General features: G+C 63.9%; 45 protein-coding genes and 3 pseudogenes (1 of these 48 cut by a window edge). 17 read left to right on the top strand and 31 right to left on the bottom strand.

The features are described from left to right. The 3 genes from AYJ54_RS08510 to AYJ54_RS08500 all read left to right on the top strand — a co-directional run. Positions 1 to 480, top strand: partial view of a K(+)-transporting ATPase subunit C gene (locus AYJ54_RS08510; protein WP_063698249.1) — the 3' portion only. The gene continues 126 nt to the left of window position 1, outside the view; the window shows 480 of its 606 coding nt (coding positions 127–606); its start codon lies off the left edge, out of view; it ends in the stop codon at positions 478 to 480. Positions 481 to 716: 236 nt separating this feature from the next. Further along, the gene (locus AYJ54_RS08505; protein WP_063698248.1) at positions 717 to 3440 is read left to right on the top strand and encodes a sensor histidine kinase; all 2724 of its coding nucleotides are present in this window, start codon (positions 717 to 719) and stop codon (positions 3438 to 3440) included. Further along, complete coding sequence (locus AYJ54_RS08500) at positions 3437 to 4126, top strand: response regulator (RefSeq protein WP_063698246.1); 690 nt, start codon at positions 3437 to 3439, stop codon at positions 4124 to 4126. Before AYJ54_RS08505 ends, AYJ54_RS08500 begins: the two co-directional genes overlap by 4 nt. A 121-nt stretch (positions 4127 to 4247) precedes the next feature. Here AYJ54_RS08500 and ku read toward each other — a convergent pair whose 3' ends face one another. Beyond that, positions 4248 to 5132: a non-homologous end joining protein Ku gene (ku, locus tag AYJ54_RS08495; protein WP_063698244.1), complete on the bottom strand. Its 885-nt coding sequence runs from the start codon at positions 5130 to 5132 to the stop codon at positions 4248 to 4250. 119 nt (positions 5133 to 5251) lie between these two features. Here ku and ligD point away from each other — a divergent pair, with 119 nt between their 5' ends. Beyond that, positions 5252 to 7927 (top strand): DNA ligase D, encoded by a 2676-nt coding sequence (ligD, locus tag AYJ54_RS08490; RefSeq protein WP_063698242.1) that lies wholly within the window; start codon positions 5252 to 5254, stop codon positions 7925 to 7927. Positions 7928 to 7968: 41 nt separating this feature from the next. Here ligD and AYJ54_RS46915 read toward each other — a convergent pair whose 3' ends face one another. Next, a complete protein-coding gene (locus tag AYJ54_RS46915) occupies positions 7969 to 8133 on the bottom strand; it encodes a DUF3309 family protein (RefSeq protein ID WP_082905547.1) in 165 nt (54 codons plus the stop codon). A gap of 180 nt (positions 8134 to 8313) precedes the next feature. Between AYJ54_RS46915 and AYJ54_RS08485 the strand changes: the two genes are divergently transcribed. Continuing rightward, positions 8314 to 8631: a polyhydroxyalkanoic acid system family protein gene (locus AYJ54_RS08485; protein ID WP_063698240.1), complete on the top strand. Its 318-nt coding sequence runs from the start codon at positions 8314 to 8316 to the stop codon at positions 8629 to 8631. Between the two features lie 3 nt (positions 8632 to 8634). Here the strand turns inward: AYJ54_RS08485 and treY are convergent, their stop codons facing one another. Genes treY through AYJ54_RS08455 form a run of 6 tightly spaced genes read right to left on the bottom strand, consistent with a single transcriptional unit; the run spans position 8635 to position 22644 of the window. Continuing rightward, positions 8635 to 11418, bottom strand: coding sequence for a malto-oligosyltrehalose synthase (gene treY / locus AYJ54_RS08480; RefSeq protein WP_063698238.1), 2784 nt, complete (start codon positions 11416 to 11418; stop codon positions 8635 to 8637). A gap of 1 nt (position 11419) precedes the next feature. Continuing rightward, positions 11420 to 13174, bottom strand: a complete 1755-nt coding sequence (gene treZ, locus AYJ54_RS08475; protein WP_063698236.1) for a malto-oligosyltrehalose trehalohydrolase — start codon at positions 13172 to 13174, stop codon at positions 11420 to 11422. Next, positions 13171 to 15249 carry a glycogen debranching protein GlgX gene (glgX, locus tag AYJ54_RS08470; protein ID WP_063698234.1) on the bottom strand — a complete coding sequence of 693 codons (2079 nt, stop codon included), beginning with the start codon at positions 15247 to 15249 and terminating at the stop codon, positions 13171 to 13173. The genes treZ and glgX overlap by 4 nt, the downstream gene beginning before the upstream one ends. Positions 15250 to 15252: 3 nt before the next feature. Then, positions 15253 to 17400, bottom strand: a complete 2148-nt coding sequence (glgB, locus tag AYJ54_RS08465) for a 1,4-alpha-glucan branching protein GlgB (RefSeq protein WP_063698232.1) — start codon at positions 17398 to 17400, stop codon at positions 15253 to 15255. After that, a complete protein-coding gene (treS, locus tag AYJ54_RS08460) occupies positions 17393 to 20686 on the bottom strand; it encodes a maltose alpha-D-glucosyltransferase (RefSeq protein ID WP_063698230.1) in 3294 nt (1097 codons plus the stop codon). Before treS ends, glgB begins: the two co-directional genes overlap by 8 nt. Before the next feature lie 11 nt (positions 20687 to 20697). After that, a complete protein-coding gene (locus AYJ54_RS08455; protein ID WP_063698228.1) occupies positions 20698 to 22644 on the bottom strand; it encodes a maltotransferase domain-containing protein in 1947 nt (648 codons plus the stop codon). Between the two features lie 205 nt (positions 22645 to 22849). Between AYJ54_RS08455 and malQ the strand changes: the two genes are divergently transcribed. Together malQ and AYJ54_RS08445 are read left to right on the top strand one after the other, a co-directional pair. Continuing rightward, a complete protein-coding gene (malQ, locus tag AYJ54_RS08450; RefSeq protein ID WP_063698227.1) occupies positions 22850 to 24811 on the top strand; it encodes a 4-alpha-glucanotransferase in 1962 nt (653 codons plus the stop codon). A 30-nt stretch (positions 24812 to 24841) separates the two neighbouring features. Beyond that, positions 24842 to 26644, top strand: coding sequence for a glycoside hydrolase family 15 protein (locus AYJ54_RS08445; protein WP_063698225.1), 1803 nt, complete (start codon positions 24842 to 24844; stop codon positions 26642 to 26644). A 5-nt stretch (positions 26645 to 26649) separates the two neighbouring features. Here AYJ54_RS08445 and AYJ54_RS08440 read toward each other — a convergent pair whose 3' ends face one another. The 6 genes and pseudogenes from AYJ54_RS08440 to AYJ54_RS08420 all read right to left on the bottom strand — a co-directional run bounded on the left by AYJ54_RS08440 (position 26650) and on the right by AYJ54_RS08420 (position 33538). After that, positions 26650 to 27462 carry a Cof-type HAD-IIB family hydrolase gene (locus tag AYJ54_RS08440; RefSeq protein WP_063698223.1) on the bottom strand — a complete coding sequence of 271 codons (813 nt, stop codon included), beginning with the start codon at positions 27460 to 27462 and terminating at the stop codon, positions 26650 to 26652. Then, positions 27459 to 28001, bottom strand: coding sequence for a gluconokinase (locus AYJ54_RS08435; protein WP_063698221.1), 543 nt, complete (start codon positions 27999 to 28001; stop codon positions 27459 to 27461). The genes AYJ54_RS08440 and AYJ54_RS08435 overlap by 4 nt, the downstream gene beginning before the upstream one ends. Then, a pseudogene (locus AYJ54_RS52115) lies at positions 27988 to 28128 on the bottom strand (6-phosphogluconolactonase); the annotation flags it as partial. The gene AYJ54_RS08435 and the pseudogene AYJ54_RS52115, both read right to left, overlap by 14 nt. Positions 28129 to 28136: 8 nt before the next feature. Beyond that, on the bottom strand, positions 28137 to 29648 hold the full coding sequence (zwf, locus tag AYJ54_RS08430; RefSeq protein WP_063698219.1) for a glucose-6-phosphate dehydrogenase: 1512 nt from the start codon (positions 29646 to 29648) through the stop codon (positions 28137 to 28139). 28 nt (positions 29649 to 29676) lie between these two features. Next, positions 29677 to 30675, bottom strand: a complete 999-nt coding sequence (gene gnd, locus AYJ54_RS08425) for a phosphogluconate dehydrogenase (NAD(+)-dependent, decarboxylating) (protein WP_063698217.1) — start codon at positions 30673 to 30675, stop codon at positions 29677 to 29679. 13 nt (positions 30676 to 30688) lie between these two features. Then, a complete protein-coding gene (locus AYJ54_RS08420) occupies positions 30689 to 33538 on the bottom strand; it encodes a bifunctional transaldolase/phosoglucose isomerase (protein WP_063698216.1) in 2850 nt (949 codons plus the stop codon). A 308-nt stretch (positions 33539 to 33846) separates the two neighbouring features. On the opposite strand from AYJ54_RS08420, the gene AYJ54_RS08415 reads away from it, so the two are divergent. The 4 genes from AYJ54_RS08415 (at position 33847) to AYJ54_RS08400 (ending at position 39562) form a co-directional block, all read left to right on the top strand. Then, positions 33847 to 34482 carry an STM3941 family protein gene (locus AYJ54_RS08415; protein WP_063698214.1) on the top strand — a complete coding sequence of 212 codons (636 nt, stop codon included), beginning with the start codon at positions 33847 to 33849 and terminating at the stop codon, positions 34480 to 34482. 301 nt (positions 34483 to 34783) lie between these two features. Next, the gene (locus AYJ54_RS08410) at positions 34784 to 36727 is read left to right on the top strand and encodes a PrkA family serine protein kinase (protein ID WP_063698213.1); all 1944 of its coding nucleotides are present in this window, start codon (positions 34784 to 34786) and stop codon (positions 36725 to 36727) included. Between the two features lie 13 nt (positions 36728 to 36740). Continuing rightward, positions 36741 to 38021, top strand: coding sequence for a YeaH/YhbH family protein (locus tag AYJ54_RS08405; RefSeq protein WP_063698212.1), 1281 nt, complete (start codon positions 36741 to 36743; stop codon positions 38019 to 38021). Further along, positions 38018 to 39562 (top strand): SpoVR family protein, encoded by a 1545-nt coding sequence (locus AYJ54_RS08400; RefSeq protein ID WP_063698211.1) that lies wholly within the window; start codon positions 38018 to 38020, stop codon positions 39560 to 39562. Before AYJ54_RS08405 ends, AYJ54_RS08400 begins: the two co-directional genes overlap by 4 nt. Before the next feature lie 16 nt (positions 39563 to 39578). Here AYJ54_RS08400 and AYJ54_RS08395 read toward each other — a convergent pair whose 3' ends face one another. The 6 genes from AYJ54_RS08395 to AYJ54_RS08370 form a co-directional block, all read right to left on the bottom strand. Continuing rightward, positions 39579 to 40025 (bottom strand): DUF1801 domain-containing protein, encoded by a 447-nt coding sequence (locus AYJ54_RS08395; RefSeq protein WP_136623542.1) that lies wholly within the window; start codon positions 40023 to 40025, stop codon positions 39579 to 39581. A gap of 32 nt (positions 40026 to 40057) precedes the next feature. Beyond that, on the bottom strand, positions 40058 to 40279 hold the full coding sequence (locus AYJ54_RS08390; RefSeq protein ID WP_063698210.1) for a hypothetical protein: 222 nt from the start codon (positions 40277 to 40279) through the stop codon (positions 40058 to 40060). A 52-nt stretch (positions 40280 to 40331) separates the two neighbouring features. Continuing rightward, positions 40332 to 40763 carry an SRPBCC family protein gene (locus tag AYJ54_RS08385; protein WP_063698209.1) on the bottom strand — a complete coding sequence of 144 codons (432 nt, stop codon included), beginning with the start codon at positions 40761 to 40763 and terminating at the stop codon, positions 40332 to 40334. Beyond that, positions 40760 to 41083 (bottom strand): ArsR/SmtB family transcription factor, encoded by a 324-nt coding sequence (locus tag AYJ54_RS08380; protein WP_063698208.1) that lies wholly within the window; start codon positions 41081 to 41083, stop codon positions 40760 to 40762. The genes AYJ54_RS08385 and AYJ54_RS08380 overlap by 4 nt, the downstream gene beginning before the upstream one ends. Before the next feature lie 182 nt (positions 41084 to 41265). Beyond that, positions 41266 to 41715 carry a DsrE family protein gene (locus AYJ54_RS08375; RefSeq protein ID WP_063698207.1) on the bottom strand — a complete coding sequence of 150 codons (450 nt, stop codon included), beginning with the start codon at positions 41713 to 41715 and terminating at the stop codon, positions 41266 to 41268. An 86-nt stretch (positions 41716 to 41801) separates the two neighbouring features. After that, positions 41802 to 42389, bottom strand: coding sequence for a hypothetical protein (locus tag AYJ54_RS08370; protein ID WP_245328938.1), 588 nt, complete (start codon positions 42387 to 42389; stop codon positions 41802 to 41804). A 329-nt stretch (positions 42390 to 42718) separates the two neighbouring features. On the opposite strand from AYJ54_RS08370, the gene AYJ54_RS08365 reads away from it, so the two are divergent. Together AYJ54_RS08365 and AYJ54_RS08360 are read left to right on the top strand one after the other, a co-directional pair. Then, a complete protein-coding gene (locus AYJ54_RS08365; RefSeq protein WP_063698206.1) occupies positions 42719 to 44284 on the top strand; it encodes an SUMF1/EgtB/PvdO family nonheme iron enzyme in 1566 nt (521 codons plus the stop codon). Between the two features lie 17 nt (positions 44285 to 44301). Continuing rightward, a complete protein-coding gene (locus AYJ54_RS08360; RefSeq protein WP_063698205.1) occupies positions 44302 to 44751 on the top strand; it encodes a DUF4399 domain-containing protein in 450 nt (149 codons plus the stop codon). Here AYJ54_RS08360 and AYJ54_RS08355 read toward each other — a convergent pair. Then, positions 44752 to 45050, bottom strand: a pseudogene (locus tag AYJ54_RS08355) (2-oxoacid:ferredoxin oxidoreductase subunit beta); the annotation flags it as partial. A gap of 150 nt (positions 45051 to 45200) precedes the next feature. On the opposite strand from AYJ54_RS08355, the gene AYJ54_RS08350 reads away from it, so the two are divergent. Continuing rightward, positions 45201 to 45773 (top strand): STM3941 family protein, encoded by a 573-nt coding sequence (locus AYJ54_RS08350; RefSeq protein ID WP_063698203.1) that lies wholly within the window; start codon positions 45201 to 45203, stop codon positions 45771 to 45773. Positions 45774 to 45838: 65 nt separating this feature from the next. Here AYJ54_RS08350 and AYJ54_RS08345 read toward each other — a convergent pair whose 3' ends face one another. From AYJ54_RS08345 to AYJ54_RS08335, 3 genes are read right to left on the bottom strand one after another with little or no spacing between them, the layout of a single operon-like run. Next, positions 45839 to 46894, bottom strand: a complete 1056-nt coding sequence (locus AYJ54_RS08345) for a 2-oxoacid:ferredoxin oxidoreductase subunit beta (RefSeq protein WP_063698202.1) — start codon at positions 46892 to 46894, stop codon at positions 45839 to 45841. Further along, positions 46891 to 48738: a 2-oxoacid:acceptor oxidoreductase subunit alpha gene (locus AYJ54_RS08340; protein ID WP_063698201.1), complete on the bottom strand. Its 1848-nt coding sequence runs from the start codon at positions 48736 to 48738 to the stop codon at positions 46891 to 46893. The genes AYJ54_RS08345 and AYJ54_RS08340 overlap by 4 nt, the downstream gene beginning before the upstream one ends. Further along, positions 48708 to 50507 carry an FAD-dependent oxidoreductase gene (locus AYJ54_RS08335; protein WP_063698200.1) on the bottom strand — a complete coding sequence of 600 codons (1800 nt, stop codon included), beginning with the start codon at positions 50505 to 50507 and terminating at the stop codon, positions 48708 to 48710. The genes AYJ54_RS08340 and AYJ54_RS08335 overlap by 31 nt, the downstream gene beginning before the upstream one ends. A 402-nt stretch (positions 50508 to 50909) precedes the next feature. On the opposite strand from AYJ54_RS08335, the gene AYJ54_RS08330 reads away from it, so the two are divergent. Continuing rightward, entirely contained in the window at positions 50910 to 51344 is a 435-nt protein-coding gene (locus AYJ54_RS08330; protein ID WP_063698199.1) for a hypothetical protein, read from the top strand. A gap of 57 nt (positions 51345 to 51401) precedes the next feature. On the opposite strand, the gene AYJ54_RS08325 is transcribed toward AYJ54_RS08330, so the two are convergent. The 7 genes from AYJ54_RS08325 to pqqA form a co-directional block, all read right to left on the bottom strand. After that, a complete protein-coding gene (locus AYJ54_RS08325) occupies positions 51402 to 52070 on the bottom strand; it encodes a DUF4286 family protein (RefSeq protein ID WP_063698198.1) in 669 nt (222 codons plus the stop codon). A 15-nt stretch (positions 52071 to 52085) separates the two neighbouring features. Next, on the bottom strand, positions 52086 to 53072 hold the full coding sequence (gene pip, locus AYJ54_RS08320; protein ID WP_063698197.1) for a prolyl aminopeptidase: 987 nt from the start codon (positions 53070 to 53072) through the stop codon (positions 52086 to 52088). Continuing rightward, positions 53062 to 54279, bottom strand: coding sequence for a pyrroloquinoline quinone biosynthesis protein PqqE (gene pqqE / locus AYJ54_RS08315; protein ID WP_063698196.1), 1218 nt, complete (start codon positions 54277 to 54279; stop codon positions 53062 to 53064). The genes pip and pqqE overlap by 11 nt, the downstream gene beginning before the upstream one ends. Further along, positions 54276 to 54587, bottom strand: coding sequence for a pyrroloquinoline quinone biosynthesis peptide chaperone PqqD (pqqD, locus tag AYJ54_RS08310; RefSeq protein ID WP_063698195.1), 312 nt, complete (start codon positions 54585 to 54587; stop codon positions 54276 to 54278). Before pqqD ends, pqqE begins: the two co-directional genes overlap by 4 nt. Before the next feature lie 12 nt (positions 54588 to 54599). Next, positions 54600 to 55367, bottom strand: a complete 768-nt coding sequence (gene pqqC, locus AYJ54_RS08305) for a pyrroloquinoline-quinone synthase PqqC (protein ID WP_430641418.1) — start codon at positions 55365 to 55367, stop codon at positions 54600 to 54602. 20 nt (positions 55368 to 55387) lie between these two features. Then, positions 55388 to 56317, bottom strand: coding sequence for a pyrroloquinoline quinone biosynthesis protein PqqB (pqqB, locus tag AYJ54_RS08300; protein ID WP_063698193.1), 930 nt, complete (start codon positions 56315 to 56317; stop codon positions 55388 to 55390). A 116-nt stretch (positions 56318 to 56433) separates the two neighbouring features. Next, positions 56434 to 56514 (bottom strand): pyrroloquinoline quinone precursor peptide PqqA, encoded by an 81-nt coding sequence (pqqA, locus tag AYJ54_RS08295; RefSeq protein WP_007595659.1) that lies wholly within the window; start codon positions 56512 to 56514, stop codon positions 56434 to 56436. A 247-nt stretch (positions 56515 to 56761) separates the two neighbouring features. Between pqqA and AYJ54_RS08290 the strand changes: the two genes are divergently transcribed. Then, entirely contained in the window at positions 56762 to 57019 is a 258-nt protein-coding gene (locus AYJ54_RS08290) for a DUF6894 family protein (protein ID WP_063698322.1), read from the top strand. 167 nt (positions 57020 to 57186) lie between these two features. Then, positions 57187 to 57671 (top strand): annotated as a pseudogene (locus AYJ54_RS52110) (amidase family protein); the annotation flags it as partial.

The raw sequence follows: 57671 nt of genomic DNA, 5'->3' as shown, positions 1-57671 counted from the left end.
CTGATCGAGAAGGACGGCAAGGTGGTCGGCTCCGCCCTGATCGGGCAGGAGTTCAAGGAGGACAAATATTTCCATGGCCGCCCCTCGGCGACGCTGGCGCCGGACCCGAACGATTCGACCAAGACGGTGTCGGCACCCTACAACGCCGCCAACTCAGGCGGCTCCAATCTCGGCCCGACCAGCAAAGCGCTGGCCGACCGGCTGAAGGAAGATGTGGACAAGCTGAAGGCTGAAAACCCGAACGCCGCCGTGCCGGTCGACCTGGTGACGACGTCGGGCAGCGGGCTCGATCCGGACATCTCGCCGGAGGCGGCGCAATTCCAGGTGCCGCGGGTGGCAAAGGCTCGGAATATGCCCGAGGACCAGGTCAAGCAGCTCGTGACGTCCCACACCGAGGGTCGCCTGCTCGGCCTGCTTGGTGAGCCCCGGGTTAACGTCCTCGCCTTGAACCTGGCGCTCGACCGCATCGCCGCCAAGTAGCGGTCTAGGCTCGGGCTGCGCGGATGATTATATTTGCGGGTGAGCCTGTTGCTCCCTCGTCCCGCTTGCGGGGAGAGGGTTGGGGTGATGGGGAGCTTCCGCGAGTGCGGTGATAGACGGACTCGCGGAAGCTCCCCATCACCCGGAATACGCGCTCCGCGCGCATTCCGGCCTCTCCCCGCAAGCGGGAAGAGGCGAAGGAGCAGGCGGACAACCTAACGAGTCGTAACCGCCTGATGGTCCGAGAGCGCCGCGATCCCGAACAACGTCCTTCGCCCGAGGCGCTGCTGGAAGCAGCGCGCCGGGAGGAGAGCGCGAGCGGCAAGCTGAAGATCTTCGTGGGCGCCGCCCCCGGCGTCGGCAAGACCTACGAGATGCTGCAAAGCGCCCACGCCAAGCGCAAGGCAGGCGTCGACGTCGTGGTCGGCTTCGTCGAGACTCATGGCCGCGCCGAGACCGAGGCGCTGTTGCGCGGCCTCGAGGTGATTCCGCGCAAGAAGCTCGATTACCGCGGCCAGATGATCGAGGAGATGGATCTCGATGCCGTGATTGCGCGGCGGCCGCAGCTCGCCCTGGTCGATGAGCTCGCCCATACCAACGCGGCCGGCAGCCGTCATCCCAAGCGCTATCTCGACGTCGAGGAGCTGCTCTCCCACGGCATCGACGTCTATACCGCCGTCAACATCCAGCACATCGAGAGCCTGAACGACGTCGTCGCGCAGATCACCCATGTGCGGGTGCGCGAGACCGTGCCGGATTCGGTGTTCGATCGTGCTGACGCGATCGAGCTGATCGATCTTACGCCCGACGACCTGATGCAGCGGCTGAAGGAGGGCAAGGTCTATGTGCCCAAACAAGCCGAGCGGGCGCTGGAGCATTATTTCTCGCCGGGCAACCTGACCGCGCTGCGCGAACTCGCGCTGCGGCGCACGGCCGAACGGGTCGATGAGCAGCTACTCACCCACATGCAGGCGAATGCCATCGCCGGTCCCTGGGCCGCGGGCGAACGCATTCTCGTCTGCGTCAGCGAGGATCCGCGCGCGGCCGGGCTCGTGCGCTACACCAAACGCCTGGCCGACCGGCTGCACGCGCCGTTCACTGCGATCTCGATCGAGACGCGGCGCTCGCTCCAGCTCTCCGACGAGGAGCGCGACCGGCTGGCCGACACGTTGCGGCTCGCCGAGTCGCTGGGCGGCGAGGCGCTCACCATTCCCGGCGTCGGCCGTCGCATCGCGGACGACGTCATCAACTTCGCGCAAGGCAACAACGTCACGCAGATCGTGATCGGCAAGTCGACGCGTTCGCGCTGGTTCGAGATGACGCGTGGCTCCGTCGTGCATGATCTCGTGCGCCGGGCCGGCAATATCAGCGTTCACGTCATTCCCGGCGACGAGCTCGCCGACCAGCCGGTGCCGAAGACGGCGGTGCAGACCGCGGCGCGCTCGGAGCCGTTCGATGCGCTGCCCTATTTCAAGGCACTCGGGATCACCGCGCTTGGCCTTGCTGCGGCCGCGGTCATCAAGCCGAGGTTCGGCGTCGAGAACGTCGATCTGGTGTTCCTGACCGCCGTGGTGACCGTCGCGGTGCGCTACGGGCTGTGGCCGTCGCTGCTTGCCAGCGTCGCGGCCTCGCTCGCCTACAATTTCTTCTTCCTGCCGCCGGTCTACACCTTCACCATCACCGACCCGACCAATGTCGCCGCGTTCTTCTTCTTCATGCTGATCGCGATCCTGGTGTCGAACGTTGCCGGACGGGTTCGTACGCAAGCTGATACCGCAATTGGCCGGATCAGGACGACCGAGCAGCTCTACGCGTTCAGCCGCAAGCTCGCCGGCACCGGCACGCTCGACGATGTGCTTTGGGCAACGGCTTACCAGACCGCGTTGATGCTGAAGGTCCGGGTCGTGCTGCTGCTGCCTGACGAAGGCCTGCTCACGGTGAAATCCGGCTATCCGCCCGAGGATCAGCTCGACCAGGCCGACCTTGCCGCCGCCAACTGGGCCTGGAGCAACGACCGGCCGGCCGGCCGCGGCTCGGATACGCTACCCGGCGCCAAGCGGCTGTTCCTGCCGATGCGCACCGGGCGCGGCCCGATTGGCGTCATCGGCATCGACAACGACCGCACCGGTCCGCTGCTGACGCCGGACCAGCGCCGGCTGCTCGATGCGCTGGTCGACCAGGGCGCGCTCGCGATCGAGCGCGTGCTGCTGGTCGAGGACATGGATCGCGTCAAGCGCACCGTCGAATCCGAGCGGCTCCGCTCCGCGCTCCTGACCTCGATCTCGCATGATCTGAAGACGCCGCTCGCCTCGGTGTTGGGCGCGGCCTCGACCATGCGCGATCTCGCCGGCGCTCTGTCCGACACCGAGAAGCGTGACCTGCTCGCCACCGTGATCGACGAATCCGAGCGCCTCAATCGCTTCATCGCCAATCTGCTCGACATGACCAAGCTCGAATCCGGCGCCATCGTACCGAATACGGCGCTGCAGGATCTCAGTGAGATCGTCGGCAGTGCACTCCGGCGCGCCAGCAAGATCCTCACCGGGCACAAGGTCGAGCTGGTGCTGGCCGCGGATCTGCCGATGCTCGAGCTCGACGCGGTGCTGTTCGAGCAGGTGCTGTTCAACCTGCTCGACAACGCCGCGAAATATTCGCCGCCCGACACCACGATCGCGATCAGGAGCCTGCGCGACAAGGATCACGTCGTGCTCCAGGTCGCCGATGAAGGGAACGGCATCCCGCCCGACGAGCTCGAGAGCGTGTTCGACAAGTTCTATCGCGTGCAGAAGGGCGACCATGTCCGTCCCGGCACCGGGCTCGGGCTGGCCATCTCCCGCGGCTTCGTCGAGGCGATGAGGGGCACGATCTCGGCCGCCAACCGCAGCGACCGCAGTGGCGCCGTCCTGACCATTCGTCTGCCCGTTCCGGCGCAGACCCACGCATTGGATACCGCCGCATGAGTGCTGCCCCGATCAAGGTTCTGATCATCGACGACGAGCCGCCCATCCGCAAATTGCTGCGGATGGGGCTTACGACGCAGGGCTACGAGACCCTGGAGGCGCCGAACGGGAAGACCGCGCTGGAAATGCTCGCAGAGGGGCCCGCGGTCATCATCCTCGATCTCGGCCTGCCCGACGTCCAGGGCCACGAGCTGTTGCGCACCATCCGCGCCCGCAATGAAAGCGTGCCGATCGTGGTGCTGTCGGCCCGCGGCGACGAGGCCGGCAAGGTGCAGGCGCTCGACCTTGGGGCCGATGATTACCTGACGAAGCCGTTCGGCATGGACGAGCTGCTGGCACGCCTGCGCGCCGCGCTGCGGCACCAGCTTCAGGTCAAGGGCGAGCGTCCAGTGTTTCGCACCGGCGACCTCTCCGTCGATCTCGTGCGCCGGATCGTCAAGGTCGGCGAGCGCGAGATCAAGCTGTCACCGAAGGAGTACGACCTCTTGCGCGTGCTGGTCCAGCATGCCGGCAAGGTGCTCACCCATCGCTTCCTGCTCAAGGAGCTCTGGGACGAGCTGACCGATGCGCAATATCTGCGCGTCTATGTCCGCCAGCTCCGGCAGAAGATCGAAGCCGACCCGGAACGGCCGCGCTTTGTGCTGACGGAGACGGGCATCGGGTATCGGCTGAAGGCGGGGGATTGATCCGACGCGTCATTCCGGGGCGCGCGTCAGCGCGAGCCCGGAATCCATGCCGCCTCAAGTCACGATCGTCGCGATGGATTCCGGGCTCGATGCTTCGCATCGCCCTGGAATGACGATGCCATCAACCCGCCTTGCGATGCCGCGCCGTCGAACGGTGCGTTTTTCGCGTGCTGCGATGGCGGCTCGTGGTTCGCCGCGGATGGGATCGCGCCGATTTCCTCCAGCCACCGCGCCCTTTCAGGCTCTGATTCAGTGCGTCCATCAGGCTGACGACATTGCTCGGGCGCTCCTCTGGTTCGGGGAGCTCGATCTTCTTGCCGCTGGCCTTTCGCTTCACCAGCGCCTTCAGCGCGTTCTCATACTCGTCCTTGAACTCGGACGGATCGAAATGCGCGGCCTTGGAGTGCAGGATGTGTCCCGCGAGCTCGACCATGTCCTTGGTGATCTTCGGGCTCTTGATGTCGTCGAAGAACTGGTCCTCGTCGCGCAGCTCGTAGGGGTAGCGCAGCGTGGTGCCGAGCAGGCCCTTGCCGAGCGGCTCGATCGCCATGACATGCTCGCGGTTGGTGAGTACGATCTTGGCAAGCGCCACGCGCTCCTGATCCTTCATGGCGTCGCGGATCACGGCGAAGGCATCGATCGCAGCCTTGCCGTCGGGCGCGATGTAATAGGGGTGGTTGAGGTAGCGCTGGTCGATCTCGTCGCTCGGCACGAAGCTCTCGATGTCGATGGTGTGATTGCTCTCGACCTGGACCGCCTCGAGCTCTTCCGGTTCGATCTCGACATACTTGCCCTTGCGCAGCTCGTAGCCGCGTCCCTTCTGATCGCCCTCGACGACGTCGCCGGTCTCGGCGTCGATCATCTGCTGCTTGAGCCGGTTTCCGGTCTCGCGGTTGATCATGTGAAACCGCGTCTTCTCGGCCGCCGTGGTCGCGGGATAGAGCACGACCGGGCAACTCACCAGCGACAGCTTCAACGTTCCCTTCCAGTAGGCGCGGGGAGCCATTCTATTCTCCAGTGTTTTCAAGGCGTTTTAGGAACCCCAACCGGCCTGTTGGGTTTTGGTTCCGGATGGGACTTTTGCCGTGATAGGCTTCAACGCGGAAAGAGAATGCGGGTCCGGTCGTGCTGAGAAAGCTCTCCACCTATCGACAGAAGCGCAATTTCGAGCAGACGCCGGAGCCCTCCGGCGAGGTCGCGGTCACACCCTCGAAGCAGCGGCGCTTCGTGATCCAGAAACATGATGCGAGCCGGCTGCATTACGATTTCCGGCTCGAATTCGACGGCGTCTTCAAGTCCTGGGCGGTGACGAAGGGGCCCTCGCTCGATCCGCACGACAAGCGGCTTGCGGTCGAGGTCGAGGATCACCCGCTCGACTATGGCGATTTCGAAGGCACGATTCCGGAAGGCCAGTATGGCGGGGGCACGGTGATGCTGTGGGACCGCGGCTACTGGGAATCCGATGATCCCGAGCGCGGCTTCGAGAAGGGCGACCTCAAGTTCACGCTCCAGGGTGACAAGCTGCACGGCAGCTGGGTGCTCGTGCGCATGCGCAGCGATCGCACCGGCGGAAAGCGCACCAACTGGCTCCTGATCAAGCACCGCGACGATTATGCGCGCGAGGGCGCGGACAACGACATTCTCGACGAGGACAAGTCGGTCGCCTCCGGACGCGCGATGGAGCAGATCGCCGAGGGCAAGGGCCGCGCGCCAAAGCCCTTCATGCTGGCGAAGGGCGCCAAGGGCAAGGCCGATGCGGTGTGGCAATCCAACCGCGCCGAAGAAACCAAGGGGCGTACCGTGAAGCCGGCGCCTCGCACCGCATTGAAGGTCGGCAAGACCGCAAGGAAGAAGACCTCGACGGCGACGAATGCCAGGAAAGTCTCGGAGATGCCGGACTTCGTCGCGCCGCAGCTCTGTACGCCGGTCGAGCGCCCGCCGGCCGGCGAAGGCTGGTGCCACGAGATCAAGTTCGACGGCTATCGCGTGCAGCTCAGGGTCGAGGACGGCGAGGCGGCGCTGAAGACCCGCAAGGGGCTGGACTGGAGCGACAAGTTCGCCTCGATCGTCAAGGAGGCCGGCGCGCTGCCGGACGTGATGATCGACGGCGAGATCGTCGCGCTCGACCACAATGGCGCGCCGAATTTCTCCTCGCTTCAGGCTGCGCTTTCGGACGGCAAGACCGAAGATCTGATCTTCTTCGCCTTCGATCTCCTGTTTGCCGAGAACCTCGATTGCCGCCGGTTGCCCCTCGGCGAGCGCAAGGCGCGGCTCAAGAAACTTCTGGACGCGCGCAAGAGGAAGTCGAGCCAGATCCGCTTTGTCGAGCACTTCGAGAGCGGGGGCGATGCAGTGCTGCAATCGGCCTGCAAGCTCAAGCTCGAAGGCGTGGTGTCGAAGAAGCTCGACGCAACCTATCGCTCCGGCCGCACCGAGAGCTGGACCAAGGCGAAATGCCGCGCCGGGCATGAAGTGGTGATCGGCGGCTGGAAGACGACCGCCGGAAAATTCCGCTCGCTGATGGCCGGCGTCTATCGCGGCGATCACCTCGCCTATGTCGGCATCGTCGGCACCGGCTTTGGCGCTGACAAGGTCAAGCGCATCATGCCGCTCCTGAAAAAAGCGGCATCGAACGAGAGTCCCTTCGGCGGCAAGAACGCGCCGAAGAAGGCCCGCGACGTGCACTGGCTGAAGCCGGAGCTCGTCGCCGAGATAGAGTTCGCCGGCTTCACCGCCGACGGCAATATCCGTCAGGCCGCATTCAAGGGCCTGCGGCAGGACAAGCCGGCCGAGGAGGTCGAGGCGGAAACACCCGTCGATACCGAACTCGCCGAGCCTGCTCCCAAGAGGAAGGCCGCAGCGAAGTCGGTCAAGAGGTTGAAAGACGCCGGCACCGCCGAGGTGATGGGCGTCGTGATCTCAAAGCCGGACAAGGAGCTGTGGCCGGATGGTGGGGACGGCGAGGGCGTCACAAAGCTCGATCTCGCGCGCTATTTCGAGGCGGTCGGGGAATGGATGATCGAACACTTGAAGGGGCGGCCCTGCTCGGTCGTCCGGGCGCCCGACGGCATCGAGGGGGAAAAGTTCTTCCAGCGTCATGCCATGCAGGGCACCTCGAACCTGCTCGAGTTGGCAAAGGTCTCCGGCGATCGCAAGCCGTACTTGCAGATCGATCGCGTCGAGGGACTCGCTGCTGTCGCGCAGATCGGCGGCGTCGAGCTGCATCCCTGGAATTGCGCACCGGACGCCTACGACACGCCCGGCCGGCTGGTGTTCGATCTCGACCCCGCCCCGGATGTCGATTTTGCCGATGTCGTCGAGGCGGCGAAGGACATGCGGCAGCGGCTGGCCGATGTCGGCATGGAAAGCTTCTGCAAGACCACCGGCGGCAAGGGCCTGCACGTGGTGGTGCCGCTGCTCTACGGCGCGCGCGACAAGGTGAGCTGGAAGGAAGCAAAGGCGTTTGCGCAAGGCGTCTGCCAGTGGATGGCCGATAACGATCCCGAGCGCTATCTGCTCAACATGTCGAAGAAGCTGCGCAACGGAAAGATCTTCCTCGACTACCTGCGCAATGACCGCATGTCGACGGCCGTGGCGCCGCTATCGCCGCGTGCGCGCGCAGGCGCAACGGTCTCGATGCCGCTGAACTGGGCGCAGGTGAAGAGCGATCTCGATCCGAAGCGATACACGCTGCGGACGGTGCCGGGTCTATTGGCTCGATCGAAGGCGTGGGAGGGCTACGACGACGCCGCCGCGTCGATCAAGGCGGCGATGAAGAAGCTGGCGGCGAAGGTGAAGTAGGTTTGGTCGCAAACCAACGACGACACTCGAAGGGTGTGCGGCTAGATCCGTCCCAGCAAAAGCAATATCAGCAGGATGATGATGACGAGCCCGAGGCCGCCGCCGCCGTAATAGCCGGTGCCGTAGAACGGGCCGCCGCCGACGCCGCTGAAGCCGCCGAGCAGGGCGATGACCAAAATGATCAGAATGATTGTACCGATAGACATACGAAATCTCCTCCCCCCTTGTGAAAGGGTTGCTTGCACTTGTCCGGTTGCGCTGGAGCAACTTGCCGCAACTTCGGAAGTTCCGGTTGTGAAACGCACCGGCCGGTCCAGTGTGCATGGAACCTTTGCCACGGCGGCCGGCATGACTAAGTGAGGAATCAATCAGCACGGGGCACGGCTATGTCAGCACCGCTCGTCGTTTCCATTCCGCATCGTCTCGGCCGCGAGGAAGCGGTACGCCGGCTCAAGTCCGGACTTGGCCGTGCCGCGGCCAGCGTTCCCGTGATGCAGGTCGAGGAGGAACGCTGGAGCGGCGACAGCATGATCTTCCGCATCCGCGCGCTCGGGCAGCTCGCGACCGGCCAGGTCGACGTTGCCGACGATCATGTCCGGGTCGAGGTGACGCTGCCTTGGCTGTTGCAGCGCTTCGCCGAAATGGCGCAGGCCGCCATCCGCAAGCGCGGCCAGTTGCTGCTGACCAAGGACGAGAAAAAATAGCGATCAGGCGCGCAGCCGCTTCCGCACCGGCTTCGCGACAGTCGTGGCGCGCGCCTCGATGACGGCCGCGGGAAAATCACGGAAGGCCTGCGCGAGCGGCAATTCGTTGCCCGCAAGGCGCGGTGCAGTGTAACCCGTCATGTCGACGGTCGCGTCGATATTCTCAAGCGCAGGCCATTCACGCCCTGCCTGCGTGAATGGCGCGAACAGCCGCCCGACCACCATGATCGCGGCAGCGCGTCCATGCCGGCGGGCGAACGCGATGACATGGTCGGCGTGCGTGCCGCGGACCTCCAGCGGCTGGTAGTCGCCACGGGTGAAGACGTCGGCAAGCTGGTTGCGCAGTCTGAGCAGATGCCGCGTCCAGGCAAACTTGAGCTGACCGTCCGGCCAGGTCTTGATCAGATGGCTCCAGTCCGAAGTCTCCAGCGACGCCAACGCCGCATGCCGGCCGGCAAAGTCCACCGGACGGCGGTTGTCGGGATCGACCAGCGACAGGTCCCAGAATTCGGTTCCTTGATAGAAGTCCGCAACGCCCGGCAGCGTTGCCTTGAGCGTGAGCTGGCTCAGCGAGTTCAGCGCGCCAAGCAGCGCCACGCGCCGCGCCAGGGTTTGCAAGGCCGCCAGGAATTCGCCGGATTGGGCGGGATCGAGGATCTTTTCGACAAAGCTCCGCAGACCTTCCTCATAGGCTTCGTGTGGATTGAGCCAGCTCGTCTCCTCTTTGCCCTCGCGCGCGGCCTTGAGTGCATAGGCCTGGATGCGCTCTGCGAAATCGGCATCCGGCCCTTCAAGCGGCCAGGCTCCTAGCAGGGTCTGGTAGAGCATGTATTCGAACGTTGCCGACGGCGCGCGCATGCTGCCGCGGAGCGCAAGGTGCGGCGCGTTCATGACCTTCCAGCGGGCAACCGCGCTGGTCCACTCGCCGGGAATCTCGCTGAGCGCGGCGATGCGCGCGCGGGCGTCCTCGCCGCGCTTGGTGTCGTGCGTGGCGGTCGCCGTCATGCCATGCGGCCATTCCCTGGCGCGGGCCTGCATGGTCTGGTGAAAGGCGGGTGGCGCAAGCCCGGTGCTTGCGGGATCGCCGCCGACCTCGTTCAGGGCGAGCAACCGGTGGAACTGATAGAAGGCGGTGTCTTCGAGCGACTTCGCCATCATGGGTCCGGTGAATTGCTGCACCTTCAGCGCGAAGCGTCGGACGCGCCGGGCACTGTGTGGCGGCCGGTCCGGCTTGAGCAGGTCCATGGTGAGGGCGTCGCGCAGGAAATCGAAAATGCCATCGTCCGCTGCGAACCACTCGGCCCGTGCATGTTCGATTGTCTCGTCGATCAGCTTGCGATCGTGCGCGGTCGGTGCGCCCGTCGTGAGATAGGTGCGATAGACCGGAAAATGCAGCACGTAGAGCTCGAGCGCCTGCCGCAGGCTGTCGGCGGAGAAATCGCGGGTCGAGTAGTGCCCGTTGGCGATGCGCGCAAGCAGCCGCGTCAGCACGATGAATTCGCTGGTGAGCAGCGTCTCCAGCACGCGCCGCTTGGCGTCCTTGATGTAAGGCGCGAGCCGCGGTGCCCTGTTGCTGATCTGCCGCCAGGTCTCGTCCAACGCCTCCAGCCCCTTGGCGTCGACCAGTACCTGGGTGATGGCGTTCATCCACTCGTAGCCGGTGGTCCCCTGTATCCCGACGAGGTGCGGCAGACGCTCGTGCTCGCACAGGATCTTCTCGATCACGGTGTAGAACGGCTTTGTATTGCCCTGCGCATCGCGCACGATCCGGCGCAGCCGCTGGCAGTATTGCGCGGGGTCGCGCAGGCCGTCGATGTGATCGAGGCGCAAGCCCTGCAATTTGCCGTCCGCAACCAGTTGCTTCACCAGCCGGTGCGTGGCGGCGAATGTGCCGGGATCCTCGACGCGCAGGCCGGCGAGCCCGTTGACGTCGAAGAAGCGGCGATAGTTGATGTCGCTGGAGGCGAGCCGCCAATGGCCGAGCTTGTAGTTCTGGCGCTCCAGCAGATGATGCAGCGCCAGCGTCTGCGCCGGGCGATCCTTGACGGCGCGATAGGCGGCAAGGCCGCGCGCGATGATGTCGGCACCATCAGCGATGTCCTTCAGCTCCGTCTTGAACGCGGGCGCTTCCTCGCGGTTGGGGCGCCGCAGCCCCGTGTAGCGGGCGGCGAGCGCGAGCAGGCGCTTGCCCGCCTCGCTTTCGGCGGCGTCCGCCTCCTTCACGATCATGCGCAGCACTTCGCGGTAGCGCTCCGGCGCGATCGGCAGGCGATGCTCGAAATACCAGGCCGAGAAGCTGCCTTCCTCGGGATCGTAGCGCAATTCGATCTCGCCGCGCTCGAGCGCCTCGCCGTAGGACACGCCGAGGATCGGCAGGAGAACGCCACCGCGGGCGCGGTAGGGCAGCAGGTCCCAGTCGATGTCGAAGGAAATCGCATGCGGCGAAGCCTGTCCCCATTCCAGCACGTCCAGCCACCAGGGATTGTCGGCAAAATGCACGCCGACATGGTTGGGCACGAAATCGATGATGAGGCCGAGATCGTGTTTCTTCAGCGCCTCGCTCAGCCGTGCGAAGCCGGCCTCGCCGCCGAGCTCGGGATTGAGCTGGCTGTGATCGACGATGTCATAGCCGTGGGTCGAGCCCTTGCGTGCCTTCATCACCGGCGAAGCGTAGAGATGGGTGATCCCGAGCGATTTGAGGTAGGGCACAACCTCGGCGGCGTCATCGAAATCGAAATCCGCGGTGAGTTGCAGGCGATAGGTGGCAAGGGGAATGGCGGGAGGCATGCTAACCTCCGAGGCGCCAGTGCACTGACCAAGGCGGAAGCTGGTCGCCGGCCGCGCCGCCCCAGATCGGCGTGCCTGCGTTGTCGCTGGAATGCGTGATCTCATGGTCCGACAGATTGGCGGTCAGGCGCAGCATCGCGCCGTCCCCCAAGCGCCAATGTGCGGTCAAGAGACCATTGTCGGTGGTCTCGGCATTGCCGAAGGCCGCGCCCTTCAATCGCGGCGCGATCTCCTTGCGGCGAAGCGCGAGCAGCTCTCGCACCAGCGCCAGACGCGCCTCCTGCTCGGGCGAGCGGGACGTCCAGTCGAGCACGGCCAATTGCGGCGTCGTCGGGTCGAGCGGGTCAGGGACCTCGTCGCCATATTTCTCATAGGCCCAGGCATATTCCTGCCGGCGTCCCTTGCGCACGGCATCTGCAAGCCCGCCGTGGAAATCACAGAAGAAAGGGAAGGGCGTTGTCGAGCCCCATTCCTCGCCCATGAACAGCATTGGTATCATCGGAGCGAGAAGCGTGACCGCGAGTGCGGCCTCGATCTTCTGCGGCGATGCCAGGCTATCGAGCCGGTCGCCGAGCGGGCGGTTGCCGATCTGGTCGTGGTTCTGGAGGAAGGTGACGAAGGTCGCCGGCGGCAGCGCGCCGCTCGGCTCGCCGCGCGGCTTGTTGCCCCAGAATTCCGAGATCTCGCCCTGGTAGACGAAGCCCGAGGCCAGCGCGCGCGCAAGATCGAGCCGCGGCGTCTGATAGTCGGCGTAGTAGCCGGCGAGCTCCCAGGTCAGCATCACGTGCCAGACGTGATGGTAGTCGTCGTTCCACTGCCCGCGATATTTGCCGTTGGGCGGCTCCTGCGCGGCATCGAGCAGGCTCGCGCGGTTGTCGCCGTTTTCCAGCACGAGATGGATGTGGCGTCCGGTCGCCTTGGCGAGCTCGCCGGCGGCGACGCTGAGATCCTGCAGCATCGACGTCTCGCCGGGAGGCGCGATGATGTGGTTGGCGGCGTCCAACCTCAGGCCGTCGAAACGGTAGTCGCTGAGCCAGGACAGCGCGTTCTCGACCGCGAAGGCGCGCACCTGGGGCACGCGATAGTCGATCGCGCTGCCCCAAGGCGTGTGCGCGTCCGTGAAGAAGGTCGGCGCGTAGCGGCCGAGGTAGTTTCCCTCGGGGCCGAAGTGATTGTAGACGACGTCCAGAAACACCATGACGCCGCGCAGATGCGCCTCGTCGATCAGCGTCTTCAGGTCATCGGGACGGCCATAGGCGTCGTCGGGCGCATACCACAACACGCCGTCATAGCCCCAGCCGCGGCGGCCCGCGAAGTCCGCAAGCGGCATCAGCTCCAGCGCAGTGATGCCGGTCTTCACCAGATGATCGAGCTTGTCGATCATCGCGCGGTAAGTGCCTTGCGGTGTGAAGGTGCCGACATGGGTCTCGATCAGCACCGTCTCTTCCCAGGGACGGCCGCGCCAGTCGTTTGCGCGCCAGGCGAAAGCCGCGTGATCGATCACTTCGCTCGGGCCGGACACGTCGTCGGGCTGGAAGGCCGAGGCCGGGTCGGGCACGTCGATCTCGTCGTCGATCCTGAATTTGTAGCGGCTGCCGGCGGTCAGGCCGACAATCTCGGCGACGTACCAGCCGTCGTCGCGGCGGCGCATGGCATGACGCCGGTCGAGCAGAAGATCGACGCGTTTGGCGGCGGGCGCCCAGAGTCGGAACGACACACCGTCTTTTGTTGGCCTTGCGCCGAAGGATGGTCTCATAGCGCGCCCGCGAAGGCGAGCACGGAGCGCGGCGGCGCCTTGCTGTCGCTTCCGGGCTGGAATTCGATCGTGTTCAGCTTGGCCTCGGTGGTGTTCAGGATCTGCTGCCAGCTCTTGTGTTCGGTCATCTGGGGCAACCTGAATGCGATCTCTTCGGGCGCGGCGTTCAGGACAATAAAGATCGCAGCCCCGCCCGGTTCCAGCGGCCCCATCACATAGGAGAGGAACCGTCCTTCCGGGAAATTCCAGTCGCTCTCCTTCATCTCCTCGCCGGCCGGAGTCAGCCACAATGCGCCATAGGAGGAGGCCTCCGCGGGGCGGCCGTCGAGCCAGCGGTGGCTGCGCAATTGCGAAAACTTGCGGCGGATGTCGGCGAGATGGGCGACGAAATCGACCATGTCCTCGCCTTCCTTGCCAAGGTTGTCCCAGCCGACCCAGCCGACCTCATTGTCCTGGCAATAGGCGTTGTTGTTGCCGGACTGCGAGTTGCCGACCTCATCGCCGGCGAGGACGAGGGGGACGCCCTGTGCCAGCATCAGGCAGGCCAGCACGTTCTTGCGGAGCTGCCGGCGCAGGCCGAGGATATTGGGATCGTCGGTCGGCCCCTCGACACCACAATTGTTGCTGTGGTTGTCGTTGGAGCCGTCGCGATTGTCCTCACCATTGGCCTCGTTGTGCTTCTGGTTGTAGCTGAAGAGGTCGGCGAGCGTGAAGCCGTCATGGACGGTGATGTGATTGATGCTGGCGCGCAGCCGCCGTCCGTCATGGTTGAACAGGTCGGAGGACGCCGTCATGCGGCTGGAGATGTCGCCGATCAGGCTGCCTTCGCCGCTCCAGTAGCGGCGCATGGCGCTGCGATAGCGGTCGTTCCACTCCGACCATTGCGAGGGAAAGGCACCGACCTGGTAGCCGCCGAGCCCGAGGTCCCAGGGTTCGGCGACGAGCTTGACGCTGGCGAGCACCGGATCCTGCCGGACCGCGGTCAGGAACGAGCTGCCGCGATCAAAGCCGTTCGGACCGCGTGCCAGCGTGGTGGCGAGGTCGAAGCGGAAGCCGTCGACATGGCAGACCTCGACCCAGTAGCGCAGCGAATCCATCACCATCTGGAGCACGCGCGGATGGGAGAGATTCACCGAAGAGCCGCAGCCGGTGAAATCGTCGTAGTAGCGCGGGTTCTCGCGGTTCAGCCAATAGTAGGAAGCGTTGTCGATGCCGCGGTAGCACAGCGTCGGACCGAGGTGATTTCCTTCCGCGGTGTGGTTGTAGACGACGTCGAGCATCACCTCGATGCCGGCGTCGTGCAGGCGCGCGACGGTGGTGCGGAAAGAGTCGAGCGCATTGTCCTGGGCGTAGCGCGGCTCGGGCGCGAAGAACGACAGCGTGTTGTAGCCCCAGTAGTTGGCGAGCTTCTTCTCCACCAGTATGCGGTCGTCCACGAAGCTGTGGATCGGCAGGAGCTCGATCGTAGTGACGCCGAGCCGCTTCAAATGCTCGATCATCGCGGGCGACGACAGACCGCCATAGGTGCCGCGCAGGTTCGGCGGAACGTCATCGCGCTTCTGCGTCAGGCCCTTGACGTGAGCCTCGTAGATGATGGTGTCCTCCCAGGCGATGTGGGGCCGGATTTCGCGCCGGCCCCAATTGAAGGTCTCGTCGACCACGACCGCCTTGGGCATGCCGCGCGCATTGTCACGCCGGTCGAAGGATAGATCCTCGCGCGGGCTGCCGGTGCGGTAGGCGAAATGCGCATCGCTCCAGACCAGCCGTCCGGCGAGCCGCTTGGCATAGGGGTCGAGCAGCAGTTTGTTGGCGTTGAAGCGATGGCCGTGCTCGGGTTCGTAGGGGCCGTGCACGCGGTAGCCGTAGAGCTGGCCCGGCGAGACGTCATTGAGATAGCAGTGCCAGACGTCCTCGGTGCGCTCCGGCAATTCGATGCGCTCGAGCTCGCGGCGGCCCTGGCTGTCGAACAGGCACAGCTCGACCTTTTGCGCGTTGGCGGAGAACAGCGCGAAATTGGTGCCGCGTCCGTCCCAGCTTGCGCCGAGACGTGCGGGCGATCCGGCGGTCAAGCGCATGGGTCAGCTTTCCGGAACGAGGAAGATCGCGGCCAGGGGCGGAATGGTGAGGCGGAGCTCGGGCGCCTTGCCGTCAACGGCAACGACCTCTCCGACGTTCCCGACATTGCTGCCGCCGTAATGGGCGGAGTCCGAATTGAACACCTCTTTCCACTTGCCAGCAAAGGGCACGCGAACGCGATAGTTGCGATAGACGTTGGGTGAGAAGTTGACGATCACGAGACAGCGCGAATGCTCGTCAAATCCCTTGCGCATCCAGGCGAAGGTGTTGCGGTTGGCATCATCGGTGATCAGCCATTCGAAGCCGGCCTGGTCGCAATCCATCTGGTGCAGCGCAGGCACCGCGCGATAGAGCCGGTTGAGATCGCGGATCAGCGCCTGGATGCCGGAATGGTTCTTGTATTCGAGCAGATGCCAGTCGAGCGACTGGTCGTGATTCCATTCGCGGCTTTGCGCGATTTCCGCGCCCATGAACAACAGCTTCTTGCCGGGATGGCCGAACATGAAGCTGTAATAGGCGCGTAAGTTGGCGAAGCGCTGCCACTCGTCGCCGGGCATCCGGCCCAGGATCGAACGCTTGCCGTGCACGACCTCGTCATGCGAGAGCGGCAGGATGAAGTTCTCCGAGAAGGCGTAGTGCAGGCCGAACAGGATCTCGCCGTGATGATGCTTGCGGTAGATCGGGTCCTTGCTGATGTAGTTCAGCGTGTCGTGCATCCAGCCCATGTTCCACTTGTAGCCGAAGCCGAGCCCGCCGAATTCGACCGGCCGCGAGACCTGCGGCCATGCGGTGGATTCTTCGGCGGCGGTGGTCGCCTGCGGAAAGCGGGCAAACACTTCGGTGTTGAAGCGGCGCAGGAACGCGATCGCCTCGATGTTTTCCCTCCCGCCATACTGGTTCGGGATCCAGGCGCCCGGCGGCCGGCTGTAGTCGAGGTAGAGCATGGAAGCCACCGCATCGACGCGCAGCCCGTCGATGGCGTAGCGCTCCAGCCAGAACAGCGCGTTCGACACCAGGAAGTTCATCACCTCGGTGCGACCGTAATTGTAGATCAGCGTGCCCCAGTCGAGGTGGCGGCCCTGGAGCGGATTGGCGTGCTCGTAGAACGAGGTGCCGTCGAAATGGCCGAGTCCGTGCGGGTCGTCCGGGAAGTGGCCGGGCACCCAGTCGAGCAGCACGCCAATGCCCTCGCGATGGCAGGCATCGACAAGCGCGGCAAAATCGTCCGGTGACCCGAAGCGGCTGGTCGGCGCATAGAGGCCCGTTGGCTGATAGCCCCAGGAGCCGTCGAACGGATGCTCGTTCACGGGCAGGAATTCGACATGCGTGAAGCCCATGTCGCGGACGTAGGCCGGCAACTGCTCGGCCAGCTCGCGATAGGTCAGCCATTCATCGTCGCTCTTGCGGCGCCAAGAGCCGAGATGGACCTCGTAGATCGACATCGGCGCCGACAGCGCGTTGACGCCGTCGGGCGCCGGCCGCGGCCGCGGCAGGTTGGCCTCGTCGAACACGATGGAGGCCGTCTTCGGCCGGACCTCGGTGGCGAAGGCCATCGGGTCTGATTTCAGCGGCAACTGGTGACCGTGCGGCCCGACGATGTCGAACTTGTAGTGATCGCCGGCCTTGGCGTGCGGGATGAACAATTCCCAATAGCCGACGCCGCGCACCCGCATGGGATGGCGCCGTGCGTCCCAGAAATTGAAATCGCCGACCACGCTGACGCGCCTTGCATTCGGTGCCAGCACCACGAAGCCGATGCCGTCGACGCCGTCGAGCGTCATCGGATGCGCGCCGAGCTTGTCGTAGAGGCGCTGATGGGTGCCTTCGCCGAGCAGATAGAGGTCGAAGTCGGTGAGGATCGGCGGGAAGCGGTAGGCGTCCTCGAACTCGACGACGCTGTCGCCGAACTTGGCGCGCAATTGATAGCGCCTGGAGCCATTGGGCAGGGCGCCGACGAACAGGCCGGCCTCATGGACGCGATCGAGCGGCGCCACCTCGCCGTGCTCGCCGACCGCTTCGACATTGGAGGCCTCCGGCAGGAAGGCGCGCACCACGCTTTTCCCGCCCTCGGGATGCAGCCCGAGATAATGGAAGGGGTCGGAATGGCGGCCCTCGATGATTGCGTAGGCCTCGGCAGGCAGCTTAGGCATGTGCTTCGCTCTCGGCATTGGACAGAATGCGAAGCAGCCCGGTCAGCGGCGCATTGAGCCCCTCCGGCCGGTGGGACAGTTCGTACTCCACCTCTTCGAACGTTTGATCAAGCAGGAAAAACCTTAACAGGTTGTCCGCCGATTGCGGATCATTTGGCCACAGCCGCCGGTTCGTCATGGCTTCGCGATAGGCGGTGAGGAATATCGCCGTGGCGCGATCGCGCCATTCGCCGAGCGCGGTTGCAAGCCGGCCCTGCTCAACCGGCGGGCCTGCGAGCGCGCGATGGAAGGCTGCGGTCGCGGCAAGCTCGATCGAGCGGATCAGGCCGGCGACGTCGCGCGCGGCCGGCGCCTTGCGCCGCCGATCGGCGAAGGGCAGGCGCGGATCGCCGTCGAAATCGATGATGAAGATATCGTCCTTCACGATCAGAGTTTGCCCGAGCCGGAAGTCGCCATGATGACGGATGTTCAACCCGCCGACATCCGATGGCAATAGCGCGTCCAGTCGGTCGAACAACCCTCCCCGCGCTGCCGCGAGCTGGTCGATCAGCGGGCGGTCGGCTTCGCGGAAAGCCTCTCGGCTTTCGGTCAGGCGCTCGCAGATCAGGTCGGCGCGGGCCTTGAGATCGGTGATCCAGCGGTTGACGTGCGCCGGTTCGATCGGTTCGGGGGCGAGGTCGCCGGGCTTTGCGTCAGCTAGCGCCATATGGAGCTCGGCGAGGCGTCGGCCGGTCTGCACCAGATGGTGCAGATAGGATGCTGGCTCCTGGCTGTCGTGAGACATCTGGCTCGCCATCAGCATCCGCTGCTCGTCGATATAGCGGTCGAGATGGGAGGCGGTTACCGCCCAGCCGTCGCCCTGATTCTCGATATAGGCGTGCAGGACGCCGAGCGCACTGCGCTGGTCGCCTTCGATCAGCTCGACGCTGCCGAGCAGCGCAGGGCTGTTGGCGAAGCGGGCAACCTCGGTGAGGTAGTGGCCGATCTCGATCTCGGGATTGATGCCGCCTTCAAGCTGTCGATAGATCTTCGCGACATACTGGTTGTCGACGAGGGCGGTGCTGTTCGACTGCTCGATCGTGCGGATACGTTCGGGCTCCTTGACGGTGTAGTCGGCGAACAGGCTGGTCGGCTTGAACTCCAGCCGCAGGTTGTTCTCCTCCACCACCAGATGCTGCGACAGGTTGCGCAGGAACAGGCCGATGAAGATCTGATCGGTCGCCACGTCCAGCAGCGTGCCCTCGCGCGCGCCCTGGCGCACGGCGGCGAGCGCCCTCGGATTGAAGCGCTCGCGATCGAAGCGCACCCACTCGATCTGCATCGGCAGCACGTAGCGCGCGGGGGCGTCGTGCTGCGTTGCCTCGAAGAATGCGATCCAGGGCCGGTTGTCGCCGATGTCGCAGAACGGGACCGCCGAAGTCAGCGTGGGCCGGATCTGCTTGGGGTTGTGCTCCGGATACCACCGCGTCCGCGACAGGAAGCCCGGCAGCACGTCGCGCTCGAACATGCCGCGCTCGCGGGCGAGCGAAACCCAGGTCGAGTTGACCGGCACCACCAGCGTCTCGAATTCGGGCACCGCCCGCGGCACCACCGGCTCCGACTTGTCGCGCTCCAGGAGCTGGAACCAGTAGTAGCCGTAAGGCCCGAGCGTGATCATGTAGGGCAGTTCGCCGATCGCCGGGAAGCGGGTACGGCCGAGCATTTCCTGCGGGATGCGGTCCTTCCACGGTGACAGATCGAGCTCGGTCGCCTGCGCGGCGCGCGAGAGATTGGCGACGCAGAGGATTACCTCGTCGCGATACTGCCTGACATAGGCGAGCACCGCACGGTTGGCAGGGCGGATGAAGGTCATCGTGCCGCGGCCGAAGGCGAGCGTCGACTTGCGCACCGAGATCAGCCGCTTGGTGGCGCTGAGCAGCGAGGACAGGCTGCGCGACTGCGCCTCGACATTGACCGCCTCGTAGCCATAGACGGGGTCCATGATCAGAGGCGCATAGAGGCGGGCGGGATCGCAGCGGGAGAACCCGCCATTGCGGTCGGGGCTCCACTGCATCGGCGTGCGCACGCCGTTGCGGTCGCCGAGATAGATGTTGTCGCCCATCCCGATCTCGTCGCCGTAGTAGATGATCGGCGTGCCGGGGAAGGACAGCAGCAGCGAGTTCATCAGCTCGATCTTGCGCCGGTCGTTGTCCATCAGCGGCGCAAGGCGCCGCCGGATGCCGAGATTGATGCGCGCGCGTGGATCGTTGGCGTAGGTCGACCACAGATAGTCGCGCTCGACGTCGGTCACCATTTCGAGCGTCAGCTCGTCATGGTTGCGCAGGAACAGCGCCCATTGGCAGCTTGCGGGAATGTCCGGCGTCTGGCGCAGGATGTCGGTGATCGGAAAGCGGTCCTCCTGCGCGATCGCCATGTAGATGCGCGGCATCAGCGGGAAGTGGTAGGCCATGTGGCACTCGTCGCCACGGCCGAAATATTCCTGCACGTCCTCCGGCCATTGATTGGCCTCGGCCAGCAGGAGCTTGCCCTTGGAGTAGGTGTCCAGCTCCTGGCGCAGGCGCTTGATGATCTCGTGCGTTTCGGGGAGATTCTCGTTCGAGGTCCCCTCGCGCTCGCAGAGATAGGGAATGGCATCCAACCGGAAGCCGTCGACCCCGGCATCGAGCCAGCGCTTCATCACCTGAATGATGGCGCTGACCACGCGCGGATTGTCGAAGTTGAGATCCGGCTGGTGCGAGAAGAAGCGGTGCCAGTAGAAGGCCCCGGCCTCCGTATCCCAGGTCCAGTTGGATTTCTCCGTGTCGGTGAAGATGATCCGCGTGCCCTGGTACTTCTGGTCGGTGTCGCTCCAGACATACCAGTTGCGCGCGCTGGAGCCCGGCTGGCTGCGGCGCGCACGCTTGAACCATTTGTGCTGGTCGGAGGTGTGGTTGACCACGAGCTCGGTGATCACACGCAGGCCGCGCCGCTGCGCCTCCTGGATGAAGCGCTTGAAATCCTTCATCGTCCCGAAATCGGGATTGACCGAGCCGTAGTCGGCGATGTCGTAGCCGTCGTCGCGGCCGGGCGAGGGATAGAACGGCAGCAGCCACAGCGCGGTGACGCCGAGGTCCTGGAGATAGGGCAGCTTCTCGGTCAGCCCGGTGAAGTCGCCGATGCCGTCATTGTTGCTGTCGGCGAAGGCCTTGACGTGGAGCTGGTAGATAATGGCGTCCTTGTACCAGAGCTCATCCACGATCTCGGCAACCTCAATCTTCTTGGTGTCAACGGAGGAAAGAACGTTCATGGCGTGCGCCCCTACGCCAGGCAGCGGAACAGCAGTGCGGGATCACGGTCGGGATCGATACGCAACCTGATTCCGCCCCATTCGATGCGGGACTGTTCGCCTGTCAGGAGGTTTTCGAGGACCGTGACGTGGTGCCGCTGTCCGCCGGCGTCAACGGTGAGGTTGCCGAGCGGCAGCCAGAATTCGCGCGCATGGCGCGAGAGTGCGATCACCACCAGCACGGTGCTGGCGGGATCGGTCGCCTCCTTGACGAACGCGACCGTTTCGCCGTCCTCGATGCCGAGGAACCGCAGATTGGCCGTCTGCTGCAGGGCCGTGTTCTCGTTGCGGGCGCGATTGAGCCCGGCGATATAGGCCTTGATGTTGCCGGGCCGGTCCCAGTCGCGCTGCCGGATCTGGTATTTCTCGGAATCGAGATACTCCTCGCGGCCTGGGATGGCCTCGTGTTCCAGAAGCTCGAACCCGCTGTAGATGCCGTAATTGCCGGACAGCGTGGCCGCCAGCGCAACGCGCGACTTGAATGCCCACGGCTCGCCGCTCTGGAGATGATAGGGCAACAGGTCAGGGGTGTTGACGAACAGGTTCGGGCGATAGAAGTCTCGCTCGGGATAATCGATGAGCTCGCCGAGATATTGTTCCAGCTCCCATTTCTGAGTGCGCCAGGGAAAATAACTAAAGGATTGCGTGAGGCCGAGCTTTGCGAGCCCCTCCATCAGCTTCGGGCGCGTGAACGTCTTCGAGAACAGGATCACCTCGGGATGCCGGCGACGGATGTCGCGGATCAGCCAGTCCCAGAATGGGAACGGCGCGGTGTCGTGATTGTCGACGGCGAAAATGGTCACACCATGGTCGATCCAGAACAGCATGACGTCGCGAAATGCGCTCCATAGCGCGTTCCTGTCGACGCAGCCGAAATCGGGGATGACGATATCGGGATAGGGGCCCTCCGCCGCCCGCACCGAGCGGTCCGGCCGCCATTTGAACCATCCTGGATGCTGTGTCAGCCAGGGATGATCCGGCGAGCACTGCACGGCGAAATCAAGCGCGAGCTCGACGCCATATTCCAGGCAGGTTGCGACCAGCGCGCGGAAATCCTCGATCGCGCCGAGGTCGGGATGCAAGGCATCGTGCCCGCCCTCGGCGGCACCGATGGCATAGGGCGAGCCAGGATCGCCTTTGGTCGCGACCGGCGAATTGTTGCGGCCCTTGCGCCGCGTATGGCCGATCGGATGGATCGGCGTGAAGTAGAGCACGTCAAAGCCCATCGCGGCGATGTCCGGCACGCGCGCAATGCAGTCCCTGAGCGTCCCGTGCCGGCCTGGTTCCCGACTCTGGCTGCGCGGCATCATCTGATACCAGGCGCTGAAGCGCGCCTCGTCGCGGTCGGCGATGAGCGGAAAAAGGGGCGAGCGGGTCACGTCGGGCCGCGACTGGCTGTCGGCCATGGCCTCGCTCAACTCGGCCGCGAGCAGCGGCGCGACCTCGCCGCTCTGAAGATAATCCTCGCACTGTCTCAGAATGACCGCCGCGGCGTCCTGGCAAGCGCCGTGCGCCTTGGTCAGGAGACCGGCGCCCTCGAGCGCGTCGAGCGCGATGTCGGCGCCGGAAAGCCGCTTCCGCTCCAGCCCGTGCCGCCAGGTGGCGAATTCGTCGGTCCATGCTTCGATGGCATAGACATATTGGCCGGGCTCGGTCGGGATGAACGCGCCGGACCAGCGGTCATTGCCATGCAGGGTCATCGGTTCACGCCGCCAGTCCCGGTCCTGCTCGCGGCGCCAGACCAGCGCAGCGCCGATTACGATGTCGCCCTCGCGATAAATGTCGGCCCAGACCTCGACCCGTTCGCCCGCGATCCGCTTCACGGCAAAGCGGCCGCCATCGATCACCGGATAGACATCCTCAATGAAAAACGCGCTGCCGGCTGTGGCACTCTCGACGGTTTGAATTGTCTTGTTCACGGTGATGCCATTGACAAGAGAGCAGGGTCCCGTTTCCCTTGTCGGGAACCGACGCTTGGTACCTATATAGAAAGCCGCTTGTGTGTCATTAGTTCCCCCTCGGAACGGCAGCTGCGGTTTGCGAGTTACCCCTGGCTAACGTCTTCCGTCCCCTCATTAAAATCGATGCCCCCGGCAAAAGGGTGGCGTGCAAGCTGCGTGCCGAATGGATCTTTTAGCTCAAGCGGAAATCAAGGGCGTCCAGTCCGAATTCATCGACGCCCTGGGAAAGCTGCGGGTCACCGCGCCCGAGGCCCTGAAATCCATCCTCGACGCCCTCCCGGAGAAGCGGGTTTATCGCTTCGTGAGCGGGCCGGTCGTGGTTCGCGCCCTGGCGAATGCACGCACCGAATTGGCGGCAACCGGCGCGCCGCCACTCCGGTGGAAAATCACCGGCAACTTCAATGTGATTGCGCAAGGTGAAACGCGTGAGCCGGTGATTGCCTGGCCCGCCGGCCTTCCGCTCGGTTACCACCGGCTGACACTGACCGATGCTGAGGGCGTGACGGAAGAGGCGCCGATGATCGTGGCACCCGAGCGCGCCTTTGGCGGCGATTTCCACCGCGGCTGGTTGCTCGCGGTGCAACTCTACGGCGTCCGCTCCGATCGCAACTGGGGCATCGGCGATTTCACCGATCTTGCCGATCTCGTCCGGCTCGCCCGGCAGCTCGGCGCCGACGGCGTCGGGCTCAATCCGCTGCACGTGCTGTTCGACGACCATCCGAGGGATTGCAGTCCCTATTCGCCGAACAGCCGGCTATTCCTCAATCCGCTCTATATCGACGTCGAGGCGATCCCGGAATTCTCCGCCAACCTCGTCCCCGACGCCGCCGCGACCGCCGCGCAGCTGCGCGAAGGGGATCGCGTCCGCTATGCCGATATGGCGGCGCTGAAATGGCGCGGCCTGCGCGCCGCCTTTGACAGTTTCGTGACCAAGGCGAGCGAGACGCGGCGTCAGGAATTTGCCGCATTCCGCACCGAACGCGCGCCGTTGTTATCGCGCTTCGCCTGTTTCGAGGTACTGCGGCATCGCTTTGCCGGGCCCTGGTGGGAATGGCCGCGGGAATGGCAGCAGCCCGACGAGACGAAGCTCGCCGAGCTGCGCAGCGGTCCTGACAGGCGCGAGGTCGAGTTCGTCGAATTCGCGCAATGGACCGCCGAGACGCAGTTGCAGGCCGCCAAGCTGCTTGCATCCCAGCTCGGCATGAAGGTCGGGCTTTATCTCGACGTCGCCGTCGGCGTGCAGTCCAACGGGTTCGATGCCTGGAACGAGCAGATGGCGATTTCCCGCCATCTCGCCGTCGGTGCGCCGCCCGACGTGCTCAACACCGTGGGGCAGGATTGGGGCCTCGCGGGTTTCAATGCCGGCGGCCTGGAGGCGCAGTCCTTCGTGCCGTTCGCCGCGATGCTGGCGGCCTCGATGCGCCATGCCGGCGCGATCCGGCTCGATCACGTGCTCGGGCTGAAGCGGCTCTATCTGGTGCCGCGCGGTTTCAAGCCCGACAACGGCGCCTATGTGCAGATGCCGTTCGAGGCGCTGCTTGCAGCGGTGGCGCGCGAGAGCGCCAAGCACAAATGCATCGTGATCGGCGAGGATCTCGGCACCGTGCCGGAGGGTTTCCGCGAGACCATGCAGGATTGGGGCATCTGGTCCTATCTCGTCATGATGTTCGAGCGCGACGAGGCCGGCCGGTTCCGCAATATCGACCACTACCGGCCCAACGCGCTGGTCACGCTGAACACGCACGATCTCTGCACCTATGCCGGCTGGCGCTCCTTCAGCGACCTCAAGATGAAGCACTCGCTCGGGATCGACCCGGGCGAGAACGACGAGGCGCGCTGGCGTGCGCTCGGCATGCTCGACGAGATCCTGCGCTTCAACGGCATTAACGCCAACGATCTCTATTCTGTGCTCGCCCTCCTGTCGCGCACACCGTCGCGGCTTCTGGCGATCTCGCTGGAAGATCTGCTCGGCGTGATCGACCAGCCCAATATTCCCGGCACGATCGACGAGCATCCGAACTGGCGCCAGCGGCTGCCGGTCGCGCTCGACAGGATTGCCTCGCGCGTCGATCGGGCGGCCTTGAAGGCGGCTACGCGGGAACGTTCGTCCGCAGGCGGGAGTTGAGTTCCAGTCGCTTCGCAAGGAAGCAACGAAGTGTCAGAGAGGATCGAGGATTACGCGCTGATTGGCGACTGCGAGACTGCGGCGCTGGTGGGCCGCAACGGCTCGATCGACTGGCTGTGCTGGCCGGCCTTCGATTCCGACGCCTGCTTTGCCGCGATCCTCGGTACGCACAGGAACGGTCGCTGGCTGATCGCGCCGAATGATTCCGTCACGCGCACCTCGCGTCGTTACCTCGGCGACACGCTGATCCTCGAGACATGTTTCGATACCGAGAACGGCACCGTCGCGCTGGTCGATTTCATGCCGCCGCGCGGCAAGGCGTCCGACATCGTGCGGCTGGTGCGCGGCGTCAGCGGCTCGGTGAAGATGCGGATGGAACTCGTGATCCGCTTCGGCTTCGGCGCCGACATCCCCTGGGTACGGCGAACCGAGGACGGCGCACGGCTCGCGATCTGCGGACAGGACATGACGGTGCTGCGCACGCCGGTCGAGACGAGGGGCAAGGATCTGACGACGGTCGCCGAATTCGACGTGAAGGCCGGCGAGACCGTGCCCTTCGTGCTGACCTACGGCCCCTCGCATCTCGCGCCCCCCAAGCCGATCGACCCGAAGATCGCGCTCGCGGAGACCGAGGCGTTCTGGAAGGACTGGTGCAGCCACTGCATCCGGGATGGCCAGTATCACGATCTCATCATCCGCTCGCTGATCACGCTGAAGGCGCTGACCTTCGATCCGACCGGCGGCATCGTCGCGGCGCCGACCACCTCATTGCCGGAAAAGCTCGGCGGGATGCGGAACTGGGACTATCGCTTCTGCTGGCTGCGCGATGCCACCTTCACGCTGCTCGCGCTGATGAACTCTGGCTATACCGAGGAAGCCTCGGCCTGGCACAACTGGCTGCTGCGTGCGGCGGCCGGCGCGCCCCCGAACGTGCAGATCATGTATGGCATCTGGGGCCAAAGGCGGCTGCTCGAATGGGAGGCCGGCTGGCTCGACGGCTACGAAGGCGCGAAGCCGGTACGCGTCGGCAATGCCGCACATGCGCAGCTCCAACTCGACGTCTATGGCGAGCTGATCGACGCGTTCCACCAGTCGCGCATGGCCAAGCTGAAGCTCGACGACGAGAGCTGGGCGCTGGAATGTGCCGTGCTCAATCACCTCGCCGAGGTCTGGGACCAGCCCGATCACGGCATATGGGAGCGGCGCGGGCAGCCCAGGCACTACGTCTTCTCCAAGGTGATGACCTGGGTCGCCTTCGACCGGGGCATCAAGAGCGCCGAGACGTTCGGCTTCAAGGCGCCGCTTCTGCATTGGCGCACCTTGCGCGAAGCCATCCATCGCGATGTCTGCAACATGGGCTTCGACCCAGGCGAGAATGCTTTTGTCGAATCCTACGGCTCGAAGCTGCTCGATGCCAGCGTGCTGCTGCTGCCCGCGGTCGGCTTCCTGCCGGCGTCGGATCCGCGCATCCGCGGCACCATCGCAGCCGTCGAAAAATGCCTGATGCGGGACGGCTTCGTGCTGCGGCACGACCCGCGCGAAGTGTCGGAGGAGCAGCAGCCGATCGAAGGCGCGTTTCTCGCCTGCAGCCTCTGGCTCGCCGACGCCTGTGTGCTGTCGGGCGATCTCGACAAGGCGCAGGTGCTGTTCGACCGGGTGGTCGCGGTCGCCAACGACGTGGGGCTGTTGGCCGAAGAATACGATTCCGGAGCGCGCCGCCAGACCGGAAATTTCCCGCAGGCGCTGACCCACATCGCCCTGATCAACACCGCGCACAACCTGTCGGCGGCGCGGCAGGAAAGCGAGAAGCCGGCGGTGCAGCGGTCGCAGTGACGGTCTTAGCCGGCCCCGTTCCGCTTCAAAATCATCTCGATCGCCTCGGCAAAACCGTCCTGCTCGTTGCTGGCGGTCACGTGCATTGCCTGCTGCTTGACGTTGTCAGCGGCATTGCCCATGGCGACCGAAAGGCCGCTGACGCGGAACATCGCGAGATCGTTCTGCATGTCGCCGATGGTGGCGACCGCATCGGTCGCGATGCCGAGACGCCGCGCCATCGCCTGCACGAAGGTGCCCTTGTTGAAGCCGGGCGGCGTGATGTCGAGATAGTAGGTCTGGGAACGCACGGCGGTCGCCTCGCGGCCGAGCGCCTCCTGCATCACCTTTTCGCAGGCCTCCAGGCCCGGCGCATCGGTGCTCGCGCCGACGATCTTGCAGGCGCTCGCGAGATAGGGCGCAAAATCCGGCACGATGGTCGGATCGGCGCGGATGGTGTGCTGCTCATGCGCGACGTAGCTGCCATTGGGATTGTCGATCAGCCATTTGTCGGCGGTGAAGACCCAGATGTCCGCGCCGAACTCCCCAAGGATCTGCAGGCAGCGCTCGGCTGCCGCCTTCGGGATCAGATGCTGCTCGACCGGACTCATCTGCGGATCGATGATCGAGGAGCCGTTGAACGGGCCGACCGGCAGGGTGATCGACAATGGCTCGACCAGGAAGCGCATGCCGATCGCGGGGCGGCTCGAGGTGATGGTGAAGCCGATGCCGGCCTTGTGCAGCCGCTGCACCGCGGCCCTGGCGCGGTCGGTCAGCGTCTTGTCCTTGGTCAGCAACGTTCCGTCGACGTCGGAGACCACGAGTGAGATGGACGTCATGACATGGCCTCGTGCTTCTCGCCGTCGAATTTCAATTGCTGCAGGATGTCCTCGACGATCGCCTCGACGGACTCGTCGATCGAGACCGTGATCACGTGTTCGCTCGCCCCCGGCGGCTCCAGCGTCCTGAACTGGCTGGTGAGCAGTTCGGGCGGCATGAAGTGACCCTTGCGATGGGCGAGCCGGTCGGCGATCAGTTCCTGCGTGCCCTTCAGGAAGACGAACCGGACGTCATCGCGTCCACGTAACAGCACGTCGCGATAAGTGTGCTTCAGCGCCGAGCAGGCGATGATGACGTGTTCGCCGGCCTTGCAGACCCGCGCGATCTCGTCGGCGATGGCGTTGAGCCAGGGCCAGCGGTCCTCGTCGGTGAGCGGATGGCCGGCGCTCATCTTGGCGACGTTGCTCGGCGGATGGAAGCTGTCGCCGTCCTCAAAACGCCAGTCGAGCCGCCTGCCGAGCGCTTCCGCAACCGTACTCTTCCCCGATCCCGACACGCCTATCACGATCAATGCACAAGATGCTTCAACGCCCGCCACGAATCCCCTCCGGAAGCGCGGCCTGGTCGACCAGCCAGACGGTCTCTCCATTCGAGCGCGCGCACACGGCCGGCAGAATCTCGCCATCGAGGAGGCGCGTCAAGATCGCCTGCTTGTCGTGCCCCGCCGCACCCATCACGAATATTTCCGCCAAGTTCGCCCGTCGCGCCTCAGCAATTGGTCGGCGCAGGCCGGACCATCACTGCCGGCACGATAAGTCTCGATGCCGTTGGTGCCGGCGTTCTTCCAGGCGTCGAGGAACGGCTGCACCGCCTGCCATCCGGCCTCGACGCCATCGGCACGCTGGAACAGGATGTTGTCACCGATCATGCAGTCGTAGATCAGCGTCTCGTAGCCGGTGCTGGGATCGGCCTTGAAATAGTCGCCGTAGCGGAACTTCATCTCGACGCCGTCGATCGTCACGCTCGGTCCGGGAATCTTGGCGTTGAACTGCAATTCGATGCTCTCGGTCGGCGCAATGCCGATGGTGAGGAAGTTCTGCGACAGGCGGTCGACTGCCGTGCCAGTAAACATCGACAGCGGCGCCTGCTTGAACTTGATCGCGACCTCGGTGCGCTTGTGGGCCAGCGCCTTGCCGGTGCGCAAGTAGAAGGGCACACCGGCCCAGCGCCAATTGTCGATCAGGAGCTTGAGCGCGACATAGGTCTCGGTGGTGCTGCCGGGTTTGACGTCTTCGGTCTTGCGATAGTCTGGAATATCCTCGTTCCCGATCCGGCCGCCGAGATATTGCGCGCGAACCGATCTCCTCAACGCCTCCTCTTCGCTCGGCTCTTGGATCGCCGAGAGAACCTCGGCTTTCTCGGAGCGCACGGAATGCGCGTCGAAACGGGTCGGCGGCTCCATCGCGACCAGCGACATCAGCTGGAACAGGTGGTTCGGCACCATGTCGCGCAGCGCGCCGGTGGCGTCGTAGAAGCCGCCGCGATGGCCGACGCCGAGTTTCTCCTCCACCGTGATCTGGATGTGGTCGATATGGTTGCGATTCCAGATCGGCTCGAACATGCCGTTGGCGAAGCGCAGCACCATGATGTTCTGCACCGTCTCCTTGCCGAGATAGTGATCGATCCGGTAGATCTGGTGCTCCTCCATGATCTTCAGGAGCTCCGCGTTCAGGGCGCGCGCGGATGCGAGATCGGTGCCGAACGGCTTTTCGATCACGAGCCGCCGCCAGGCGCCGTTCTCCTTCATCAATCCGGTGCGGCCGAGCTCGCGCGCGGTCGGCGTGAACGCGGCCGGTGGCGTCGCCATATAGAACAATCGGTTGCCGCCCGTGCCGCGCGCGCATTCGAGCGCGTCGAGGTGCTCGCGCAAGCGGTCGAAGGACGGCGGATCCTTCGCGTCGGCCTCGACGAAGGTGACGCATTGCAGGAGCTGCTGGGCGACGACATCGTCCACGGGACGCGTGGCGAACTGGCGCAGGCCCTTCAGGAGGCTGTCGCGCAATTCGTCATTCGACATGCCCTTGCGGGCCACGCCGACGACGCAGAATTTTTCCGGCAGCAGGTTCCCGGCGGCGAGATTGTACAGCGACGGGATCACCAGCCGATGGGTGAGGTCGCCGGTGACGCCGAAGATGACGAAGGCGCAATTTTCCGGCTTGCGCTGCGGTTGCGGGTCTTTTGTCACGAACGATGGGCCTTCGTTTTGTTACGTCTTACTTCGGCTTTGACGCGCCCGGCTGCTTCGGCTCCTTGTGGCCGCCGAAGCCCGCCCGCATCGCGGAAAGAATTTTCTCGGCGAAGGTGTGTTCCTTGCGGGAACGGAAACGTGCGAAGAGGGCGGCGGTCAAAACTTCGGCCGGCACCGCCTCGTCGATCGCCGCATTCACGGTCCAGCGGCCCTCGCCGGAATCCTCCACGAAGCCGGAATATTCCGACAGCGCCGGGCTGTCGGCGAGCGCGGTCGAGGTCAGGTCGAGCAGCCAGGACGGGATCACGCTGCCGCGACGCCAGACTTCGGCGATGTCGGCGAGATCGAAGTCGAAGCGGTGATCCGCCGGCAGCGCCTCGATGCTGGCATTCTTGAGGATGTCGAAGCCTTCGGCATAGGCCTGCATGAGGCCATATTCGATGCCGTTGTGGATCATCTTGACGAAGTGGCCGGCGCCGACCGGACCGGCATGGATATAGCCCCGCTCGATGCGGGGGTCGCGGCCCTCGCGACCCGGCGTGCGCGGAATGTCGCCGGCGCCGGGCGCCAGTGCGGCGAAGATCGGGTCGAGCCGGTCGACGACGGCCTTGTCGCCGCCGATCATCATGCAATAGCCGCGGTCGAGCCCCCAGACGCCGCCGGAGGTGCCGACGTCGACATAGTGGATGCCGTGCGCCTTCAGCGCCTTGCCGCGGCGGACGTCGTCCTGCCAGAACGTGTTGCCGCCGTCGATGATGACGTCATCGGCCTGCATCACGTTCGCGAGCGTATCGATGGTCGCTTCGGTGATGCGGCCGGCCGGCAGCATCACCCAGGCGGTGCGCGGCCGCTCGAGTTTCGCGACGAACTCTTCCAGCGTCGTCGCGCCTTGTGCGCCTTCTCCGGCAAGGCCGGAGACGGCCTTGGCGTCCTTGTCATAGACGACGGTCGAATGGCCGTCGCGCATCAGGCGGCGAACGATGTTGCCGCCCATCCGGCCAAGGCCGATCATGCCGAGTTGCATCTCAATAGTCCTCTCAGTTCAGCGCTTGTGTGATCGCGGCGTTCAGCGCTGCGAGGCCCTTCTTCAATCCGCCCTTCAGGTGTACGCGGAGCGCACGACGGCCGCGCTCGGTGAGCACCTCGAAGTCGCCGCGCGCCTGCGCCGCCTTGATGACGCCGAAGCTGGCCTTCTGGCCTGGCACCGGCAGATCCTTGGCATCATCCGCGGTGATCTGGAGGAACACGCCGCTGTCGGGGCCGCCCTTGTAGGCCTGCCCGGTCGAGTGCAGGAAGCGCGGTCCGAACTCGGCGCAGGTGGCGATATGGCGCTTCTCGCGTACCTCGAGCCGCATCGCCTGGAGCGCGTCGATGGTGGCCTTGTCGCGCGCGATGTAGCCGAGCAGGGCGACATAGTCGCCATGGTTGGAGCGGGAAAGATGCGCCTTGAGCCAGGAGGTGAGATCGCCGTTCGCACCCGCGGCGCGCAGCGCCGCGGCGTTGGCCTCGTCGGTGTAGAGATCGGCCTCCGCGGTGCTGACCACAGGATGTTCGGCCGGCAGCGTGCCGGTCTTCTCGAAGGAAGCCGTCAATTCGCGGGTCTTGATCTTGGCCGCCTCCACGTCCGGCTGGTCGAACGGGTTGATGCCGAGGATGCTGCCGGCCACCGCCGTCGCCATCTCGAAGCGGAAGAACTCCTGGCCGAGGTGGTCGATCGACTTCATCACGATGCGCACCACCGGATGGCCCGCCTCTTCGAGCGCGGTGAGCTTCGCGTCATGGCCGGCATCGGCCTCGCCCTCGGTGCGGATGTCGATGAAGAAGCGGTCATTGCCGTACAGCGACGGATCGCCGAGCGGCTCGCCGTCGATCGGGACCAGGCCCTTGCCTTCCTTGCCGGTGGATTCCGCGATGAGCTGCTCGGCCCAGGCGCCGAAATCGGCGATCTTCTTCGACGACAGGATCGTCACCTTGTCGCGGCCTTCGAGGCCGGCGAGGCCCATCGCGAGACCAAGCTGAACGCCCGGATTTTCCTGCGGCGGAACGTCCGGTCCGCAGGAGCGCACCATCGAGAGCGCATGCTTGATCAGGGTCTTGACGTCGATGCCGGCGGTCGCCGCCGGCACGAGGCCGAAGGGCGAGAGCACGGAATAGCGTCCGCCGATCGAAGGCTCGCCGTGGAAGATGCGGGCGTAGCTGAGCTGCTTGGCCGCCTTCTCCAGCGACGAGCCGGGATCGGTCACCGCGATGAAGCGATGGCCGGTCCTGACGGACGGGCCGACGGCTTCGGCGACGCGCTCATGGAAGTAATCCTTCATCGCGTTCGGCTCGGTGGTGCCACCGGATTTGCTGGAGACGATGAAGACGGTGTTGGCGATGTCGATCCGGGCTTCCATCGCCCGCACCTGCGCCGGATCGGTGGAATCCAGCACGTGCAGCTTCGGGAAGCCGGATTTCCTTGCGAATGTTTCCGCCAGAACCTCGGGCCCGAGGCTCGATCCGCCCATGCCGAGCACCACGGCGTCGGAGAATTTCTGGCCCTTCACGCGGTTCGCATAGTCCTCATAGTCGGCGACGTCGGCCTTCGCCGCGCTGTCGAGCCAGCCGAGCCAGTTGTTCTCGTCCGCACCGGTCCAGACCGACTTGTCACGCTGCCACAGCCTGCGGATTTTGGCTGACGCCCGCCACTCCTCGGTGCTCTTGGCCACGGCCTTGCCAAGCCCGTCGCTGAGCGACAAGTGCTGGCGGTCGAGCCCAGGCCCGAGCACGGTGGCGCGCTTGTGGGCGACCGCCCCGTAGAGCTTGTCGGCGGCATCGGCGAACTGCTTCACGCCGTCCTTGACGAGCTCTTCGGTGATCGCATCGAGCGAGATGCCGGAGCGTTCCAGCTCCTCCAGCACGGCCCTCGCGTCGTCGACATTCTCCTCCAGGCTGTCGCGGAGTTTGCCGTGGTCGCGGAACGCATCCAGCGTGGCCGGCGGCATCGTGTTGATGGTGTTCGGGCCGATCAGTTCCTCGACATAGAGGACGTCGCTGTAGTCCTTGTTCTTGGTGCCGGTGGACGCCCACAGCATCCGCTGCGGCTTGGCGCCCTTCCCGGCGAGCTTTTCCCACCGCGGCCCCGAGAACAAACGCTTGTAGTCCTGGTAGGCGAGCTTGGCATTGGCGATCGCGACCTTGCCCTTCAGCGCGGCGAGCCGCTCCTTTTCGCTGGGGTCGTTGGCGCGGGCGATCTTCTCGTCGAGCTGCTTGTCGACCATCGTGTCGATCCGGCTGACGAAGAAGCTCGCGACGCTCGCGACATGCGACGGATCGCCGCCGCCCGCGACGTATTTTTCGAGACCGGCGAGATAGGCTTCCGCGACCTCCAGGTAGACCGCCTTGGAGAACAGCAGCGTGATGTTGATGCTGATGCCTTCGCCGATGAGCTGCTGGATGGCCGGCAGGCCCTCCGGCGTTGCCGGCACCTTGACCATCAAGTTTTTGCGATTGACCTCCGTCCAGAGGTGTCGCGCCTCGGCCACGGTGGCGGCGGTGTCCGTCGCGAGGTAGGGCGAGACCTCGAGGCTGACATAGCCGTCATGGCCCTTGAGACTGTCATAGACCGGGCGGAGCACGTCGGCGGCGTTCTGGATGTCCTCGACCGCCACGGTCTCGAACAATTCAGCCACCGTGCGGTCGCCGCGCTTCAGCGCCTTGCCAATCGGGGCGTCATACTCGTCCGAGCTGCCGATCGCCTTCTCGAAGATCGACGGGTTGGAGGTAACTCCCTTGAGGCCGTCGGTCTCGATCAACCGCTTCAGGTCGCCCTTGGCGATGAAGCCGCGGGCCAGAAAGTCCAGCCAGACGGCTTGTCCGTGCTTTTCCAGTTCTTTGACGGGATTCATGATGTCTATTTCTCTCCAAGCCTGCGGGCGAGGGGTTCCCGCGCCGGTCCTGACGCGCTATTCTCTAGCTAACATGCTCCCGGGAGGGAACCAATCAAGGGTGTGAGTGTCATACTCTCGGTATAACTCCGCTGAGATCATGGCGATGCGGACGGGTTGTTTTGTTGCGTGAGAGTTCTTGGCCAGGCTGTTCGGCCGAAGTCTTTTGCGGAGCGTCGACCTGTTGCTGAGCGATGCGTCGTCAGCGGTCTTTTTAGCCGCAGGGCGCGCCGCTGGGTCGGCCATGAACGGCCATGCTGGGGGAAAGCATGCACACACATCCTGACGGCCTTGCACTCGCCGTCGCTGACAATCCGCGGTTGGCCGATGCGGCCGCTATCGACGGATCGTGCGATCTCGAAATCGGTCAGTGCGCGTCCTATCTTCCGCTGCTTGTCGCGGCGGGCTTCGCGATGACCCTGCTCAGTGCGAGCCTTGCCTTCGATCTGTGGGACGGCCTCGGCGACTACGACACGACGATCGGCTATGCCGGCGTCGCACTGTTCGGTCTCGCGACATTCCGGCTGATCTGGATGCTGCCGACCGAGCGTGGGCCGGTGGTGATCGTGACCCGATATGGCATCCGCGACCTCCGCATCGGCAACGAATTTCTGCTTTGGGACTCGATTGCGGATGTTTCGGCTGAGGATGGTCGTGGACACAAGGTGGTTGTGCTGACGCTGACGCCGGCGCTGCAGCGGCAGTTCTCCTGCATCCGCACCAAGCGCGCGGCCTCGCGCGGCACGCAAGCTGACCGTCTCGTCATCGACCCCGAGGGGCTGGCGACCGATTTTGATACATTGCTGCGCGCCTGTCGCGACTGTCATGCTGCGAGCGATTCACGCACCGCATTGCGGCGGGACAGCGATTGTGGAGCGCAAGGCTTCGCCGCACGAGCGTCATAAAGCTGCCGCCGGTCGGCGGCTATGCTGCGGTGCCGGATGAACGATCCCCGGTAATGCCCGGATGTTGCGGCGAGGCGACATTTGCTGGAAATTAGCGAATACAGGTATAGATTCGCATAAATAACAGGCAGGTGCCTGTTCGTAACTCACCCGAATGCCTACGTTGTGCGTTGCGTCTAGAAGGGGCCAGGGTGTCCAATGATCGTCATGTGCTCACGCTGATTCGAAACGGGCGCTGAGGAACGGTCCGGTAACTGCTTTCGTTTCAGCTTGTGTAGCGGAACTCACGCGGAGAGGGATCATGTACAACGATTCTCTATTCAACGCTTTCGCTCGGTCGTTCGAGGCGCGAAGCCAGCACGACATGTCGATGGCGGAATATCTGGAATCGTGTCGAAGCGATCCCATGAAATACGCGAATGCGGCCGAACGACTACTAGCTGCGATCGGTGAACCCCAGACGATTGACACGGCCAAGGACCCACGCCTTGGCCGTATCTTTTTGAACCGTACGATACGCACCTATCCGGCCTTCGCAGGGTTCTACGGTATGGAGGAAACGATCGAGCGCATCGTTGGTTTCTTCCGCCACGCCGCGCAAGGTCTCGAAGAGCGCAAGCAGATCCTCTATCTGCTCGGCCCGGTCGGCGGCGGCAAATCCTCGCTCGCCGAGCGGCTGAAGTCGCTGATGGAGGTGCAGCCGATCTACGTGCTCAAGGCCGGTGATGAATTGAGCCCGGTGTTCGAAAGCCCGCTCAGCCTGTTCGATCCCGATCACCTCGGGCCGATGTTGGAGGAGAAGTACGGGATTCCACGCCGGCGTCTCACCGGGTTGATGAGCCCGTGGTGCTACAAGCGGCTCGAATCCTTCGGCGGCGACATCTCGCAATTCCGCGTCGCCAGGGTCCAGCCCTCGCGGCTGCGGCAGATCGCCGTCTCCAAGACCGAGCCGGGTGACGAGAACAACCAGGACATCTCCTCGCTGGTCGGTAAGGTCGATATCCGCAAGCTCGAGACCTTTGCGCAGAACGATCCCGACGCCTACAGCTATTCCGGCGGTCTCAACCGCGCCAACCAGGGCATCCTCGAATTCGTCGAGATGTTCAAGGCACCGATCAAGATGCTGCATCCGTTGCTCACCGCAACGCAGGAGGGCAACTATATCGGCACCGAGAACATCGGCGCGATCCCCTTCAGCGGCATCATTCTCGCGCACTCGAATGAAGCCGAGTGGCAGAGCTTCAAGTCCAACAAGAACAACGAAGCCTTCATCGATCGCATCTGTGTCATCAAGGTACCCTATGTCCTGCGGTACACCGAAGAGCAGAAGATCTACGAGAAGCTGATCCAGGGCTCGGAGCTTGCCTCGGCGCCTTGCGCGCCGTCGACGCTGGAGACGATGGCGCGGTTCTCGGTGATGTCACGTCTGCGCAAGCACGAAAATTCCACGCTGTTTGCCAAGATGCGGGTTTATGATGGCGAAAGCCTGAAGGAATCCGATCCCAAGGCGCGCAGCGTCCAGGAATATCGCGATGCCGCCGGTGTCGACGAAGGCATGGACGGCGTTTCTACCCGCTTTGCCTTCAAGATCCTGGCTGCCACCTTCAACCACGATCCGCAGGAAGTCGCTGCCGACGCCGTGCATCTGATGTACGCGCTGGAACAGGCGATCCGCCGCGAGCAGCTGCCCGAGGAGATCGAGAAGCGCTACCTCGAATTCATCAAGGCGGAACTTGCGCCGCGTTACGCCGAGTTCATCGGCAACGAGATCCAGAAGGCCTATCTCGAATCCTACTCGGATTACGGCCAGAACCTATTTGACCGCTACGTGGACTATGCCGACGCCTGGATCGAGGACCAGGACTTCAAGGATCCCGACACCGGGCAGCTCCTGGATCGCGAGCTCCTGAACCAGGAGCTGACCAAGATCGAGAAGCCGGCCGGTATCGCCAATCCGAAGGATTTCCGGAACGAGGTGGTCAAGTTCTCGTTACGAGCCAGAGCACAGAATGCCGGCAAGAATCCGACGTGGACCTCTTACGAGAAGATTCGCGATGTGATCGAAAAGCGGATATTCTCCCAGGTCGAGGACCTGCTTCCGGTCATCTCCTTCGGGTCGAAGAAGGACGGCGAGACGGAGAAGAAGCACGGCGAGTTCGTCGCACGCATGGTGGAGCGCGGCTACACCGAGCGTCAGGTTCGCCGGCTCGTCGAATGGTACATGCGGGTGAAACAGGCCGGTTGAGGCGGATGAGAAAGTGGCCACTCATATCATTGACAGGCGCCTGAATCCAGGCGGCAAGAGTCTTGAGAACCGTCAGCGGTTCTTGCGTCGGGCCAAGTCCCTGGTGCAGGGCGCCGTCAAGAAGACCTCGCAGGAACGCGACATCAAGGACGTCCTGGAGGGTGGTGAGGTCACGATCCCGCTCGACGGCATGCACGAGCCGCGCTTCCGCCGCGAGGGCGGTACGCGCGACATGGTGCTGCCCGGCAACAAGAAGTTCGTCGAGGGCGACTATCTTCCTCGATCCGGCCAGGGCAGCGCCAAGGATTCCGGTCCCGGCGAAGGCGACAGTGAAGACGCCTTCCGCTTCGTGCTGAGCCGCGACGAGTTCGTCGACCTCTTCCTCGACGACCTAGAGCTCCCCGATCTCGCCAAGCGCAGGATCGCGGAGACCGAGAGCGAAGGCATCCAGCGCGCCGGCTATACCACCTCGGGCTCACCTGCGAACATCTCCGTCAGCCGAACCGTTAAGCTCGCGCTCGCCCGCCGCATCGCGCTCAGGCGTCCGCGCAAGAGCGAGATGGACGAGCTCGAAGCCGAGATCGCCGCATGCACCGACGAGGACACACGGGCCGAGCTGATCGCCAAGCTTGAGAAGCTGAAGGCAAAATCCAAGCGGATTCCCTTCATCGATCCCATCGACATCCGCTATCGGCGCTTCGAGACGGTGCCGAAGCCGGTGGCGCAGGCCGTGATGTTCTGCCTGATGGACGTCTCCGGCTCGATGTCCGAGCACATGAAAGACTTGGCCAAGCGCTTCTACATGCTGCTCTACGTGTTCCTGAAGCGTCGCTACAAGCATGTCGAGATCGTCTTCATCCGTCACACCGACCGCGCCGAGGAGGTGGACGAGCAGACCTTCTTCTATGGCCCGGCCTCCGGCGGCACGCTGGTGTCGAGCGCGCTCCAGGCGATGCACGAGATCGTGCGCGAGCGCTTCAATCCGGCGGATTGGAACATCTATGCAGCGCAGGCCTCCGACGGTGACAACTCCTATTCGGACGGCGAGCTCGCAGGGATGCTGCTGACGGAGAAGATCCTCCCGGTCTGCCAGTTCTTTGCCTATCTGGAGGTCGGCGAGTCCGGTGGCAGCGCCTTTGATCTCTCCGATTCTTCGCTCTGGACGCTCTATGAGCGCCTGCGCAACAACGGCTCGCAGTTGTCGATGCGCAAGGTCAGCGAGCGCAGCGAGATCTTCCCGGTGTTCCACGACCTGTTCCACCGCCGCGAAAATCAGGAGAAGGCCGCTCCATGACGGAAACGACCGGGCGATTGTTCGAAGGCGCGGATTGGGACTTCCACACGCTCCAGCGTATCCACGATGCCTGCGAGCATGTCGCCAAGAACGAGCTCGGCCTCGACGTCTATCCGAACCAGATCGAGGTCATTACCGCCGAGCAGATGCTGGACGCTTATTCCTCCGTCGGCATGCCGTTGTTCTACAAGCATTGGTCCTTCGGCAAGCATTTTGCGTTTCACGAAGCCTCCTACCGCAAGGGCCTCATGGGCCTCGCCTATGAGATCGTAATCAACTCTTCGCCCTGCATCTCCTACCTGATGGAGGAGAACACGGCGACGATGCAGGCGCTGGTGATCGCGCACGCCGCCTTCGGCCACAACCACTTCTTCAAGAACAACTATCTGTTCAAGCAGTGGACCGACGCCGACGGCATCCTGGATTATCTCGACTTCGCCAAGACCTATGTCTCGCAATGCGAGGCGCGTCATGGCCGCGTCGAGGTCGAGCGCACGCTCGACGCGGCGCATGCACTGATGTCGCACGGCATTGACCGCTATCCCGGCAAGAAGAATGTCGATCTGCGGGCCGAGGAGAAGCGGGCAGGGCGCCGGCGCCAGCACGAAGAGGAGGTCTTCAACGATCTCTGGCGCACCGTGCCCAAGGGAGCGACCAAGAGCCGGTCTGCGCTCAGCATCGAACGCCGCCGCAAGCTGCTCGGCCTGCCGCAGGAAAACCTGCTCTATTTCCTGGAGAAGAGCGCGCCGCGGCTGGCGCCCTGGCAGCGCGAGCTCTTGCGCATCGTCCGCCACATCGCGCAATATTTCTATCCGCAGAGCCAGACCAAGGTGATGAACGAGGGGACGGCGACCTACGTCCACTATCGCATCATGAGCAAGCTGCATCAGCAGGGCCGCATCAGCGACGGCAATTTCCTCGAATTCCTGCAGTCGCACACCAACGTGGTGTTCCAGCCGGAATTCGACGACCCGCGCTTCTCCGGCTTCAATCCCTATGCGCTTGGCTTTGCCCTGATGCAGGACATCGAGCGCATCGTCAGCAATCCCGAAGACGAGGACCGCGAATGGTTTCCGGAGATCGCCGGCAAGGGCGATGTGATGGGCGTGCTGCGCGACGTCTGGGCCAACTATCGCGACGAGAGCTTCATCGGTCAGTTCCTGAGCCCCAAGCTGATGCGGCACTTCCGCATGTTCCACCTGCACGATGACCCCGAGGAGCGCGCCGGCATCCGCGTCGATGCCATCCACGACGAGCGCGGGTTCCGCCGGGTGCGGCGTGAGCTGGCGCGGCAGCATGATGTCGGCTTCATCGACGCCAATATCGAGGTGGTCGACGTCGACCTCTCGGGCGACCGCCGGCTGATCCTGCACCATCACGTCATCAAGGGCTCGCAGCTCAACGAGACCGACTCCAAGCGGGTGCTCCAGCATCTCGCCGATCTCTGGACCTATGACGTTGCGCTGATCGAGGTCGATGCCAACGACAAGGTCCTGCGAGAATATGTCGTGAGCCCGCGGCCGCTGCCGGCGGCGGCCTGAGGCCGCCGCAAGTGCCTTAAGCCGTGCGTTTGGCGGATTTGCTTTTGGCCTTGGTCTTGGACGTGTTCAGGGCCACCGCCGCACGAATGAGCGCCTTCAACGCCTTTTCGTCGATCTTCGCGCCCTCGTGGAAATCGATGGCGCGCCTCACATTTCCTTCGAGGCTGGAATTGAACAGGCCCGTGGGATCCTCCAGCGCCGCGCCCTTGGCGAACGTCATCTTCACGGCGGCCTTGTAGGTCTCACCCGTGCAGATGATCCCGTCGTGCGACCACACCGGGACGCCGCGCCACTTCAATTCCTCGACGACCTCAGGATCGGCCTCCCTGATCAGGGCGCGGAGCCGGCCGAGCATCTTGCCGCGCCAGTCGCCGAGCTCCTGGATTTTCGCGTCGATCAACTCGGATGTGGACGTGCTGTCCGTGTCCTTCGCGCTGCTCTTCTTGGCTGTTGCGCCCTTCATGATCTCGCTTGCCCCTCTCTCTAGCCGGCAATTCACTGGCTCGTTCCAGCCGCCGTGTGCCGGCTGACCACATACGGTAGCGCGAACAGGTACAGCCCGCTTGCGAGCAGCAGGATCAGCGGGACCAGCGCCAACAGGCCTATCCACAGGGCCTGCACCTGCTGAGTCATGGCGATGATATTCGCGATCACGGCGAGCGTGAAGGCGATGGACAGCCAGCGATGGATTTGTCGAATCCACATATTCCAAGTCAATTGGACCTCCTCTGAAGTGATCGGAACGGATACGAGGTGGCGGCGGTGCAGCTTACTCCGGCCGCGCCAGAACCTCCTCGAGCTTTGCGAAGAACTGCTTCCAACCGGCGTGTGCGCCGCCATAGGCCTGCTTCTGGGTCGGGCTGAAGCCCGACTGCTCCACGCGCAGATGGGTGCCCGCGCCCTTCGGAGTGAGCGTGAAGGTCACCACGCTCTTGAGGTCGAAGGCTGCGTCCTCATGCGCGAAGTTCCAGGTATAGGCGAGCGTTCTGTGCGGTTCGATGGCGAGGACCTCGCAATCCAGCACGCCGCCCCACTCGCCGCGAAGATTGAAGCGGTGACCGACGACGGGCTTGAAGTCGTTCTTCATCAGCCATTCCTCGATCAGATGCGGCTGCGTCAGCGCGCGCCAAACCCGGTCCGGCGGAAAAGCCATCTCGCGTTCGATGATCACGGAGCGTGCCTCGGTCGCAGGTTCTGTCATTGGTCCATCCTTTTCAGCAGATCTTCGAGCGCATCGAGCCGGTTCTGCCAGAACCCGGCCATCTGGCTCGTCCAGTCGATGAGTGGATTCAGCGCGCCGGGTTGCGCGCTGTAGTGGGTCTGGCGGCCCTCGTGGCGGTCGCGCACGAGCCCGGCCTGCTTCAGCGCGCCGAGATGTTTCGAGACCGCCGGCTGGGAAACGCCGGACTGGGCCGTCAGCGCCCCAACCGTCTGCTCCCCCTCGCGGCACAACCGCTCGAAGATCGCCCGCCGGGTCGGATCGGCAAGCGTTCTGAACAGTAGGTCGGGAGAGCTCGGCATCTAAAACCCATAACCCGTAGGTTATGGATTGATTCATAACCTTAGAGTTATGGATGAGTCAAGCGGGATGGAGGTGGTTTGCCGCATCCTGCTTCGACTTGTGGGGCGGAATGGGCCTCCACGGGCTGTGCCCTACCTCTCCCGCTTCCGGGGGAGGCACGGGCCGCCTGCGGCGGAATGCTCTATGGCCGCAAGTAGAAATAACCCTGCGACTGGAGCTCGGCCAAACGGACCACGGCGCCTTTCTCCGCGCTGACGAAGCCGGGCAGCAGATCCTTCAACGTGATGTTCTGCGCCTTCATCGTGTTGCCGCAGGCGGCGAGCTCGACGCCGTCCTTTGAGAAATCGCCGATCCGCTTGCTGATATCGCGGCTGGCCTGCGCCGAGTGAAACGCCTTCAGCGCCGGCCCGTGGATCACCAGTGCGATCGTTACATGCTCGGGGCCGCCGACGCCGTCGAAATGGTTCTGGATGTTGCCGAGCACGAAATTGACCTTCTCGGCGTCGCTCAGGTGATAGACGACCTTGAGCTTGTCGCTCGCATTGGTCTCGGTAGCAGCCCGCGCGCCTCGGGCGGCGAACATCGCTCCCAAGGCAGAGGCTGCGCTCCACAGAATGCTGCGCCGGTTCATGGCTGTCTCCCTCGATTGTGCATGGCCTGCTCGGAAGATGGCAGCGCCGTTGTCCGCATCATGCGCCTGACATTGCCGGACGCACCTCACTTGTGGCGGAGCGCGGCGAGTTCCTTGCGATCGGTCACGAGGGAAGCGCACTCGCTGTTGTCGGCACGGTCGAGCCGGAAGATCTTGTCGTCGGCGCCGGCGACCAGCGATTCCTCGGCATCGTCGTCCGGCTTGTTGTTTTGCCAGATCCTGACCCGCTCGAGCCGGACAATCGCCGACTTGTTGTCTCTCGACAGCGCCACGCCGATGCCACCGCCCTCGCAGTCGACGCCGCAGCCGAAGCGGACCTCGTTGCCGTTCTCCTCGAACAAGGCATGACCGCAGGAGCCGCTGGAGTCGAAATCGCCGGAGCGGTGGCGGTACTTGAACCCGAGACGGAACGCATATTGCAGCGCCTTGTCCTCGGCGTCGTACTCCGCCGAGATCAACAGCTTCATCGCTGCGACTTTCTGCTTCGGATGCCGGTTGAGATGATCGGCGTCATAGCGGCGGACAAAGCAGGCATAAGCCTGCTTGTCGGGTGGCCCCGCGAACATCCGCGCGTTAAAGGCGTCGGCCTGAGCCTTGGTAGCTTCCTGGGCGGCGGCGCGATCGATTGTGGCAATCGTAACACACGCGATCATCGCTGCAATGAAGATGCAACCTCTCGTCGTCATTGAAGTGATCGCGGGCATGTCCAGCGCTGCTCCCGGAGGCGTCTTGAGTTCCATGTCGGGCTTTAGTCGCTCACAGCGCGGGAAAAGTTCAACGCCACGCCGGTTCTGCCGGTCGGAACTTGCTGGCTTGTCGTCGCGCGACCTTGGCCCCGGACGCAGTTTGCTTGTTCCAACCCGTCATTGTGATAGCCTTCACAGACGAGTGCTTTTCGCAGTCGTAAGCTGGGACCGCCTTTTACAAGTTTGTTTTGCCAGTTGTTTTGGAAGTTGTTTTGCAAGTTTGTGGAGTCCCAGCAATGGGCGAAATTCGCAACTTCAAATCGGGAAATCAGGGTGAGCCGCCGCCACACGGCGTGATGCCTCGTCGTCTCGCAGCGATCATTGTCGGTGACATCGCATCCTACAGTCGCTTGATGCAGGCCGACGAGGAGGGCACGCACGTCCGCGTCAAGCGGATCGAGCGCGATCTGATCACGCCCAGCATCGTCGAGCATCATGGAACTTTGGTGAAGACGACGGGCGATGGCTTCATCGCGATTTTCGATAGTCCTGTCGAGGCCGTTCGATGCAGCATCGTCATCCAGCAGAACCTCGTCGGCCGCAACGCCTCGCTTCCGAAGCATTCCCGGATCGAATACCGGATTGGCGTCAATCTCGGTGACGTCATCGTGGAGCCGGACGATGTCTACGGCGACGGCGTCAACATCGCCACGCGTATCGAGGGCATTGCCGAGCCCGGCCAGGTCTACATTTCCGGCGCGATCTACGAGCAGATCAAGCACAAGGTGGTGTGCGGCTACGAGTCGCTCGGGGACCGCAAGGTCAAGAACATCACCGATCCCGTGCGGGTCTATCGCGTGCTGCCGGACGCGGACGCCATCGGCAGGACGCGAGGCCGGCGCGAGAGCGTCCTGCTGTTTCTTCTGATCACGGCACTGCTGGTGATTGCCGGCTACGTTCTTTGGTACGTGCTTGCGCAGCACCGCGGCCGGGTGGGGCAACAGGCTGCCGCTCCTCCGATCGCGGCTCCGTCGGCTTCGCCGCCGCAATCCGTTCCGTCGGTGCCGAGCCCGACGGTACCGGCGCCACAAGCCGCACCCGCGGCTTCTCCGTTGCCCACGACGATGCCATCGCCCGCAGCATCTCCTTCACCGGCCTCGGCGCCTAGCCAACCGGCGGCGACACCGGTTCGCGAACCCGAGATGATCGCCATTCGCGGCGGCAGCTTCGCGATGGGAAGCAATGATGATCCGACCGAGCGACCTATCCACCAGGTTGCGGTCAAGCCGTTCTCGATCGGCAAATATCCCGTGACGGTGCAGGAGTGGAACGAATGCGCCGCCGCGAAGGCGTGTGGCTTCACCGCCACCGGCAAGGACGATGCGCCGGTCACCAATGTGAGCTGGACCGACGCGCAGCAATATGCCGCCTATCTCGCGCAGGCGACGAAGAAGCCCTATCGCCTTCCGAGTGAAGCCGAATGGGAATATGCGGCGCGCGGCGGCACGCAGAGCAAATATTGGTGGGGCGACAAGCTCCAGCCGGGCATGGCCGGGTGCAAGGATTGCGGGGACCTCGCGGCCGAGCAGCCGGCGAAGGTCGGCAGCTTCAGGCCCAATCCATTCGGGCTCTACGACATGGGCGGCGGCGTCGACCAGTGGGTCAACGACTGCTGGCACAGGACCTATCAGGGCGCGCCCGGCGACGGCTCGGCATGGAGCGGCGGAGACTGCAGCTCGCACGTTCTGCGCTCGGGCTCCTGGAAGAACGATTCGCGATATGTGCGGCCGTCCAACCGCGACGGCTACGATACCAATGTTCGTTACCCGACGCATGGATTCCGCGTCGCGCTCAGTCCTTAGGTGCTGGAGTAGGTTCGATGCAAATCCTTCGCTGCGTTGCGCTGGCGGCGGCGCTCGCATTGCTCCCGGGCGCAGCCTATTCGCAGGGCAAGACCGCCCCCAAGGATGCAAAGCTCTATTTCATCACCCCGCGTGACGGGCAGAAGGTCCGCAGCGGGTTCTGGGTCCGGTTCGGCTTGCGCAACATGGGCGTGACGCATGCCGGCGACGACTACCAGAACGCCGGTCATCATCATCTGCTGGTCGACGTCAACGACCCCATCGATCCCAAGGAGCCAATCCCGCAGGACAAGTCGCATCTGCATTTCGGAGCGGGGCAGACCGAAACCTTCCTCGAGCTTCCGCCCGGGCCGCACACGCTGCAACTGGTGCTCGGCGATGCGAAGCACTATCCGTTCGAGCCGCCCGTCGTCTCGGAGAAGATCACCATACGCGTCAGGCAGCCCGTTTCGGCGCGGGCAAACTAATCAACGCAGGCTGGCGTTGATCTTGCCCAGCACCGCCGACCCCGGACACAGCGTGTCCGCTTCCAGCTGTTGAGCGGCGTCTCGACCGTGTCGAGGTGCTCGTGCAGGTCTTCCGCTTCGGGATCGACATAGAGCAGCCCGGTGACGATCTGCCCCTTGGCGGCGTGCTTCTGCAGGAAGGTCATCGCCCCCAACCGGTCGTGCGGATCGTAGTCTGCATCGATCTTGCGCGGCGCGACCCTGCTGCCGTCGTGCTGCTCGACCACCTGCACCGTGCCCGGCGCGTAATCGACGGCGATCAGGGCGCCGGCCGACCAGCGGTGTCCCGCGCGTTCAAGCGATCCGGCCTCACAGGGGGCTGTCTCCGGAAGGCCCGGACGGCGCCTTAACTCTTTTGAAGGAGGGTCGCGGATAAACCACAGGTTGTCGCCTATGCCGATGGTGTGGAAATGCTCCCAAGTCAGAACCTGCCGAATCTCTCCATCGGCTATTCCCGGGTGCGGCTGCTGAGGTTTTTCGGTATCGGCCTGCTGCTGACGCTCCTGTGTGCCGCGATCGCATTCAACTGGTACCACAGCAACAACATCACCGCGTTCCAGATAGCGGCCTGCTATTTCGGCGTGGCGTTTTTCGGCTTTGCCACCTGCAAAGTATTCTGGATGTTGATCTCCTCCAGGAAGCCGGTCGTCTTCATCAGCCGTGTCGGCATTCGCGACACCAGGATCGCCGATGAAACCATCTCCTGGAGATCTGTGCGGGACATATCAATCTGGCAGCATCGCAGTCTGAAGATCGTGGTGCTCAAGCTTGATCCCCTCCTCGCCGAGCGGTTCGTCGGGGGTTATCTGAAGCGCGCATTGTCGCTGCTGAACAAGGCACTTGGCGCGGGCGGCGTGGTCGTCAATGCCGCCGGCCTGACCATGGACGCCGAAACATTGTTTGATGCCTGCAAGCAATACTGGACTGCCGGCCGATCGGCATATCCGGGCCGCTCCGTACCGGAGCCCGAGCATATCAGCTAGAACGGCGCGGAACTCCCGGGCATCGCATCGGCCGAGCCGATCGCTCCAGCGATGCAGACAACGCGTCACCGCAGGCTGGCGTTGATCTTGTCCAGCACCGCCGACCCCGGACACAGCGTGTCCGCTTCGAGCGTGTTGAGCGGCGTCTCGACCGTGTTGAGGTGCTCGTGCAGGTCTTCCGCTTCGGGATCGACATAGAGCAGCCCGGTGACGATCTGCCCCTTGGCGGCGTGCTTCTGCAGGAAGGTCATCGCCCCCAACCGGTCATGCGGATCGTAGTCCGCATCGATCTTGCGCAGCGCGACCCTGCTGCCGTCATGCTGCTCGACCACCTGCACCGTGCCCGGCGCGTAATCGACGGCGATCGGATCGCGACCGACCAATACGTCGAGCCGGTTCACCGCGTCATTGTGCTCGCGGACATAGTCGAAACTCTTGGTCGAGCCGGCGTGATTGTTGAAAGCGATGCAGGGGCTGATGACGTCGATGAAGGACGCGCCCTTGTGACGGATCGCGGCCGCGATCAGGGGCACGAGCTGCGTCTTGTCGCCGGAGAAGCTGCGCGCGACGAAGGTCGCCCCTAACTGCAGCGCGATCGCGACCAGGTCGATGGCGTTGTCGGTGTTGGTCACGCCTTTCTTCGACTTCGAGCCGCGGTCGGCGGTCGCCGAGAATTGGCCTTTGGTCAGGCCATAGACGCCGTTATTCTCGACGATATAGGTCATGTTGACACAGCGCCGGATCGAATGCGCGAACTGGCCGAAGCCGATGGAAGCGGAATCGCCGTCGCCGGAGACGCCGAGATAGATCAGGTCGCGGTTGGCGAGGTTGGCGCCGGTGAGCACCGACGGCATGCGGCCATGCACGGAGTTGAAGCCGTGTGAATTGCCGAGGAAATAATCCGGTGTCTTGGACGAGCAGCCGATGCCGGAGATCTTTGCCACCCGGTGCGGCTCGATCGAGAGCTCGTAGCAGGCCTCGATGATCGAGGCCGTGATCGAGTCATGGCCGCAGCCGGCGCACAGCGTCGAGATCTTGCCCTCGTAGTCGCGGTGCGTGTAGCCGAGCTCGTTCTTCTTCAGGCCCGGATGATGGAATTTTGGCTTTGCAATGTAGGTCATGATACGGCCTTGCGGAGCGGGGTCACCTTGAGGTGATCCTGGTGGTCGCCAATGGCTTTCGCGATGAAGCGCGCGGTGATCGGCGAGCCGTCATAATGCACGATCGGCACGAGGCGCACCGGGTCGATGCCGTTCTCGTTGACGATGAGCTGGCGCAGCTGGCTGTCGCGGTTCTGCTCGACCACATAGACGAAATCGTGCTCGGCGAGGAAGCTTGCGACGCTCGAATGGAACGGGAAGGCGCGGATGCGCAACCGATCGAGCTGATGCCCGCGCGCTTCCAAAAGGCCGATGGCCTCATCCATCGCTGGCGAGGTCGAGCCGAAATAGATCACGCCATATTTGGTCGGCCGTTCCGCATTGGCCTGGAGCGGCCGCGGCACGAGATCCTGCGCGGTCTCGAACTTGCGCACCAGCCGCTGCATGTTGTCGGCATAGACCGGGCCCTCCTCGGAATAGCGCGCATAGCGGTCGCGCGAGGTGCCGCGGGTGAAGTAGGAGCCCTTGGTCGGATGCGTGCCGGGATAGGTGCGGTAGGGGATGCCGTCGCCGTCGACGTCGAGATAGCGGCCGAAGTCGCGGCCTTCCTCGAGCATCTCCGCGGTCATGATCTTGCCGCGGTCGTATTGCCGCGCGTCGTCCCACTTCAGCGGACGGCAGAGGCGGTGGTTCATGCCGATGTCGAGGTCGAGCATCAGGAAGATCGTGGTCTGAAGCCGCTCGGCGAGATCGAAAGCTGCTGCCGCGAACTCGAAGGCTTCCGCCGGATCTTCGGGGAAGAGCAGCACATGCTTGGTGTCGCCATGCGAAGCATAGGCGCAGGCGATGATGTCGCATTGCTGGGTGCGGGTCGGCATGCCCGTCGAGGGGCCGGCGCGCTGGATATTCATGATCACGGCCGGAATTTCGGCGAAGTAGGACAGGCCGATGAACTCCGTCATCAGCGAGATGCCGGGGCCGGAGGTCGCGGTGAAGGCACGGGCGCCGTTCCAGGAGGCGCCGATCACGATGCCGATCGAGGCGAGCTCGTCCTCCCCCTGTACGATCGCGTATTTCGCCTTGCCGGTCTCGGGGTCATGACGGTACTTCTTGCAGTGGCTGGTGAACGCTTCCGCCACCGACGAGGACGGCGTGATCGGATACCAGGCGCACACGGTCGCGCCGCCATAGACGGCGCCGAGCGCGGCGGCGCTGTTGCCCTCGATGAAGATGCGGTCACCGACCTTGTCGGACTTCTTCACCCGCAGACCGATCGGGCATTTCAGGTTCTGCAATGCCCAGTCGCGCCCGAGATGCAGCGCGTGGACGTTGGAGGAGAGCAGCTTCTCCTTGCCCTTGTACTGCTCGCCGATCAGCTGCTCGATCAGCTTCGGATCCATGTCGAGCAGCGCCGCGAGCGCGCCAAGATAGATGATGTTCTTGAAAAGCTGGCGCTGGCGCGGATCGGTATAAGTCGAGTTGGTGATCGCGGTCAGCGGCACGCCGATCACGGTGATGTCGTCGCGGAATTTGGTCGACGGCATCGGTTTTGTGGAATCGTAGAACAGATAGCCGCCTGGCTCGATGCCGGCGACATCCTTGTCCCAGGTCTGCGGATTCATCGCCACCATCATGTCGACGCCGCCACGGGCGCCGAGATGGCCGGCTTCCGTCACCCGCACCTCGTACCAGGTCGGCAGGCCCTGGATATTGGACGGAAAGATATTGCGCGGGGACACCGGCACGCCATGGCGCAGGATCGCGCGGGCGAACAGCTCGTTGGCGCTCGCCGACCCCGAGCCGTTGACGTTGGCGAAGCGGACGACGAAGTCGTTTACGCTGCTGATCGGCTTCTTGTCGGACATGATGATCCTGCGTAGGTCATTTCGATGAAATACTTCTGCATGTCCCAGGCGCCGGTGGGACAACGCTCGGCGCACAGCCCGCAATGCAGGCAGACGTCCTCGTCCTTGACCATCACGCGCCCGGTCTTGAGATCACCGGAGACGTAAAGGTCCTGGTCGGGATGCGGCGAGGGCGCCTTCAGGCGCTGGCGCAGGTCGCTTTCCTCGCCATTGTTCGTGAAGGTGATGCAGTCCATCGGGCAGATGTCGGCGCAGGCATCGCACTCGATGCAGAGCGCAGTCGAAAACACGGTTTGGACGTCGCAGTTCAGGCAGCGATGCGCCTCGCCGAGCGCGAGCTTGACGTCGTAGCCGAGCTCGACCTCGGCGCGGATGTCCTTCAGCGCGACGACCTTGTCGCGATGCGGTACCTTGAAGCGCTTGTCGTTGGAGATGTCGTTGTCATAGCTCCATTCGTGGATGCCCATCTTCTGCGAGGAGACGTGCACCTCCGGCAGCGGGCGCTCGGTGATGTCCTCACCCGAGAGCAGTCTGTGGATCGACAGCGCGGCGTCGTGGCCGTGCGCGACCGCCCAGATGATGTTCTTCGGACCGAAGGCGGCGTCGCCGCCGAAGAACACCTTTGGATTGGTCGAGACGAACGTCTTCGGATCGACCTTGGGCATGTGCCATTTGTCGAACTCGATGCCGCAGTCCTGCTCGATCCAGGGGAAGGCGTTCTCCTGGCCGACCGCGACCAGCACGTCGTCGCATTCGAAGGTCTGGTCGGGCTCACCCGACGGAACGAGGTTGCGGCGGCCCTTGGCGTCGTATTCGGCCTTCACCTTCTGGAAGGTGACGCCGGTGAGCTTGCCGTTGGCGTGGATGAAGGCGACGGGAACGAGGAAGTTGAGGATCGGGATATCCTCGTGGATCGCGTCTTCCTTCTCCCAAGGCGAGGCCTTCATCTCCTCGAAGCCGGAGCGCACGATCACTTTCACGTCCTCGCCGCCGAGCCTGCGCGCCGTGCGGCAGCAGTCCATCGCGGTGTTGCCGCCGCCGAGCACGATCACGCGCTTGCCGATCTTGTCGGTGTGGCCGAACGAGACGGAGGACAGCCAGTCGATGCCGATATGGATGTTGCTTGCTGCCTCTTTCCGGCCGGGAATGTCGAGCTCGCGGCCGCGCGGCGCGCCGGAGCCGACGAAGATCGCGTCGTACTTCTCCGCCAGCAGACCCTTCATGCTCTCGATGCGATGACCGCCTCTGAACTCGACGCCGAGATCGAGGATGTAGCCGGTCTCCTCGTCGATCACCGAATTCGGAAGGCGGAATTTCGGGATCTGCGTCCGCATCATGCCGCCGGCTTCGGGGTCGGCATCGAACACGGTGCAGTGATAGCCGAGCGGCGCCAGATCGCGCGCCACCGTCAGCGAGGCCGGGCCGCCGCCGACCAGTGCGATGCGCTTGCCATTCTTCGCCGCGGGATGCGGCAGGCGCTGCTTGATGTCGTCCTTGAAATCGGCGGCGACGCGCTTCAGGCGGCAGATCGCCACCGGGTTCTCCTCGACGCGTCCGCGGCGGCACGCCGGCTCGCATGGACGATCGCAGGTGCGTCCCAGAATTCCGGGAAACACGTTCGATTTCCAATTGATCATATAGGCGTCGCTGTAGCGGCCTTGTGCGATCAGACGGATGTATTCGGGAACCGGGGTGTGCGCAGGACAGGCCCACTGGCAATCGACTACCTTGTGAAAGTAGTCGGGGGCCGCGATATCGGTCGGTTTCATTCCTACCCTGTCCGCGCAGGCCCAAAGACCCGGCGGCCTTTTCTTGAGCTTGGCGGACGCTTAACGCGTGTCGATCTGGTTTTTGAATTGGATCATAGGCTTACCTTATTAGAACCATTCCGAAGCACAACGGCAAATTTCCGCGATCTCCAGCTTTCATAGGAGCTGCGCGCGCACAGCATTAGCCGCCGCGCGCAAATGCGGCGGTGCAGCATCTCGCGATGCGTGTGACTGCGTCAGCCGCGCGCGATGTCGCTCTGGATCGGGTCGGGAGATGTTGACGAACGAAGCTGGCGGTCATTTCTGGAGATATTGGCGCCTGAGCCGAGGCAGCAGTTTCATCCGATGATACGGTCCCTAGGACTCAATCATCTCCATCGCGAGGGCATGTGAGGGCATGTAATGGATCAATCTGCGTCAACTGAATTTGAGATTGATGAGGGGCTAAGCATCGCCCTCACCGACGTTGGCGCTTGGATAGTAAAGGCCGACGATAGAGAGTTCCGTCTCGAAGAAATCAACGATTTCTATCGAGCCTGGCTTTTGCTGGAGCGGCCTTTCTCTAACGTAAAGGCTGCGCTCGACCAGATAGCTCGCAACGCAAATGTGGCAACACCCTTTCCGTTCGCGAAACTCATCGGGTCGGCATTAAAAGCCCAATCAGGTCAATGGACGGATCGCGCAATGGTTTGGGTTTCGTTCCTTGCTGCGACAGAAAAAGCTTCTTTGAAAGGTCTTTTTTCTGACGTCAGAGACTCAAAATGGGCTAGCCAGAAGACTAGGCAGTTAGCTCGAAAGTACATGAATGAAATCGAACGAGGCGGCCAAGGCGGGTAAGTTGGTCACGGGCCCTTCGATTGGGCTTCAAAAGCGATGCGCTGAGACAGTCGCCATCTAAATGTCGCTCTTCGCAAGATCCCACATCAGGCAGTAGGTGCCGACGGAGACCGGGAGCGGGAAGGGTGTGGCAGCGGGTCCGGTGAAGCGCTCGGCGATGACGGTCGAGACGGCGCTGACCTGCGTGCCGTCGATCAGCACGAACCAGTCGCGCGCACCTTCGTTTCGCACGGCCGGAATCTCCGCTGTCGCGCCGGACAGCTCCGGCTCACTTTCGAGCAGATGCATGGAGATGATGCCGTCGCGCTTTTCCGGCGCCAGTTTTTCCCGCAGCGCATCACGCCATTCCCCGGCATTGTCGGGTGTTGGACGCAGTCTCACCACGCCGAGCGCCGCTCCGCGCCCCGTGCCGTTGCTGATCGTGATACGCGCCACCACACGGAGCATGTTCTTGAAGCGCGCCATGGTCTGGCGCGACCAGTCGGTCGGGCTCGCGAGCCGCGCCCGGTAGGCGGGGCTGTCCAGCACGTCGAGCGTCGCGGTCGAATAGAGGCAGAGATATTTGGGATTGGCGGCGTGCGCGACATAGCGCCGCGCCTCCAGGAAACCCTCGATCGCGACACGCTCTTCCAGATGTTCGCGATCGTACCAGCGGTTGAAATCGGCTTCATCGGCTGTGTCGATGTCCATCGACGTCAGCAGCATGCCCTTTCCGGCGAGCGGCATTTTCTTGTTGTCCCCTTATCGCGCGGCTTTCGAAGCGAGGTCCGCGATCGACTTCATGACCGCGTCCCTCACACCGGGATCATAGAGCGAATGCCCGGCTTCTTCCACGATGCGAATCTCGGAACCCGGCCAAACCTTTGCGAGCGCCTGCGATGTCTCAGGCGGGCACAACAGATCGTAGCGGCCTTGGATGATGATGCCGGGAGTGCCGGCGAGCTTGCCCGCGTTCCGCAACAGCTGATCCTCGGTCATGAAGCTGTCGTTGATGAAGTAATGCGCTTCCATGAACGACGTCGCGGGCAGCGTGCGCCACACGTTCAGCGAGGCGAGGTCCAGCCGCGTGCGTGCGGGCTTGTGTTCCGATAGCGTGCGCTCGGTGTCGTGCCAGGCCCGCGCGGCGGGGCCATGCACGGCGGGGTCGGCATCGAGGATGCGGCGCCAATAGGCTTCCACCGGCTGCTTGCGCTCCTCTGGCGAAAGCACGCTCAGAAAATCCTCGTGGAGCGCGGGATAGAATTGCGACAGGCGCGTCGTGAAGCCGGTTTCGACCTCGGCCCGCGTGCCGAGAAAGGTCGCGCGCAGCGCGATGCCGGAGACGCGCTCGGGATGCGCCTCTGCATAAGCCAGCGCCAGCGTCGCGCCCCAGGAGCCGCCGACCACCATCCAGCGCGGAAAGCCGAACTTGTCGCGGATCGTCTCCATATCCGCGATCAGATGCGGGGTCGTGTTGTCGGCGCGCGATCCCTTGGGCCGGCTGCGGCCGCAGCCGCGCTGATCGAACAGCACGGCATGGAAGCGTTCAGGATCAAAAAGCCGGCGATGGTCGGGCTGGCAGCCGCTGCCGGGCCCGCCATGCAGATAGACGGCGGGGATGCCGTCGGCGCGGCCGACGCTCTCGACATAGAGCTCGTGGCCGTCGCCGACGTCGAGCATCTCGGAGGTCAGCGGCGCAAAGGGATCGGCGCGCTTGACCGAACTGGCCGCGTCGGCGTCAGGCCCCATTCTCGCCGCTCTCCGAAGTCTCTGCCTCCAACGTGCCTCCCGCGAAGTTGCGGTAGAGGAAGCGGTTGGTGTCGCCCTCGGCCTCGCGCTCGGCCTGCCTGAAGATGGTCTCGTGCAGCGGCGACAGCGCGCAGGCCGGGTCGGTGTTGGCGGCATCGCCCGTCAGTGCGAAGGCCTGGCAGCGGCAACCGCCAAAATCGATCTCGCGGAACTCGCAGGACTTACAGGGCTCCTTCATCCAGCCGGTGCCGCGATAGCGGTTGAAGGCCTCGGAGTTCTGCCAGATCCAGGCGATCGAATGGTTGGAGCGCACCGATTCGAAGTCGAGCCCGGTGATGCTCTCGGCGGCGTGGCAGGGCAGCACCTTGCCGGCCGGCGAGATGTTGAAGAACTGACGGCCCCAGCCGCCCATGCACTTCTTCGGCCGCAGCGCATAATAGTCCGGCACGACATAGTCGATCGCGAGCGTGCCCTTGAGCCGCTCGCGCGCCTCCTCGACGAGGCGGGTGGTCTCGTCGAGCTGCGCGACCGTCGGCATCAGTGCGGCGCGGTTCTTCAGTGCCCAGCCGTAATACTGCACATTGGCGACTTCGAGCCGGTCGGCGTCGAGATCGACCGCCATCTGGATGATATCGGGGAGCTGGTGCAGGTTCTGGCGGTGCATCACCGCGTTCACGGTCAGCGGCAGGTCGAGCTCGCGCGTCAACTTCGCGACCTCGATCTTCTTGAGATGCGCGCCCTTGTAGCCAGCGACGCGGTCGGAGAGGCCTTCTTCGGTGCCCTGGAAACTGATCTGCACATGGCAGAGGCCGGCATCGGCGAGGTCGCTCAGCCTGTCGCGGGTCAGCAGCACGGCCGAGGTGATCAGATTGGTGTAGAGGCCGACATCGCTGGCATGCTTGACCAATTCGACGAGGTCTTTCCGCGCCGTCGGCTCGCCGCCCGAAAAATGGACCTGGAGCACGCCGATCTCGGCGAGCTCGCTCAACACCTTCTTCCATTCCTCGGTGGTCAGCTCCTTGCCGGCGCGATCGAGCTCGACCGGGTTGGAGCAGTAGGGGCATTGCAGCGGGCAGCGATGCGTGATCTCGAGCAGCACGGCCAGCGGAATGCCAAAAGCCTCCGCCGTCGAACGCTGCTTCTCGAGCACCGCGAGACTGTCGCTGGCATCAGGCGGGATGATCGGGTTGCCGAGCACGTCGCTCATGGCGTCTTCTCCCGGGCTTCGGTGAGAAAGCCCTTGTCGGCGAGATCCTGGAGCATGGCGATGACGTCGGTCAGGATCGCCTCGCGCGGTGCGGCATATTTCGCGGCCAACTGGTCCGCGACGTCGCCGACGTTGCGCTCGCCATTGCAGAGCTGCAAAACTTCGACCGCGATCTCGTCGGGTGCCAGCACCCGCTCCGGCGCCAGGATCACCCAGACCTGCCGCGTCTCGTCGTATTTCAGCTTGGCATGCCGCGGCAGCACGGGGCGGCTCGCCTCGCTGACGCTGATGTGACGCGGCCCGGCCATCGCTTGTTCCTCTTAGCTCGCCTTCTGATTTACCTTGGGCACAAATGCGCCCGGCGGAATGTGGCCCTCGACATAGGCGTGGTAGAGCGCATCGAGCTGCACCCACAGCACGTTGGTCTTGAAGATCAGCGCGTTGCAGACGGCCGCGCGCTCTTCCGGCGTCTTCGCGTGCGCCTTGACATAGTCGAGCGCGAACCCGGCATCGCGCGGCGCCTGCGCGAGGCGCCGCTTGAAGTAACTCATGATGTCCGGATTGACGAAATCATAGTGCTCCAGCATGCCGGAGATGCGCTCCTCGTGGAGGTTCGGCGCGAACAATTCGGTGAGCGAGGAGGCGATCGCCTCCAGCGGGCTTTTTTCGCGGCAGAAGTGGACATAGGCTTCGACCGCAAAGCGCGTCGCCGGCAAGATGCCTTCGGTCGATTCCACATAGGCCGTGTCGAGACCGAGGCCCTCGGTCAATTTCAGCCAGCGCTCGATACCACCCTCAGAGCCGACGTCGCCGTCATGGTCCTCGATGCGGTGACGCCATTCCAGCCGCGTGGCGCGGTCGCGGAAGCGCGAGATCACGACCGCATCCTTGATCGGGATGGTGCTCTGGTAATAGTAGCGGTTCAGCGCCCAGGCCTGCACCTGGCCCTTGTTCAGCTTGCCGCCGTGCAGCAGCCTATGGAACGGATGCAGGCTGTGATAGCGCGTCGCGCCGATATGGCGCAGCGTCGCCTCAAGCTCCTCGGCCGAGTTGAGCCTGGTGTCCTTGCCGATCGAGAGCGCGGTCATTCCGGTCAGTGTCACGGCATTCACAGCACGATCTCCGTTCCGTCGGCGGGTATCTGCCAGCCCGCCTGTTCAGCAGCTTTGCGCTCAGGCGAGGCGGGCAGCAGCGCCGGATTCGAGTTATTGATATGCAGAAATATTTTCCTGTCGATACTTAGATCAGCAAGCCGCGCGATCGCGCCGTCGTCGCCGGACATCGCGACATGGCCCATGCTCTTGCCGGTCTTGTGGCCGAGCCCGGCCGTGATCATCTCGTCATCGCGCCATACGGTGCCGTCGAAGAACACCAGCGCGGCGCCGTCGATCTCGGCCTTGAGCGCATCGGTCACCTCGGCGCAGGCGGCAATAAAATAGAAGCACTTGCCGGTCGACTTGTCGGTGATCTTCAGGCCCAGCGTGTCGCCGTCGCCGGTCTCGCCGCCCGGGTGCGCCTTGCCTTCCAGATACCAGGCCGACTTGCCGGGCACCGCGAAGGCAAGCACCTCGAGTCCCGAGCGCGCGCCGTCCGGCAGCCGCGGCTCGAATGGCTCACTGATGTCGATCGGCTGCCGCCGCACGTTCTTCTCGTTCAGCACGTTGAAGATGCTGTTGGCGTTCAGGATCGCCAGCACCTTTTCGTGCGCGTAGATCGTGAAGGGCGAGCCCTCGCGCATCGAGAGCAGGCCCGCGACTGCATCCACTTCGCCGTTGGTCAGAATTACGCCTGCGATCGGCGTGTGGCGCAATGCGCCGGCCTTGGGATGCAGCTGCGGCGTGGCGTTCAACTGCTGTCTGAGGTCGGGGGATGCGTTGATCAGGAACCAGTGCGCGCCATCGCTGCTGAAGGCGACCGAAGCCTGGGTTCGCTGCAGCTCATGGCCGCTCGCACGGGCCGCCCGGCAGCCCTCGCATCCGCAATTCCATTGCGGGACTCCGCCGCCCGCTGCGGCGCCCAGGACGACGACGCGAAGCATGATCCGTCTCCTGGAGGTAACGTCGCGTGGTGAATCTCAGGTCGACACAATTCCTGTCTTCCGGAAACGCATCGTGACCGAAAGATCCACCTCGCTGAACGCGGACTCGCCAGCCCTTATTTGCGGGTGGCGCTCACATACATGTTGATTTCCATACCGCAGGGCACTTCGACGATCTTCGGGGCTTTCCAGGCCATTTGGCTCTCCAGTTTTCGCGAATTCGGACGTGTCCGCCCGCTCGTTAAATTACTGCGGGCGGAAAAGTTCGCCAGTTAAATCTTGACGAGGAACCATTATGTTGCGCTGCGAAAGTGATAGGGAACGTCAGTTCTGTTGATGCTGCCTTGCGCAAGGCGCATTCGGTCGCGAACCCTGTCCTGATAAACCAGTTGTGAGTGCAGTGCAGCTTTCAATCCGCTACAGGCGACCCAGTTGGATCTCGTGATGCCCAGATACTTCTTCAACACCCGCATCGGCGACGAATTGATCGTAGATCCTGACGGCGAGGATCTGCGCAACCCCGATCGCGCCTGGGAGGTCGCCCGCCAGATGATCCTCGAAGTCGTGAAATCGGAGGGAGCCCAGCCGGCCCTGCTCGAGGCCGTCATCGAGGTCACCGACGTCGATGGCGAGATCGTGCTGGAGTTTCCCTTCACCGAGGCGCTCCTGGACATCCCGGACCGCTCCGCCACCCGGCATTAGGGCATGATCCGGAAAAGTGTGCAGCCGTTTTCCGGAAAGATCATGCTCAAACAATAACCTAAAGCACGATCTCATCGCGCTTTAGGGGCCCGCCTTCGCCCCTGCGAAATCCGCATGACTTTGTCGCATCACCGGCGCTAAAACACGCCGGTCAAACGGAGCATGCCATGCAAGATCTCTGGCGCCTGTCGGCCGCCGACCTCGCCACCCTCGTCAGATCCAGGAAGGTTTCCGCCAAGGAGGCCGCGACGGCCGGACTTGCCCGGCTCGATGCCGTCAATCCCCAGCTCAATGCCGTGATCGACCACCGGCCGGAGGACGTGCTCAAGCAGGCGGATGCCGTCGATGCCGCGATCGCCCGCGGCGAGGATCCGGGCGTGCTGGCCGGCGTACCCGTCACCATCAAGGCCAATGTCGACCAGGAAGGCTTTGCCACCACCAACGGCCTCAAGCTCCAGCGCGACCTGATCGCGCGCGAGGACAATCCGGTGGTCGCCAATTTCCGCAAAGCCGGCGCCATCCTGCTCGGCCGCACCAATTGCCCGGCCTTCTCCTATCGCTGGTTCACCACCAACCTCGTCCATGGCGACACCAAGAACCCCCGCGACGCCTCACTGACCCCGGGCGGCTCGTCCGGCGGCGCCGGCTCGGC

The sequence above is a fragment of the Bradyrhizobium centrolobii genome (assembly GCF_001641635.1).
Classification (GTDB): domain Bacteria; phylum Pseudomonadota; class Alphaproteobacteria; order Rhizobiales; family Xanthobacteraceae; genus Bradyrhizobium; species Bradyrhizobium centrolobii.
This window is presented reverse-complemented; position numbering and strand designations above follow the sequence as displayed.

What these genes read in the sequence shown, in the direction of transcription:
- AYJ54_RS08505 (WP_063698248.1), top strand. Translation starts at nt 717, where the DNA reads ATGGTCCGAGAGCGCCGCGATCCCGAACAACGTCCTTCGCCCGAGGCG.
- AYJ54_RS08500 (WP_063698246.1), top strand. Translation starts at nt 3,437, where the DNA reads ATGAGTGCTGCCCCGATCAAGGTTCTGATCATCGACGACGAGCCGCCC.
- ku (WP_063698244.1), bottom strand. Translation starts at nt 5,132, where the DNA reads ATGGCTCCCCGCGCCTACTGGAAGGGAACGTTGAAGCTGTCGCTGGTG.
- AYJ54_RS46915 (WP_082905547.1), bottom strand. Translation starts at nt 8,133, where the DNA reads ATGTCTATCGGTACAATCATTCTGATCATTTTGGTCATCGCCCTGCTC.
- AYJ54_RS08485 (WP_063698240.1), top strand. Translation starts at nt 8,314, where the DNA reads ATGTCAGCACCGCTCGTCGTTTCCATTCCGCATCGTCTCGGCCGCGAG.
- treY (WP_063698238.1), bottom strand. Translation starts at nt 11,418, where the DNA reads ATGCCTCCCGCCATTCCCCTTGCCACCTATCGCCTGCAACTCACCGCG.
- treZ (WP_063698236.1), bottom strand. Translation starts at nt 13,174, where the DNA reads ATGAGACCATCCTTCGGCGCAAGGCCAACAAAAGACGGTGTGTCGTTC.
- glgX (WP_063698234.1), bottom strand. Translation starts at nt 15,249, where the DNA reads ATGCGCTTGACCGCCGGATCGCCCGCACGTCTCGGCGCAAGCTGGGAC.
- glgB (WP_063698232.1), bottom strand. Translation starts at nt 17,400, where the DNA reads ATGCCTAAGCTGCCTGCCGAGGCCTACGCAATCATCGAGGGCCGCCAT.
- treS (WP_063698230.1), bottom strand. Translation starts at nt 20,686, where the DNA reads ATGAACGTTCTTTCCTCCGTTGACACCAAGAAGATTGAGGTTGCCGAG.
- malQ (WP_063698227.1), top strand. Translation starts at nt 22,850, where the DNA reads ATGGATCTTTTAGCTCAAGCGGAAATCAAGGGCGTCCAGTCCGAATTC.
- AYJ54_RS08440 (WP_063698223.1), bottom strand. Translation starts at nt 27,462, where the DNA reads ATGACGTCCATCTCACTCGTGGTCTCCGACGTCGACGGAACGTTGCTG.
- gnd (WP_063698217.1), bottom strand. Translation starts at nt 30,675, where the DNA reads ATGCAACTCGGCATGATCGGCCTTGGCCGGATGGGCGGCAACATCGTT.
- AYJ54_RS08420 (WP_063698216.1), bottom strand. Translation starts at nt 33,538, where the DNA reads ATGAATCCCGTCAAAGAACTGGAAAAGCACGGACAAGCCGTCTGGCTG.
- AYJ54_RS08415 (WP_063698214.1), top strand. Translation starts at nt 33,847, where the DNA reads ATGCACACACATCCTGACGGCCTTGCACTCGCCGTCGCTGACAATCCG.
- AYJ54_RS08410 (WP_063698213.1), top strand. Translation starts at nt 34,784, where the DNA reads ATGTACAACGATTCTCTATTCAACGCTTTCGCTCGGTCGTTCGAGGCG.
- AYJ54_RS08400 (WP_063698211.1), top strand. Translation starts at nt 38,018, where the DNA reads ATGACGGAAACGACCGGGCGATTGTTCGAAGGCGCGGATTGGGACTTC.
- AYJ54_RS08395 (WP_136623542.1), bottom strand. Translation starts at nt 40,025, where the DNA reads ATGAAGGGCGCAACAGCCAAGAAGAGCAGCGCGAAGGACACGGACAGC.
- AYJ54_RS08385 (WP_063698209.1), bottom strand. Translation starts at nt 40,763, where the DNA reads ATGACAGAACCTGCGACCGAGGCACGCTCCGTGATCATCGAACGCGAG.
- AYJ54_RS08380 (WP_063698208.1), bottom strand. Translation starts at nt 41,083, where the DNA reads ATGCCGAGCTCTCCCGACCTACTGTTCAGAACGCTTGCCGATCCGACC.
- AYJ54_RS08375 (WP_063698207.1), bottom strand. Translation starts at nt 41,715, where the DNA reads ATGAACCGGCGCAGCATTCTGTGGAGCGCAGCCTCTGCCTTGGGAGCG.
- AYJ54_RS08370 (WP_245328938.1), bottom strand. Translation starts at nt 42,389, where the DNA reads ATGATCGCGTGTGTTACGATTGCCACAATCGATCGCGCCGCCGCCCAG.
- AYJ54_RS08365 (WP_063698206.1), top strand. Translation starts at nt 42,719, where the DNA reads ATGGGCGAAATTCGCAACTTCAAATCGGGAAATCAGGGTGAGCCGCCG.
- AYJ54_RS08360 (WP_063698205.1), top strand. Translation starts at nt 44,302, where the DNA reads ATGCAAATCCTTCGCTGCGTTGCGCTGGCGGCGGCGCTCGCATTGCTC.
- AYJ54_RS08350 (WP_063698203.1), top strand. Translation starts at nt 45,201, where the DNA reads ATGCTCCCAAGTCAGAACCTGCCGAATCTCTCCATCGGCTATTCCCGG.
- AYJ54_RS08345 (WP_063698202.1), bottom strand. Translation starts at nt 46,894, where the DNA reads ATGACCTACATTGCAAAGCCAAAATTCCATCATCCGGGCCTGAAGAAG.
- AYJ54_RS08340 (WP_063698201.1), bottom strand. Translation starts at nt 48,738, where the DNA reads ATGTCCGACAAGAAGCCGATCAGCAGCGTAAACGACTTCGTCGTCCGC.
- AYJ54_RS08335 (WP_063698200.1), bottom strand. Translation starts at nt 50,507, where the DNA reads ATGAAACCGACCGATATCGCGGCCCCCGACTACTTTCACAAGGTAGTC.
- AYJ54_RS08330 (WP_063698199.1), top strand. Translation starts at nt 50,910, where the DNA reads ATGGATCAATCTGCGTCAACTGAATTTGAGATTGATGAGGGGCTAAGC.
- AYJ54_RS08325 (WP_063698198.1), bottom strand. Translation starts at nt 52,070, where the DNA reads ATGCCGCTCGCCGGAAAGGGCATGCTGCTGACGTCGATGGACATCGAC.
- pip (WP_063698197.1), bottom strand. Translation starts at nt 53,072, where the DNA reads ATGGGGCCTGACGCCGACGCGGCCAGTTCGGTCAAGCGCGCCGATCCC.
- pqqE (WP_063698196.1), bottom strand. Translation starts at nt 54,279, where the DNA reads ATGAGCGACGTGCTCGGCAACCCGATCATCCCGCCTGATGCCAGCGAC.
- pqqD (WP_063698195.1), bottom strand. Translation starts at nt 54,587, where the DNA reads ATGGCCGGGCCGCGTCACATCAGCGTCAGCGAGGCGAGCCGCCCCGTG.
- pqqC (WP_430641418.1), bottom strand. Translation starts at nt 55,367, where the DNA reads ATGACCGCGCTCTCGATCGGCAAGGACACCAGGCTCAACTCGGCCGAG.
- pqqB (WP_063698193.1), bottom strand. Translation starts at nt 56,317, where the DNA reads ATGCTTCGCGTCGTCGTCCTGGGCGCCGCAGCGGGCGGCGGAGTCCCG.
- pqqA (WP_007595659.1), bottom strand. Translation starts at nt 56,514, where the DNA reads ATGGCCTGGAAAGCCCCGAAGATCGTCGAAGTGCCCTGCGGTATGGAA.
- AYJ54_RS08290 (WP_063698322.1), top strand. Translation starts at nt 56,762, where the DNA reads ATGCCCAGATACTTCTTCAACACCCGCATCGGCGACGAATTGATCGTA.